We start from the raw sequence: 43,167 nt of genomic DNA on the forward strand, positions 1-43,167 counted from the left end.
CTCGTTCGGGTTGCCGCAATCGAAACGCCGCGACCTGCGCCGAGACAGGTTTCGTCAATTCCCAGTGGCCAGCCGTTTTGACACACTCTGGGCCATCAAGAGACGTTCGTCGAAACCCTCTTTCGGACATTCAAACGTCAGCTTCGTAGCAGGTAGCGGCCGTTCGAGCATAGGTTGAAGTGGATACGTCTTGGGTCCGAGCGGACTCTTGCCGGGGATAGTCAGTGACGCCGCGTGATTCAAAGCGGTCGATTAACGCTCACCATGGCTCAAAGACCCTCGAATTAGATCGGGAAATTCGGGGCATTTCTGACCTGCTGTCGACCTCGACGGCGGCATTGATCAACCTCTGAAAGCCAGCTCGATACCTCTTGCGAACGATCGGCGCATTAACGCCACGTTGTCTGCGGAGCCGGACTTCACTGTACGCTGCTACTGCTTGCTGCTTGCTGCTTGCTGCTTGCCGCTTGCCGCTTGCCGCTTGCCGCTTGCCGCTTGCCGCTTGCCGCTTGCCGCTTGCCGCTTGCCGCTTGCCGCTTGCCGCCGCCCTGAGCAAAGTGATTGCCGAGGGCGGCACTGCCAATCTCAAATCGCGCTCATGCCGCCATCGACCGGGAGGTCTACGCCTGCGATGAAACTTGCTTCGTCAGACGCAAGGAACAAGGCGGCGGATGCGATCTCCTCAGGGCGGCCGAGTCGCCCGAACGGGACCGCCGCGGCGAACTGGGCGCGGGCCTGATCAGCCCCCTCCTTGGTCGGCGCCTGCTGGTCGAAGATCGGCGTGTCGATCGGGCCCGGGCAGATCGCATTGACCCGAATGCGGCGGTCCTTCAGCTCGGCGGTCCACGTGCGGACGAAGGAGCGTACTGCCGCCTTGGTAGCGCTGTAGGCCGTGAAGCCGGGGATGCCCTTGTTCTCCGCGATCGACGTAATCACGATGATCGCCCCGCCGTCATTCAGAAGCGGCAGTGCCTTCTTGACAGTGAAGACCAGACCCCGCGTGTTGATCGCAAAGGCTTTGTCGAAACTTTCCTCCGTCGTTTCGGCGAGCGGCTGGGGATCGACGATGCCTGCCCCGGCGAAGAGGACATCGATCGTGCCCTTCTCGCTGGCGACCTTGGCGTAGAGCCGGTCGAGATCGGCGAGGTTGGACACGTCACCCTGGACTGCGGCGACGCTGCGTCCGATCAGGGATACCGCCTTGTCGAGTTCAGTCTGGCGGCGGCCGGTGATGTAGACGAACGCACCTTCATCGACGAAGCGCTTGGCGGTGGCGAGACCTATACCGCTGCTACCGCCCGTGATGACAGCGACTTTTCCTTGGAGCTTGTGCATAGGAATCCTCATTCAAAATAGACCATGATGCGCGCGGGCCCTCGATTGGACGGCGCGTCAGACGATTGCTGCGGAACTGGAGGTGATCGCCTGGACGGGCTCAGACGGAGCACATTCCGCCATCGATCAGCAGCTCGCTGCCGGCGACGAAGCTGCTGTCGTCGGACGCCAGGAACAGCATCGCGGCCGCGATCTCTTCCGGCCGCGCCATCCGGCCGAGCGGGATATTGGCAGCGTGCTTTGCGCGCACTGCCGCAGCCTCTTCCGGCGATTTCGTCTCAGCGTCGATCAGCGGCGTGTCGCACGGACCCGGCGTGATGGTGTTGACCCGGAGCCCCCGGTCCTTCAACTCCATCGTCCACGTACGCGCGTACGACCGCAACGCCGTCTTGGACGCTGCATAGGCGCTTCGGCCCGGGAAACCGCGCAGCGAGGCGATCGTGCTCGTCAGGATGATCGAGGCACCGTTATTCAGCAGCGGGAGCGCCTTTTGCACGGTGAACAGCACGCCCCGCGCATTGACCTCAAAGTTGTGGTTGAAGCTGTCGACCGTGACGTCGCCGAGCTTCACGCTGTTGACAGCCCCAACGTTTGCTACAACGATATCCAGCCTCCTGCCGTCCGCCGCGATCTTTCCATATAGTTTGTCCAGATCGCCGAGGTTGCGCACGTCTCCGCTCACCGTCGCTGCGTTCGCACCGAGCATGGCTGCGGTCTTTTCAAGTTCTTCCTTGCGGCGCGCAAAAATATAGACAAAGGCACCTTCGGCAACAAACCGTTGCGCAGTCGCGAGGCCAATGCCGCTGGTACCGCCGGTCACAACCGCCACCTTGTTTTTCAATCTCGACACTTTGTGCTCCTCAAGTTGAAATACATGCCGGAGCTGATTGCTCCGTCGGCCAAATTAAACAACCGGCGGATGCGCAGGGGTAGAGGTAAGGGGAGAATAGCCGTTATTCCGGAATGGAATCGCGGTTTTTCGGTTACGAGCACCGGTTCGAGGCCGGTTTACGTACCTGCGGAAAAAGCGCCTGCCCGGTTACTTCGCGCTGTGGGTGGCTTACAGGCGACGAGATTTGGCCGCGATCGACTTGAAGGCGAAGGCGGAGCGTCGGCAACACAGGCTCGCGGTACAGAACTGGACGTGGATGACACAGCGGCGGGCAGGCACAAGACCCGGATTGAGGAAGTGCTCGCACGCTTCGAACGGTTTCCGATGCCCTTAGAGCTTATGTCATTAAGCGGCTGCATCGGCCGCGCTGGTGGCCGCCTCTTCGTTACCGAAAAAACGGGGCTCCATGAACGAAATAAACGCTCTTGCTTTTGCGCTCGCCCGCCGCCCCGTTGGGGACACTGCCCACAGATCAATGGGCGGCAACGTCCAGTCCTCAAGCACCGCACGCACTTGGCCCGATTTCAGTTCCGGCGTGAACATCCATTCAGAGGAAATGGTCAGTCCGAGGCCGGACAGTACCGCTTCACGAACGCCTTCTGCGGCGGTCGCCCTGACCCTGCCGCCAACGATTACCGAGGTCTCAGCCGAGCCCTGGCGGAAGACCCAGGTGTCGCCACCCCCGCGCTGGTCGTAGATGACGGCCTGATGCCCGACCAGATCCGTCGGCGTAGCCGGCACGCCGGCCCTGCCGAAATACTCAGGAGTTCCAATAACGAGGCGGCGACCCTGCGCGATACGCCTCGCGGTGAGGGAGGAGTCTGCCAGTGCGCCCATACGCAGCGCCACGTCAATGCCTGCCTCGATGAGGTCTATGTTGCGGTCGTCGAGAAAAAGGTCGATATCGAGGGACGGATGTGCCTCGAGAAACGCAGGCAACAGCGGCATGACGTGCAGTCGGGCAAACGTCACGGCCGCACTCACGCGCAGGTGCCCTGAAAGCGCCGCGCCGGCGCCTCTCGCCGCGAGCACGGCCTCCTCGGCCGACTCGATGGCGCGCTTCGCGTGTTCGTAAAAGTTCTGGCCCGATTCCGTCGGCGCCAGACCGTGCGTCGTACGCAGCAGTAGGTGCACGCCGAGAAACTCCTCGAGCTGGGCGATAGCCTTTGAGACAGCCGGCTGGCCGACCCGTAGCTGACGTGCGGCTCCCGAGAACGATCCCGAGTCGACGACAAGAACGAAGGCCTCCATGGCCGACAGGCGGTTCATCGTTATTCTCTCCTGGAATGACCGTTATCACCGCGCCATATCTACCACATCCCGTGGGGAAGGGACAAAGTATCGTCCGGACCCGTCAACAGAATTAACATGACCCTGAACGCTCAATTGAAGGCATTCCAACGGGCATTCGCAGAAAACGCAGACTCCAGCGTCCTACGCGCAATCAGCCGGGCGGACAAGGCCTTGCGCTCGTCCGGCATCCTGGACCGCTGCAAGAAGGCTGGCGATCGCATGCCCGATTTCACGCTGCCGGACGCAAATGGACGCCCCGTTACGCTTTCTCGTCTGCTCTTGCGCGGACCGGTCGTGGTCAGTTTTTACCGCGGCGACTGGTGTGACTACTGCGCGCTGGAGCTATCGGCGCTTGCAGGGATTCACCAGGATATCTGCGAGTTGGGCGCTTCGCTTGTCGCGATTTCATCTCAATCCCCTGACACCCGGATGCGGACCGACCTGCTGGATCTGCCTTTTTCTATGCTTTGGGACGCCAAGGCGAAGGTGGCCCGTCGCTGTGGCATCACTTATACGGTACCTGCCGCGTTGCGTCCGATCTACAGCGGCGCCGGCCTTCGGCCTCACGGACGCGGAGAAGAAGGATGGCGTTTGCCACTCCCCGCGACCTATATCGCAGACTGGACGGGCAGGATTGTCCTGTCCTGGCTGAACACCGATTACACCAGCCGCCTCGAGCCTGGCGACATCGTCACAACGCTGTCGCACCTGCGGCGACAGGCGGCACGTTTTCACCAGCAAGCGGCCGGTCAGGAATGCCGATTTGAATGACGGTCGAAAGTACGCATACGCAGGCAGCAAGATTTCACCAGTCCGTTGCATCGACCGGTTGAATCCGCAAACCTTAGCCGCCCCTGAAACGCCAGTGCCCGAATGTCGGCAACATGGCCGAACACCCGCCGTCCTATGCGAATCGGCGAACGGCCGTTGTACGTTTGGGAGCCGCCGTTGAGGTCGCGCTGCGTCGACGGGCCGAAGTGGGTCGACCTGCGCCTTTTGCATGCCGCATTTGCGTTCGATCTTTTCTGCGCAGTCGACTTTGAACGCCGCCCCGCAGTAAGCTGATCGAACCGACGTGCAGGGAGGCGATCATGGCACTGTTCGTTGTGCGGCATCAGCACGCTGCCGAGCGTTGCCCCGCTCAGGACCCCTATATGGGGGCCATGCTATTGAATCACTTGAGCCGCCCAAACGTCAGGCGGCACGGGGTGGAGATCCGGGGCGAGGCCGTCGTGCAGGGTGAGCACACCTTGTACCTCATCGCGGAAGCTGATGACGAGGTCCGCCTGCGCGAGTTCATGAAGCCGTTCCAGATGGTCGGCAGCCTCGACATCTACCCTGCCTCGACATGCGCCCGCGTGGTCGCCAGCGGCGGCTGCGGCGCAGCGATGCCTGTCAGCGAACTCGTGCCGGCGCTGGATCCCGAAGAGGCCTGCCAGACGGCTATTGAAGCCGGCCTGGTGGTCCATCGAGCGCATCCGCTCAACTGTGAGACCTCGATTCCGGCGCTGATCGGCGGCGTGGTCATGCCGAATGCGCACTTCTACGTCCGCAATCATTTCCAGATCCCCGACCTCGATCCGACCGCCTTCCGGCTTACGGTTGGCGGCCTCGTAGAACGACCGCTGAGCCTCAGCTTGCGAGACCTTCACAACATGCCGTCGCAGACGCGGATCGTCACCCTCGAGTGCGCCGGAAACGGCCGCACGAAGTTCGACCCGCCGATCGAGGGCGAGAAATGGGATCTGGGTGCCGTCAGCACGGCAGAGTGGACCGGCGTGACACTGACGGAAGTCCTTGACCGAGCTGGCGTTCGCACGGGCGCGAAGGAGGTGTTGTTCAGGGGGGCGGACGGCGGAACCGTGGAGGGCCACGCAGGACCGGTGCGCTTCGAGCGCAGCCTCCAGATTGGTCATGCTCGCGATCCCGACGTGCTACTGGCCTATGCGATGAACGGCGAGCCGCTGCCCATTCAGCACGGCTTCCCCGTGCGCCTCGTCGTTCCAGGCTGGTATGCCGTGGCGTCGGTCAAATGGCTGACCGAAATTGAGCTCATCGACCGGCCGTTCGCCGGCCATTATCAGGCTGCCAAGTATTGGTATGAATGGGAACGCGATGGCCAGGCCATTCGCGAGCCGGTCACGCTGCAGTGTGTGCGGGCTTTGATCACCGAGCCGGCGCCTGAGCAGGAGGTCCGGTGCGGTGAGCTGGCCATTCGCGGCGTGGCCTGGTCCGGCGCCGCTCAGATCGCGCGCGTGGAAATAAGCGTGGGCGCCGGAGACTGGCAGGAGGCGCATCTCGTCAGCGAGCGCAAGCGTCACAGCTGGCAATGGTGGGAGCTGATCACTCGGGCCCATGTGCCGGGCGTCCTCACCCTGCGTGCCCGGGCCACCGATCTTGCCGGCCGCACTCAACCAGAGCGTGCCGAATGGAACCGGCTAGGCTACGGCAACAACGCTATCCACGAAGTGCCGGTTCGGATAGTGTGAACGTCGACCCGATTTTCCGTGCCGAACGCCCCTCTTCGATATTTTTCTCGTTGACCAAAGTTAACCGACGTCCACGGATGGCTGATTTCGTCCAGTCGTGACGTCGGCAAAGACAGGTGAGCGGTAAATGGGAGGTCTGCAATCGTCTCAAGTTGCAGCAGATCAACGACCCGTCGCCCAGGGAGACACCCATGATCACCGCCATCGTCCTCTATGACCTGCCCCCGGAAATCGGCCGCGAGGAATGCCGCGCCCACTTCACGAATATCGCCCCGGATTTCCTCAAAATTCCGGGCTTCCTGCGCAAGCAGTTCATCTGTTCCCGCGACGGTAAGGTCGCGGGTGGCGTCTATATGTGGGAAAGCCAGGAGGCGGCAGAACGCTTCTATTCTGGCGAATGGCTCGCCGGAATCCGCGCCCGCTATGGCACGGAGCCGACAATCAGCTATTACGAGACCGTTGCGCTGGCCGACAAGGCGAGCGGCCAGGCGGGCGGGCTTGACTGATCGGCGGCGGGAACCTGCCATGCGGAGCGCAATCGGATACTCGATTGCATTCAGGCGATGCAAACAGGCACGCCCCCCATCTTGCGACGTGGTTGGGACAACGCAGGCGATCGGCTGGACGAAGCTCATGACCGGACGTTCGCGCCGCTACTGCGAGTGGCCTTAACGGGTCGTCTGCGGAAGTTCGCCAGTCGAGTCGAGCGCGCTGCACATGGGCTTCCGATGGACTTCCGGGTTCGCCGGTTTCAGTCAATCAGCTGCTGGCGCGTAGGGATGTTCCAACGTCGGCTGCCCACCGCTTAGACGACATACGTTAGTGATTTGAGCTCTGTCACCCGACAGACTGCGAGGATTTCGGGTGAGGGGACGTCCCAATATAAGTATTCAATTACGCGAACGTCGGGTTTCGACCGTCCTCGAATTTTCAACGTCAAGGTACCCTGACGTCACCGCATACGTTCGTGCCGGTCATCATTCGCTGCACCGTAGTGCCGATTCGCCTTGACCGCTGAAGTGACCGGAGCCGCAACCCGCCGCGGATTGGAGGGGGTTTGAGATGAGAGGCGCGTTAAACGTCAGTCAGAGAATTTCGAGGTAGCGATACGGAGGCAGATGTTCACTTCCTTCCTCCAGACGCGCTCGAGACTACTGGCAGAATTTGCTCGTTCCGCCCGAGCCACCTGGCCCTGCGTAAGCGGGGCCGCCTGGGCCGGCATACGCGCCACCGCCAGGGCCTGCATACATCGGGCCGCCGGGGCCGGCATATGCGCCACCGCCAGGTCCAGCGTAAGCGGGGCCGCCGGGGCCGGCGTATGCGCCGCCTCCAGGACCGGTATAGCACGGACCGCCCGGACCGTCATAGCCATGACAAACAGCTAATGCGTTCGCAGTAAGAAGGACCAAACAAATGCCGGCGAGTAGTCTTTTGGAGCGAGTCACGATCTTCACTTTGTTAAATGACATGGGGGCGTTAAATTTGCGGAAAGTCTGAAGTTTAGGGAGCGTCGTTCTTTGCCGCCCCCCTCCTCTCGGGAGGGCTGCGAGGGAAACCACCGATGCCATCCGTCAAGCTCTACAGTTGGCCGCCCCGTCGCCGCCCGCAGCGTCGGACGTAAATTCACTTGAGATTCTTTCCGACTAAACAGAATTCGCTTCCATAAACGCACTTCTGCGAACAACGGCAGCGGCATGGATCATAAGTCAGGTGTGATGTTCGCGACTGATCCTGCTGCTCGACGATGGCGCCTCGCGAGAGACGATCATGAATGAGCTACGGGTGTGACTCACGCTTGATCACAACCTGGACGCTGCGTTTCGCGAGCGATCGGCTTCCAGGGGTGTACAGACTGTAGTGGCCAGGTTACGCGCACACTGGGATGGGCCGGCCTCCCCTCATAGGCAGCAGGCGACAGATGGCGCAAAGTCGAGCGCATGCGCGTCGGATTGAAAAAGCCGCCGGAGGCGGTCGCTCGTTTCCGATAACTGAGATCTGGTCGCAAATGACCGCAGTGGCCGACGGCGCGACGGGCAACACGCGCGCATGAGTGACTGCTGCCCCGCCGGAAGCCGCCGTTGACGTCGCGATTGATCCAACGGCCGGAGAGGGTCGATAGCTGCCCGATGCGGGCCGATCAACGGCGGCCCACACCGCCCGATCGATGTCGGACCGGAGTCGGCCATCTGCAGTCGTTCGTTCGCGCTACCACGCGGACATTCAAATGTCGGCTTCGGCCAGATATCGGCCCTCCGCGTCGATGAAGTCGGTTGGGTCTCTGGCCAAACCGGACGCACATCTCTCAGTGCGATCAGGCGTTCGGGAACGTCCGGTTGCTGCTGGGGTTCGCTTACTCACAACCGGCGGAGCTGGCTAATTGCGCCTATGTGGTGATCGTCGTTGAATCGTCGAAGCTCCTCAGCATCAATTCGCGTTGCGCAGACCTTCCTTAAGGGCCCATGTTTGCGGCGGCCTGCGTGCCACTCAGGGATATGTCGAACACCTCCGAACTGGCAAGGTAACTGGCGCCCTTGCCACCAACGACGAGCAGGCGGCCGTCCGGCAGGAGCGTCGCCGTGTGAGCGGTGCGGCTGTTTGCCATGGAGGCGGCAGCCAGCCATTGCCCGCTGGCGGGGTCGAAGATCTCCACTGATGACAGAGCATTGGTGTTGGCGCCTGTACCACCTGCTACGACCACCTGGCCATTCGGCATGACGGTAGCGGTATGTGACTCACGACGGGTGTTCATGGGCGGCATTGGTTGCCAGCTCATGGTCTGCGGATTGAACAACTCAACCTGATCGGTTGGGACTCCGGACAGGTCGGTGCTGCCACCCGCAACCAGGACGGAGCCATCGGGGAGCAATGACGCCGTGTGGCCTTTACGAGGTTGGCTCATGTCGGGTAGTGCCGTCCAGGTATTGGCGAACGGGTCATACACTTCCGCAGAGGCCAACAGCCGACCGCTACTCCCCTCCCCACCGACGACGAGAACACGGCCGTCCGCAAGAAGGGTGGCAGTGTGGTTGGCCCTGGGCGGGTTCAAGGAAGCAACCTGTGTCCAGGTGCCTGTGGTGGGGTCGTAGACCTCGGCTACGGCACGAGGGAGGTGGTCCGCATCGTTGCCCCCCACAACCAGGACCCGACCATTGTTGAGCAGGGTTGCTGTGTGACTCTCATGGGCGATTGTAGTGGGGGCCGCTGCGCTCCATCGCGTGTCATAGATTTCGACCGAGTCCTGCGTGCTGCCGTTGCCTCCTACGCCACCCACGACAAGCGCACGGCCATCCTGAAGCGTAGTAGACGTGTGCAAGAAGCGCTGTGCCGCCATAGCCAGGGCCCTGGACCAGGTTCCTGCCTGGGTGCTGATTTCCACAGAGTTGAGTACGCCTGACGCACTGAAGCCGCCTGCCACAAGCACTGTGCCGTCAGGGCGCAGCGACGCTGTATGTGACACACGGGAAGTATTCAGACTATCGAAAGGTGTCCACGTACCCACATTCGTCACAGTCAGCGTCAGGGTGGTCTGGGTCTGACCTGCTGAGTTGGACGCCGTCACCGTGTACAGGGTTGCGGCTTGCGGGGTAGTCGGCGCACCACTGATAGCACCGGTCACGGGATCAAGGTCGAGACCAGCAGGAAGAGTCGGGCTGACCGCGAACTGTGTGGGCACCCCGCCAGTCAGCGTCGGCACGTTAGGCACAATGGGCTGACCCACTACGTACACAGCATCGGTATAGGAAACCGTCGAGGGAGGCACCACCTGTATGGGAGGCTCTGTGGGAGGCCCCACGGGTGAGGGAGGCTCTGTGGGAGGCACCACCAGTTGCTGAACCGCAATGGAGATATTCGTTTGAACATTTCCAGCAGAATTGGCACCTGTTACGGTGTACTGCGTAGCCGGCTGGGTGAACACAGGGGCGCCGCTGATGATGCCAGTCTGAGGGTCCAGCGAGAGGCCCAGTGGGAGGCCCGGGTTAATGGTGTACTGAGTGATCTCACCTCCAGTAGTAACAGGCACGTTCGGGGGGATCGCTTGATGTGCAACGTAGATTGCAGACACGAAAGGATAGCTCAGGCTATCCGGGGCGAGTACGTGGTCGGTTACCTCAATCTGGATACGCCCAGTAGCCGACCCTTGGGAATTCGTGGCCTTCACGACGTAAATAGTCGCCACAGAAGGGGAGGTGGGCGTCCCGCTAATGACACCCGTGCGGGGGGCGAGAGTGAGACCGGGTGGGAGTGCGGGCTCAACCGAGTATGAAACCACCTGTCCGCGGACACTGGGCTCGTTTGGAATGATGGGCTGGCCTACCGCATACACCACGGAGCCATCGGCATACCGGAGTGCAACAGGACGAACGCGCTGGACTGGAGGGGGTGAAGACGATTCCTCGCCCCCGCTGCAGGCGGTGAACTGGGTGATGAACATGGCCACAATGAGAAGGAAGAGGCTGCCGACCAGTGCCCGGATGCGTGAGGTGTTCATTACTGGTGACCTCCAATCCGCTCCATCCTTACCAAGGATAGTCAGTCGATTCACCTCTCAGGGGTTTTTTCATACTATTAGCAGAATTCGGTCATAGGGTCCGTCCGTGAACCATACAGTCAGCCTGCGCGACTGAAACGGTTGAAAGCGCCTATCCGCGCCGCACGAAACCGGACCTTGCGTGAACGGTGAGCTGGGAAGGGATGAATGACTGCTGCCCCCTAAAAGCTGCCGTCGAGGTGGCGCCTGGTCCACCGTCCGGTGAGGGTCGCGTGCAGCCGATCGCCTGCTCACGAGTTTCGAGCTACGTATGCACACCGCATGAGACAGCACCCGGCCATGAGGCGACATTCGCTTGTACCGTCGGCCGGACATTCAGACGTCGCTTCCGCCCAGGAAGCGGTCATCCACTTCGCGAGCGTAAGGGTCGCTTCATCGGCGACACGAGCCTATCGCGTCAGGCTATAGCCGGCCGTGCAGCGCCGGCGCGACCGGAAACGCGATGCGATGACCATCCGCCGAAGTACTGTCGAGCGTGTCTTCGGCACGCTCAAGCACTGGATGGGCCCCTCAACACTTCCTGACCAGGACGCCTGGCCGCGAGAGCACGGAGGTGAGCCTTCAGGTATTGGCCTGTAATCTCCAGCGCGTCGTGAACATACTTGATTGAACGTCCGCAGCGTGCCATCGCCCGGATGACTGTCGCCGGACGCCGCGTCGACCGGCAGCCCGATGTGTGGCGCCCACGGCGCGTCGAACGTATAGCCGCCCAGCGAACCGATCGCCCACGCGCGGATTGCGTCCGTGCCGACGTGGCCGGTCTGGAGCATCGACTCGACGTCCCAGTCCGCGCGACCGGTCTTGCCGCTGTAGTGCAGATCGAATACGTTGCGGCGCTCGTTGCCGGTCTCATCGAGAAAGACGGCGTCGCTGCGAACACCAGAATACGCAGCGAGAGACACGGGGCCTGATTCACTGGAGGTCCCGTTTTTACAGCCCCGCGGCCGCTGCTACGCGCGACCGTACCATGCACGCAAGCCATGCAAGCGCGGCGCCCGGCAGCAGCATCGCCCAGAATCCGGCGTGCCGGTACCCGAGCGCACCACCGATCGCGCCCGCAGCAAACGCGACGACAGCTGGCAGCATTTTCGCGAAACGCGTTCGCGCCACCTCACGAAGTTCGTCGGACACACGCGGCGACAGCATGTCGAAGACGTCGAGAATCACCTGAGTCACGTTGCCGGTCATCACGGTGTTCGGCACACCAGGCCGCAGGATCAGACGGCTGTGCGCGTTCTGCACGCCCATTGCAGCCGCGCCGATCATCCCGCTGACAACGGTACTCACATCGTCGGGCGTCACAGGACTCGCGTGCACACCAGCCGCACAGAATCCGAACAGCAGCACCGCCTGCACTGCATACAGGGTGCGTGCACTACGCAACGGTTGCTCCGGTCCCGACTGTGCGCGCACGAGGGCGCTGCTCAGCACAACCCCGGCGACGAATGCGGGAAACGCAAACAGCTTCAGGACCAGACCCTGTCCGTAACCCGCAAAGCCTGCACCAATCAGCACGAAGTTGCCGGTCACGTGGGCAGTGAACAGCCCGAACAGCGCGACAAAGCTCAGGGTGTCAACATAACCGGCAATTGCAGCCAGAACAGTATCTTCGGATTTCATCGGGCCCTCGGCAGAAACCCCTAACATGGTCGCCTCGGTATCGTGCCCGTCGCCTGCAATCGGTCTCCGGCGCCTCAGACGCCGGAGTCATCGGGCCCGGAGGCTTCCCGGCTGCGACGTGACGGGCAATCAAGGAAAACCCAACCGTCCCCGCCCTCTTCCCGGGCGGGAACGGCCGGCACATCCGGCCTGGCTCAGTGCGCGGCCGCGTGAATCTCGGCGATGTAACCGCCCGGGAACCGCACGAGCGCGGCGTCGCGGGCACCCGAGGTGAACGGCTGCACCAGTACGGTCGCGCCGGCCGCCTGCGCTTTCCTCAGCGTGTCGGCGAGATCCTTCACCTCGTAGCCGGTCAACTCGTGCCCGAACGGGTAAGGCAGATGGCCATCGGTCACGAGGACGGTGATCTTGCCGAAGCCTGATTCGATCCGGACGCGACGATACGTGTCGCCCGGCCGGCCAATCTCGATGCCCGGCGCGTTGCGATCATCGGACACGACCTTGCCGTGCGAGAACACGACGAAATCGTGGATGAGCGCTTTCGCGCGCTCCGGCGACACATACACGCGATTTTCCGGCACCGTCTCCAGCGGATCGTAGTGCGGCGCCTGCTTGTGCCAGTACAGCTGCATGTGCACACCACCCGGCCACGAGATCAGCGCATCACGCCCGATCGGATCCGGGAACGTGTCTACGTATACATCCGCGCCATGCGCCTTCGCCGACTTCACCGCCGCATCCATGTCGGTCACGAGATAGCCGGTGCGCTCACTACCGAATGGGTACGGAACCGGCGTCTTGAAGCCAAATACTGACAAGGTGCCGGCCGGCGTGAACACGAGCTGCGACATCGTCTGGCTCGGCGTCGGCGTCACCTGGAAGACGCCCCGCTGCGACTTGTGCCCGCCAAACGTCGCGACGAAGCTGTCGGTGAACCTGTCGAAGTCCTCGGGCGCGACGTAGACGTGTGTCGTGTCGTACTGCGGCCCTACGGCCAACGACAGCGCCGCCGCGGGCCTGGCCAGCACCGGGGGGGTGGCTAGCGCCAGCGACGAGGCCACGGCGAGCGTGCCCGCGACCAGCGCGCTTACAGCGAGGGAACGGAATTTACGCATGATCTTGAAAGTTCCTCTGTTAAGCATGATGGTGAAAGTTCCTGGTTCAGCTATGCCTTGCCACGGGACCGGTGTGCGCCGCTGGCCAGATACATCACGGCAATAAAGGCGGCAATCAGCCCGAGGTGCTCAAAAAAACCGTTCAATGCGATGAAACGTGCATTGCCAGTCAGACTCCAGAAATTGTTGGCGACCAGCATGGCAACGGCGGTCAGTGCGGACAGCCCGCCTGCGCCCAGCCAGACAAGCCGGTTGAAAACCACGCAGAAGGAGCCGCCCAGTTCGACGACAATCGCCAGCGTCGCCCACAGCGCCCCTGGATGCAGACCGAAATGCTCCTGCTCCAGAATGGCGTCATGGAAATGCGCGAGCTTGTCGATGCCCCCGATCAGATACGCAGACACGAGGGCGAGCCGCGCCAGCGGCAGCACCCACGACCGAGCCAGCAACGCGGCCACCCACGACGGATTTCCCTGTAGCGCGCCTGTCCTCACGTCAGACCGCCCAGCAGGAGCAGCCGAGCGCGCCCCAGAAGCCATGCAGGTCCGAGGTCGGCGCATTGGTCGTCCACGCGCGGGCATGCGCGTGACCGTGCACACCGCATGCCGTCGCACAACCACACGACGCCGCTGCGACCTGCTGCAGCGCCGCTTCGCCGTTGCCGCTCGCGTTCTTCCACGCGGCGAAACCACCAAAGCGACGCACCGGCGACCAGTCCGGCATCGCGGGCGGCGGCGCGCTGTCGTCGAACGACGCGAATTCACCCGTGCCGTACACCACCTTGCCACCCACCATGGTCAGCAGCGACGTGGTATCGGCAATCTCGTCCTCAGCGCACGCAAAGAAGTCGCGGTCCGGGACGATCAGGTCGGCAAACTGACCTGCCTCGATCCGGCCTTTCTTGCCCTCCTCGTTCGAGAACCAGGTCACATTTTCGGTCCACATGCGCAGGGCTGTTTCGCGATCAAGGCAGTTCCGCTGCGGATAGATCCGTAGACCACCCACCGTCTTGCCCGTCACCAGCCACGACAGCGATACCCAGGGGTTGTACGACGCGACCCGTGTTGCGTCCGTACCGGCCGAAGTCCGGATCCCCTTCTCCAGCATCTTCGCAACCGGCGGCGTGGCCTCGGCTGCCTTCGCTCCGTAACGCTCGACAAAGTACTCTCCCTGGTATGCCATCCGGTGCTGCACCGCGACGCCACCACCCAGCTCAGCGATTCGGTCCATCGACTTCCCGGAAATCGTCTCGGCGTGATCGAAGAACCAGTTGATGCCGGCAAGCGGCACATCCCTGTTGACCTTCTCGAACACGTCGAGCGCGCGGCTTATCGTTTCGTCATAGGTCGCATGCATACGCCACGGCCAACGGTTCTCCGCCAGTACGCGCACGACTTCTTCGAGCTCTCCCTCCATCTGCGGGGGCATATCCGGACGCGCGACACGGAAGTCCTCGAAGTCCGCCGCCGAGAACACCAGATTCTCGCCTGCGCCGTTGTGGCGGAAGTAATCGTTACCCTGCTTGTACTTCGACGTCTTCGTCCAGTTCAGGAAGTCTTCCTTCTCCGCCTTCGGCTTCTGCGTGAACAGGTTGTATGCGAGACGGATTGTCAGCTGGCCCTCGTCGGACAGTTTCTGGATAACCTCGTAATCGTCCGGATAGTTCTGGGAGCCGCCGCCCGCGTCGATCGCACCGGTCACGCCCAACCTGTTAAGTTCGCGCATGAAGTGGCGTGTCGAATTCACCTGATAGTCGAACGGCAGCTTCGGACCCTTTGCCAGCGTCGCGTACAGGATCGATGCATTCGGCTGCGCGAGCAGCAGGCCGGTCGGATTTCCGGCGCTGTCTCGCACAATCTGTCCTCCCGGGGGCTCCGGCGTGTCCTTCGTGTAGCCGACCACGCGCAGAGCCGCCGCATTCAGTAGCGCGCGATCGTACAAATGCAGAATGAACACGGGTGTATCGGGCGCAACCGCATTCAGCTCTTCGATCGTGGGTAAGCGTTTCTCGTCGAATTGATGCTCGGTGAATCCACCCACCACGCGCACCCATTGCGGCGCCGGAGTGACGGCAACCTGCTCGCGCAGCATGTCCATCGCGGTGGCAAGGGAGCGCACGCCGTCCCAACGCAGCTCCATGTTGAAGTTCAGTCCGCCGCGAATGATGTGAATGTGGTTGTCAATCAGTCCGGGCAGTACTCTGCGCCCCTTCAGGTCGATCACCCGGGTTGATGACCCTTCGAGCAGCAGGACCTCGACGTCAGTGCCCACCGCAGCAAACTTGCCATCCTTGATCGCAACAGCCGTTGCCGTGGGGTTCGAACGATCCAGGGTCGTAACCCGACCGTTGTAGAGGATCAGGTCCGGTTGAGTAATGGTAATGCTCATGAGTGTTCCTTCTCGTTGCCAACAAGCCCCCGGTCTGCCTGCAACACGGCATGATCCGACCGGGTGCTGGAAAGACGACCGGTTCCGCTCGCCTGATCCGATAGGGCCGGTGGCGTCGAATAACCCAACAACTGCCTCGCGGAAGGAATCGCCTGCTCGCCGATCAGCATGCCCAGCAGACCCAGTAGTGCGATAAGCGGAGGTGCTGGCGAACGTACATTGATCAGGCTATAGATAATGCCGACCAGGATGCCGGCGCTTAGCGATAACAGATAGAGTTTCATTGGTCCTGCCCTGACGTCGAAGTATCGGAAGCGCGCCAGTCGCTCGAGTTAATTACGCAAAGCGGCGAGATCGACTGGCTGCATCGCCAATCAAAGACCCTGGCAACCTACGACTATTCACAGACAAAAAATCGGACGACTGATTTAGTCATGCGGCGCGGATAATATGACAACTCTATCGTTATCCTGAATATATAATAATCGCCGTGTTGCCGATCGCTGTCACCGGTCAACCTGCACTTCGATTATCGCCGCTGGCTCGACCGGCGGCGATAATCGACCAAGGCCGAGCGGGTATGACAAATCTTGTTCAGTGTCCCTCGGAACCGCCGAACATCGTCTTCGCATAGATCAGACCTAGTCCGTAACCGCCGCCATGCGCTACCGAGGTTTTAACTGTTTCATTGTAGGTTTCGGTCCGAGCCCAATCGCGTTGCAGCTCGAGCAGATACTGCAGCGACGTCATCGGGCGTGCGCCCTGTTGGACGAGGCGATCTAGCGCGCGTTGATGCGCTTCGTCCGAAACATCGCCGCACGCATCAGCGATCACATACACCTCAAAGCCCTGATCAAGCGCCGAAAGCGCCGGCCCGACGATACAGACGCTGGTCCACAGACCCGCCATCACGATCCGTGGTTTTCCGATTTCGTTTACGCGAGCGGTGATACGAGAGTCCTCCCACATGTTCATAGAAGTCCGATCGATCGTCTCCTGGCCAGGAAATGTCGAGCTGATTTCTTCGAAAATCGGACCGGAGAAGGTCTTTTCTGCGACGGTAGTCAGAATCGTCGACACGCCAAACTCGCGGGCCGCCTTCGCGACCAATGCGACATTGTTGCGCAGAAGAACCGCATCGATCGACTTCGTCGCGAATGCCATCTGCGACTGATGGTCGATCATGATCAGCGTGTGATCGTTAGGGGACAAGAGGGTCTTTCCGGGTTTCGCTTGTGCTTGGGTCATCTTTAATACTCCAGTGGATCGGGAATGCGCGAAATACATCGGTTGCGCGGTTCTTTGCAATCTTTAGCATGCGTTCTCGTGATGTCACATCCACTTCCGAATTCTCACGATACGCATGAAACAGACGGTGCATGAACGCATGCCGGCGGATGAACTCGACGGTGGTCCACCTATTCATCAAGCCGCTCGTGCGTTGAGGAGAAGTTTGGATGACATCATCGGTATTAGCCAATTCGAAATACTTGCAAGGCCGATTACTAGCGCTAATCGATCCGACACGTGAAGCGACCCGCGTACTTACAGCGAGATTCGCCCGGCTGGAGGCTCAGAGCCCGCCAGCGACACGCTCCTTCGGTAACCATTTCAACGAAATCGAAAATCAGCGAATCGCGCTCTTTCAAGCGCGAGAACATTTGAACCGACATCGGCTCCACGTCATTGATGAACCGATATTTGATTGTCTGCGGCGATGATGTGAACAGGTTGATCGCACCGGTCACTACTCCTGGTCCCTGTTCGATCAGCGTAGTTCCGGCCTGCGCCTGCAAGGTTTCGCAGACGAAATTTGGCCAGAGGCCGGCGCTTTGGAAACGCGCTACGATCGAGTCGTAGAGCGGAGCATTTCCCGCGCGCGCCGAGGTGATCAGACGCTCATGCACAAGGTCGACAAGGTTGAGGCAGTCGACATTCGCGAGTCGGTGGTCGCTGCGCACCAGCAGCGCACAGCTCGATTCGAGCAGTGGCTCCGTTCGAAGCTCCGCATTGTTGAGCAAGCTGCCTGCTGGCAAACCAAAGCCCAGATCGATGTTGTTTCCTTTTAGCGCGACGATTTGCCGCGCCGTGTTCATCTCGTGGCGCTCAACCGTGATGTCCGGATATAGCGCCTGAAACCGAATCAAGGCGAGCGGGATGAACGGCAGATTGGCAACTTCAATGCGGCCAACCGAGATCTTGAAACTCTGATACCCCGCCGCGTCCCGAGTAATCCGTAGCGCCTGCTCTACTTGCTGGAAGATGGCATCGATGCTGTCGCGTAGTGTCTCGCCCGGCAGAGTCAACGTTACTCCACGCCGATCACGGTTGAGCAGGCGCAGCTAAGCGCTGCCTATCGACCGGAGGTGCGAGGCGTCGTAGCGCGGGTTTGCGCGCAACGCGATTCTTCAGCCGCCAGATCGAGAAAGTCAAGTATCAGCGAATTGCGTTCATTTGTGCGCGACAGCATCTGGACCGTCACGGGCTCGAGGCCGTTGATCTGCCGGTAGTGCAAAGTTTCTGGAAGCGACGAGAATAGGTATGTGGTACCGATCATTGCGCCGAGCCCTTGTTCGATGAGTCTAACGCCAACTTGTACCTGCGTCGTTTCATAGATGAAGTTTGGCATGAAACCAGCTTGCTGGAACCGAGCAACCATCGAGTCATAAAGCGGCGCATTGACCGCACGTGCCGAGCCGATCAGTCGCTCCTGCGCAAGATCGCAAAGGTTCAGAAAGTCGACGTTTGCCAGCCGGTGATCGCTGCGCATCAACAAGACCCAGTGTGCTTCGAACAGCGGCTGAACCAGTACGTCGTCGTTGTCTGGTGCAGCGTCGAGCAATGCGCCGAAGCCAATATCGATATGTTTCTTGGTCAGCGCGGTGATCTGCTGCGCCGTGTTCATCTCGTGGCGCTCTATCGTGATGTCCGGATATAGTGCCTGCAGCCGAATGAGCGCAGGCGGAATAAATGACAGATTCGCGTACTCGACCAGACCGATCGAGATTCTGGACTCTCTACGGCCCGCGGCATCCTGCGCCTCACGCAACGCGCGCTCAACCTGAGCGAAGATGGCGTCGGCGCTGTTCCGCAGAGCCTCGCCCGAAGCGGTCAGCGTCACGCCGCGCCGGTCGCGGTTCAGTAATTGCGCGCCCACCAGTTCTTCCAGTTTCGCAATCTGCTGGCTAAGCGCAGATTGCGTTATCGACGCAAGGTCGGCCGCCCGGCCGAAATGGAGTTCCCGCGCAAGAATCGAGAAGTAGCGCAGTTGACGCAATTCAATCGCTTTCATGTGGCTCTCGAGTCGAAGGTCCGTTGTCAGTCCGGCAGATCGCTGCCGTCCACTGCTTGCGCAGTATTGGCCAGGTGCGCCACGCCGACCCCGGCTACCGAACGTAGAAAACGAACGAGGCGCGCCTCTCGCACTGTCGGCCTCGGCGACACCGATTCAGTCGGACCGAACTCTTGCAAGAAGCACAACCAGAAACCCTCCACATGCTTCTTCGCAAAACGGCCATGTCGAGGCGCTCGCCTGGACGGATTTTGTGCCGCCCGCCTGACCGCTCGCGATCGGTTCGGCAGTCGCGCGCACCATGACAGAATGGATTACACGCTGCGTTGTAGGGGGATGCTTGCCCGCCTTGAAGTCGGCCCTCAAGGCGTTGAGTGTCTCCCGCATCGACATGACACTTCTCCATCGATTCCTGAAGGCTGGACGAATCACGCGGCAGAGGGCGTACCAGGCACGTGCTCGGGCTTCGTCCACTCATTGCCCTTCATGAAAGCGTCGTACGGCGTATGGACGATGTGATTCGTGTAGTTGCTCATGACCTTGGTTGCGACACCGAGAATCACTTCGAGCACGTTGCGGCGTGTATAGCCGGCCGCGAGGAAGGCTTCCACTTCCGCGTCCGGAACGAATCCGCGTTCGCGCACGACGATCGTCGTGAAGCGATGCAGCGCCTCCAGCTTCGTATCCGGCAACGCCGTGCCGGCGCGAAGCGCGGCGATCACCGCCGGGTCCATCTTGATCATTTTCGCGAGCGTGCTGTGGCCCGCCATGCAGTAGTGGCAGTCGTTCTCAAAGTTCGACGTCAGATAGACAACCTGCTGCTCGTGAGGCGTGAGTGTGCTTTTCGCAAAGAGATCCCACAGCGCCGTATAGCCGGCGAGCAGTTCCGGTGATTCAGCCATGTGCGCCTGGAGGTTCGGTACAAAACCGAAAGTACGCTTCGCTTCTTCAAGGGTGGGCTTTGACGCTGCGGGTGCGGTGTCGATCGTGTAGGACTGGAAGGAATTCATCATTTGCTCATCGTTGGTTGACGGTGAGCAGATGATGAGGCGCAAGGCGCTCGAGAAGAAGACGGGCGTTATCGATAACAGTCATTCCTCGCGGGAATGGACCGCGCCCTCAGCGCCGCAGAAGATCACCGTTTCCACGATGCGACCGTTGTAGCAGCGCTGGGTTGATGGTCTCGTACCTGCGTTGCCAGAAGAGATAACGCAGAATACCCTGTCTCTCGCCAGTGAAAAGGGGCGCAATCTCACAAGTCGGACTGTCGCGGTTGACGGCTACCGAGGAGAGGTGAGCCGCTTTCTCCGACGATTCAGGACTTTCGAACCGAGCCGAGCACTGACACGCTATGCAAGTCAGGAATAGCTCTTATGTTCCGGCGCCGCCTACTGCGAAGGTGCCGCATCAGCGATACTCGTGTGACTATTGTTTTTGATTCGAGGCAGTCGATGGCCAAGTTTCTCGCATATACAGCAGCATCCGCCCCTGCTGCGTCTCAACCGGGCCTCCAACAGGCAGAACGTATTTTTGGCGTCGTGCCGAATCTCCAGGCGCATTTGGCAGAGTCGCCGGAAACACTGTCCGGCTATTTCACACTCCTCGAACTTTTCTCTAAGAGCACGTTGAGCTCAGTGGAACAGCAAGTTGTATCGATGACTGCAAACTTCGAGAACAGCTGCCACTATTCGATGGCTGGACACAGCGCTCGCGCGTTGCAGGTTGGCATGGATCAGACGCTCGTCGCTGCCCTACGTGAAGGCAAGCCACTCGCGGATCCGAAGCTTGAAGCGTTGCGTCGCTTCACGACTCACGTAGTACGGGAACGTGGTTTCGTTGCTGAAGCGGACATTAACGCCTTTCTGGCGGCGGGTTACTTTCGCCGAAACGTGCTGGAGGTGTTGCTCGGTGTCGCGGCGAAGATCTTGGGCAATTACACAAACCATATTGTCCGTACGGAATACGATGATTTCATGCGGGGGCACGAATGGAGCAAGCCGTCTGCCTTTGACGCGAACGCCATTCCTGCGAGGGATGACTGATAGTGACGGGTCCCGTCTTCCGGGATCTCTGGCTTGGCCGCAGCATCCGATCACCACCCAACCAACAAAGAGCAGACAAAACCTTCCCCGTCAAAACAAAGGGATGTTCCGCAATCCGGGGATGCGGTTGTGGTGCAAATTCGACAGCCGGGCAAGAAGCCGCCCGTTTCTCGGAGACCTCAACGAGCTGATAGAACCGCCATCCAGATCGAGGGCGCAGTAGTATCTTTGAGATGCACGCAGGCGAGATCGAACTGGCCTTTGCGAATGCGATGCATCAGCTCGATGCGGGGGATCGTCACGGCCGCGTTGCGGAAGCGTTTGAACCCGAGCATGACGTTCACCCGCGATTTGACGAGCCGATGATCCTGCTCGATCAGATTGTTCAGGTACTTCGAGGATCGCAATTTCGTTCGCTGAGGCAGCAACCCGTCGGTCTTCATCTCGCGCACCGCCCGATGCGATGCCGCGTACCCGTCCAGCGTGATCGTTGCGGGAGCGCGCCCCTGAGTTCTGATCGCCCGGACGAAGAATGCCTATGCTGCCGCCACATCGCGCCTGGCACTGAGGCGGAAATCGATCGTTTTTCCCGTTCGGTCAACGGCGCGGTAAAGATAGGCCCATCTGCCCCAGATCCTCACATAGGTCTCGTCGACATGCCACGACTGACCGGCCGCCATGGCGAACCGATTCCAGCGTTTGACGAACTCCGGCGTGTAGCGCTTCACCCAGCGCATGATCGTCGTGTGCACCAGCAACAGGCCACGCTCCGCCAACATTTCAGCGAGGTCTCGAAAGCTGAGCTTGTAGCGCAGGTACCAGCGCACGCAAAGGATGATGACTTCGCGGTCGAAATGACGCCCATTGAACAACCCGTCGATGTCTTCCAGCTTGCTCATTGGCTCGTGCTCGTTAAAAGCTCAAGCGCAACAGACGGACGCATCGGAATTGCACCACAACCCGGAAAACCACGCAGCGTGTTTCGGCACGATGGCAGAGCGCGGCGGCGCCTCTGGCGTCTTTAAACGAGATGTGTTGATTTGTCAGCCAATCAACACTCAATGGTTTATGCACTCTCTGCCTGCGAACTCCGGAGCTTACGTGTCGGGACATTTGCTTGTGGCGAACACCGCAATAGAACGCGAACGACGTTTTGCGCATTCAGCAGGATCGTCTCCTCCGTGCCTGGATCGGGGGCGAGTCCGGACAGCGTCACCGCACCCACCAACGTTGAAACAATCGCATTGGCGACGTCTGCATGCCCCGCAATACCTAGCTGCTGCGTTTGCTGGTCGACCAATCGGACCAGACGTTCGTAGCCCTCTACGGTCGTCGCCTTGACCTGTTCGTCGGCGTGCCGAAGTTCACTGCCCAGATTAGCCAAAGGACACAAATACACCGGCTCCTTGCCCCGAAGCTGGTGAAGATAGAGAGAAACGATGGTATCGAGCGCTTCCCCTGGTGGCTTGCCGACGATGGCACGCTCGAACATGTCCATCAGTTGCCCGAACGCTGCGACGTTGGCTTCGGCGACCAGTTGCCCCTTCGACCGGAAATGCCGAAAGAAGCCGCCTTGTGTCAGTCCAGCGGCAACCATGATGTCGGCGATGCCTGTTGCAGCTAAACCCCTGGTTAGAAATACCCTGGAAGCCGTTGCGACGATGCGCTTCCTCGTCTCGGCCGTTTCGATTCTCGACTTTCTCATCTTGCTGCCCCTGGTTCCAGAAAAACGCCTTGCGGTTTTTAGAGTTCTAGTCTACTCTAAATTTAGAGTTCGAAGATGCTCTAAATACCGGCCAATCTGATGTCTCGCCCTTGGAGTCCGAAATGACACAGTCAGCCATCCAGGCATTGCCCACAGTACCGACCACCAGAATCCCGGCGATCGGCCAGTTCACGTCGTCGTCGGGAGCACATCATGCGTGAAATCAGATACTTAGAAAGCGAATATGCGGAGGCGTCGACGCGGCTCGTCGCCGTTCGTCCATTAACGATCACCCCTCATGCGGGCCTGCTGTGGGTGACGATCGACGAGCGTGCGGGCGACCACTGGTTGAAGCCTGGCGAGGCGATCGCTCTCGCGGCCGGTGACAGCGCGTGGGTTAGCGCTGGGTCGGATCGTGCCACCTGGATGCTCACGACGGAGGCGGCGAAGTCGCACGCGAGTCTCGCGTTGTGGACCGCTCACGTATTGCGCGCTGTGTGGCGCATGCTGTCGGCGGACAGCGGGCGGCGCGATGAACGAGCGTCGGCGCGCCTGCAGTGGTGAGAATGTCAGTGCCTGGACTGAGTCGCATCAACAGATCAGTGGTGCATCCACGATGTGTCGCGGCAATGGAGGCTTGCGATGGATCCACGCATGGCAGTCGAACGGTTATGGGCGCAAGAACAGCTCAACGCCCACCTGCCGTTGGAAGTCCCCCAAACGGTACGCCTGTATCTCGACGGCAAGATCGCTCAGTGGTACGCCCGGCAGGATCGCCCCGGGGTTGTCTTCCTGCTCGACGTTACGAGTCTCAAGGAGGCGCATGCACTTATCGAGGAGTTGCCCCTTGACCAGGCTGGTCTCATGACGTTTGAATTCATTCCCCTCGGACCTCTCAAGCAGTTGCAGGTCTTGCTTCCGAATGCTTCGTTCACAAGCGGCAGTTGAGCACATGCCCCGCTAACGGTATCGCCGAACTTCATTGGACACCTATTCACGCAGTACACTCAGGATAACGAAATGAGCAACGATCTGTATTTGATCACCGGCGCGACCGGCAAAACCGGCAGCAATGCCATTCAGGAACTGCTGTCGCAAGGCGCCAGGGTCAGGGCCTTTGTTCACCGCGACGACGAGCGGGCTGCGGCATTGCGTGCCAAGGGCGTTCAGGTTGTCTTCGGCGAGTTGCTTGACAGCCATGCAGTACGCCATGCATTGCAGGGAGTGACCGGCGCCTACTTCGTCTATCCGGTCATGCAGCCGCAACTCGTTGATGCGACCGCGTATTTCGCGGATGGCGCCAGGGACGCAGGGCTTCGCTCGATCGTCAATATGTCGCAGATTTCAGCGCGTCCGCAGGCCAAGAGTCGCGCAGCGCTGTCTCACTGGTACGGCGAACGGGTGCTTGACTGGGCGGGAACGCCGGTGACGCATCTGCGCCCTACCTTTTTCATGGAATGGCTGACGTATAGATTTCAACTTCCGCAGATCGCCAATCATGACCTTCTTAAAGTGCCGGCAGGAAACGGCCGCCACGCCCCCATTGCGGCGTCGGATCAGGGACGCATCATTGCCAACCTCCTGTTGAATCCGACACCGCATGCAGGGAAGAGTTATCCGCTGTACGGCGCTGTCGAGATGAACCACGCCGAACTTGCCAGGACGTTGAGTGAGGTGCTGGGCAGGGAGATCCGCTACGAGGATGAGAGCTTCTCTGCATGCGAGCAGCGCCTGTCGCAGATGGGTCTTTCTGAGCATTTCATCCAGCATGTCGTTTCTGTGTATCGCGACTATCAGGACGGCGTCTTTGCCGGCGCCAACGACCTGGTTGAAACCATTACGGGTCGAAAGCCAATCACGGTTAGCGAATACGTCAAGGCCAATATCGAGCTCTTTCAGCCGAACACGAAGTAGATGCGGCGTCGCTCCGCCATCGGCCACATATTCCATTTTCCTTTCACTTCTGCACTGGTTCGAACATGTCCTTTATCAATTACGAAAAGGACGGCGCCGTCGGCGTCGTCACCATGGCTAAGCCCCCGCACAACCTGATCGACAAAGTGCTGCTCGCAGGGTTAGCCGCCGCGTACGCAGAGGCGGTTGAAGACGGCTGTCGCTCCATCCTGCTTCGCAGTTCGATGCGTCACTTCTGCGCAGGGGCAGACCTGGAAGTCATCGCTGCCGAGCGGTACGACCAGGCAGGTCTTGAACGCCTCTGGCGCGCCCTCGAAGACGTTCCGGTTCCGACAGTCGCCGCCGTACACGGCGCGGCCCTGGGGGGCGGCTTCGAGTTCGCCCTGATGTGCGACATGGTCATTGCGGCCGACACAGCCTCGATCGGTATGGCCGAAGCATCCCTTGGGCTGCTTCCGCTTTTGGGCGGCGTGCAACGCGTGGTCCAACGCGCCGGCGTTGCCCGTGCGAAGGAAATGGCAATGATCGGCCGACGTAATGATCCGCGCGCCCTCGAGCGCTGGAACATCGTCAATCTGGTCACACCGGAAAGCGAGCTGAACCCGGTGTCGCTGTCCTGGGCGAAACAACTTGCCAGCGGACCGACGGTTGCGTTGCGCGGGATCAAGACATTGGCGAATCTCGCTGCTCGCGAAGGCATCAGTGGTGCGGACGCGGTGCAGGCAGATGTGAATGAGTCGATGTGGGCGAGCGCAGACCAGAAGCGTGGTCTGGCCGCGTTTGGGGCAACCGGCCCGGGCTCTGCGGTGTTTCAGGGAGACTAACCATGAACGCCCCCCTTAAAGGAATTCGCGTCGTCGACTTTACGCGCGTGCTGTCCGGGCCCCATTGCACGAAGACGCTCCGGGATCTCGGCGCCGATGTCACCAAGATTGAACCGCCCGCGGGCGACATCGGACGGGCAGGCGTTCCGTATATTGGCCCCATGTCGCTCTACTACGCGCAGCAAAACGCGGGGAAGCGCAACGTCAGCATCGATCTGAACTATCCGGAAGCCCGCGAAATCGTCGCCGAACTCTGCAAAGGCGCCGACGTGATCGTTGAGAACTTCCGACCCGGCACACTGGCGCGCTTCGGGCTTGGCTACGACGACGTGGTGAAGTTCAATCCGAACGTCGTGTACGTCTCCATTAGCGGTTACGGACAGACCGGGCCGTGGAAAAACCGCCCCGCGTTCGCCCCAACCGTCCATGCAGAAACCGGCCATACGGACATTGTCCTCAATCACTTTGGCCCGGCTCTGACCGAACTCCAGAACGACTCCTGCAGTCACGCCGACGTCTACACTGGCCTCCAGGGCGCGATCGCTGTACTGGCCGCCTTGCAGCATCGCGAGCGCACTGGCCAGGGGCAGTATGTCGACGTCTCCATGGCGGCGACCATGCTGTCGGTCAATGAACGCGCCGGTGCGCTGATGTCTGGTCGGGACGTCGAAGACGAGCCTTACGCGCTCGGTGCCAGCGAGTCACCGATTTTCAGGCTCCCGGACGGCACCCTGCTGACTATCGCCGCGAGCCCAATTTTCAGCCCTATTTTCGTTCGCTACTGCGCAATGATGCGGCGCACTGACCTGCTGGTTGATCCGCGCTTTGCGACGGCCAAGCTACGAAAAGCGAATCACGAAAGTCTGATGGCCGAAGTCCGTGCCTGGATTCTCACGTTCCCTGATCTGGACCAGTTGCAGGCGCAGGTTAGCGAAGCCGGGCTGGCAATCGGTCAGGTTCGGACGCTGCAGGAACTGTCCGAATCGGAGTGGGCGGAGGACTGGAACGCGATCGCCCAGATTGACGACCGCGATGGCGGAACTGCGCGCATGCCTGGCTCGCCGTGGCGCTTTAGCCTATCCAGGCTCCCTGAGCCCGGAATTCCCTATTTCCAGGGCGAAAGCAACGCGGAAGTGCTGACCGAACGCGGGATCACGACTGAAGCGATTCAAAGTCTCCGGGATCGCGGCATTCTGCGCAGCCGCCGCAATCCGGTTGGCCAGTTTGACTGAGGCGAAATCATGGCAGAGACAGACCATACTCACGATGCATCGGCGACTAGCTGGATTGCTTCGGCCAACAAGCCTGACTGCGACTTTCCGATCCAGAACCTGCCCTTTGCGGTGTTCCGTCGCCGCGGCAGCCCGGAACCGTTCAGGGGAGGTGTCGCCATCGGAGATCAAATCGTCGATCTCGCGGCACTAAGCCGCCTGCAGCGACTTGCAGGCCTGGCTCAGTCAGCGGTCGAAAGCTGCGCAAAACCGGCACTGAACGACTTTTTCACGCTCGGCAGCGCAGCGTGGAAGGCGCTGCGATTTGGCCTCTTCGGCCTCCTCGCGCAAAGCCTGGCCGAGTCCGAGCCAGAGACGGTAGCGGCGCTACGCAAATGCCTCGTACCTCAGTCAGCTGCCGAATATGACCTGCCCGTCCGCATTGGTGACTACACCGATTTCTACACGTCCATCTACCACGCACGGACAATCAGCAAGCTGTTCAATCCAGATGCAGACGTTTCGCAGAACTTCCACTGGATCCCGACCTGCTATCACGGCCGCGTGTCCACGATTGGCGTTTCCGGTCAGGAGTTCCACCGCCCTTGCGGTCAGACGCTCCAGTTCGGAGACCAGACACCAGCACTTCGGCCTTGCGCACGCCTGGACTACGAACTGGAGTTGGGCATCTTCGTGGGAAAAGGCAACCGCCTCGGCGAGCCGATCGCAATCACAGACGCCGAAAGCCACGTCTTTGGAATCTGCCTGCTCAACGATTGGTCCGCCCGCGATATTCAGGCATGGGAGTCAGTGCCCCTCGGCCCCTTCCACGCAAAAAACTTTGCGACCACCGTGTCGCCCTGGATCGTGACCATGGACGCGCTCGCTCCGTATCGCAAACCGTGGACACGGCAGCAGGACGAGCCCCAACCGTTACCTTACCTCGACTCCGAACGGGTGCGAAGTCAGGGTGCCCTTGACATACAGCTCGAGGCAGCGCTCGAATCCGATGCGATGAGGCGGGCGGGTCAAGGTCCGGTCCGACTGTCGCGAACAAGCTTCGCTCACCAGTACTGGACTGTTGCACAGATGGTTACCCATCACGCGGTCGGTGGTTGTTCTTTTCAACCCGGGGACCTGCTGGGTAGCGGAACCATCTCCGGACCCGGCGTCGACGAAGCGGGAGCGATGATGGAGCTCGCCCTCGCCGGGAAAAAACCGGTCAAGCTTCCCAATGGGGAGACAAGAAGCTTTATCGAAGACGGGGACGCCATCTTCTTTCGGGGATGGTGCGAGCGTTCCGGCTACAACCGCATCGGATTTGGAACCAGCTACGGGCGTGTTCTGCCAGCGCGAGAAATCACGTAGCGACCATGTGAGCGCAACCAGAATGCTGCCGGGTCACGACACTGCGGCAGTCGGTCCTCCGCAAATTTACGAGGTAACAACGATGCACCTCTTAGACAATCCAGTATGGCATGCACTCACGGGCCCTCAACGGCATTTCGGCATCGGCGAGGGTCGAGCGAGGCGCTATCAACCGGACATTTCGCCGATAGCAGCACTCGAAAATCCTCTGGCCACCGAGTCGTGGGCAGCACTTGCCGATATCGTGAAGGTTGGCGAAACGATCGGTCTGTTCGGCACCAGGAGCGAGTCGGTACCGGACGGCTGGGAAACCGGGTGGCGCTATCCGTTTCTGCAGATGATCTGCACGCAGGGGAGTTTCCGCGCACCGATCAGCGGAACGACGGCGCCTGCGATGAGGGAGCTCGATCTGTCCGATGGCGCTGCGATGGTGGCCCTGGCAGGCTTGACGCAGCCCGGACCGATGGAGGCGCGCACGGTAACAATCGGGCGCTATCTCGGCATCTTCGACGGGCACGCCTCCCTCATTGCGATGGCCGGCGAACGCATTCGCCTTGACGGGTTCACGGAAATCAGCGGCGTCTGCACGCACCCGGAACATCGGGGTAAAGGTTATGCCAATGTCCTTGTCGCCTTGCTCACGAAGCAGATCGTCGAACGCGGCGATACGGCTTTTCTTCACGTCAAGGACGGGAACAGCGACGCCGCAAGGGTGTACGAAAAACTTGGATTCTCTGTGCGTGCCGTGCGCGACATCGCTGCATTGAAAAAAGTGGAAGAGATACAGGCCTGAACCCGTCGAATGGAGTACCGCATGACCCAACACGATACGTTTATCGGCGGCATCTGGCGACGCGCTTCGGGCAGCGCTGAACTCGATGTTATCGATAGCTTCACAGAGCAGCCGTTTGCGCGCTATCGCTTGAGCTCGACGGACGACGTCAGCGCCGCTGTCAAAAGTGCAAAGGAGGCGCTCGCAGGCTGGTCGGCGAGGACCCCGGCGGAGCGCGCTGCGTTCATTCGCAAGATTGCCGTCAACCTGCGAACCCACGCTGACGAACTGACCGAGGCGATCTCGCGCGAGGTCGGCATGCCCAGGAAACTGGCTGCCCGGATTCAGGTTGGCGCGCCAATATCGGCATGGCACATGTATGCCGATCTGGTAGCCGAATTCGAGTGGGAGAGCCGCGTCGGTCATTCGCTCGTCGTCGAGGCGCCCGTGGGAATCGTGGCTTGCATCACGCCATGGAATTACCCGCTCCACCAGATCACGGGGAAGGTGGCGCCGGCACTTCTCGCAGGCTGCACCGTCGTTCTGAAACCGTCGGAGATTGCCCCTACCAGCGCGTTCCTGCTCGCTAAAGCGATTGAAGAAAGTGATTTGCCGGCTGGTGTCTTCAATCTGCTGCACGGCTCCGGAATCGAAATCGGCGAAGCGCTGGTGACCCATCCGGACATCGACATGGTGTCGTTCACGGGTTCCACGCGTGCGGGTCGCCACGTGGCGGCGCTCGCGAGCGGTGACATCAAACGGGTTGCTCTGGAGCTTGGCGGCAAGTCGGCCGCGCTTGTCCTGCCCGGTGCGGATCTGCATGCTGCAGTCAAAGCGACGCTCGGGGGCTGCTTCCTCAACTCTGGGCAAACCTGTTCCGCGCCGACCCGGTTGCTGGTTCCGCGTGGGCTTGTGGTCGACGCCGGGCACCTGATCGCCGCGTCGATCGAGGGCTACAAAATGGGAGACCCGGCCGAGCCGACGACACGGCTGGGTCCGCTAGTCTCGAGCGCCCAGCGCCAGCGCGTCAGGGGTTTGATCGACGCAGCGTTGGCCGAAGGCGCCCAGCTATTGACCAATCCGGCGGCCAGGGTACCCGAAACGGGATTCTTTGTGCCACCCACCGTGCTAACCGGCGTGACGCCAGGGATGGCGATCGCGCAGGAAGAGGTGTTTGGGCCCGTTCTCGTCCTTATGGCCTATGACACCCTCGACGAGGCGATCGACATCGCCAACGGCACCGATTACGGCCTCGCAGGCGCGGTCTGGGCAGGCACGGCGCAGGAGGCGCTGGCCGTTGCCCGTCGGCTGCGCACCGGCCAAATCGACATCAACGGCGCAGCGTTCAATCCCGCCGCCCCATTTGGCGGATTCAAAAAATCCGGCGTGGGCCGGGAAAACGGACGTCACGGAATCGAGGAGTTCCTCGAACCGATCTCAATCCAACTGCCAGGCACCTACTTCGAAAGCGCTGAGGCGGAGACTGTCACACTATGAACTATCAACAAATTCTCTATGAGGTCGACGGACTGGTGGCGACGGTCACGCTGAACCGTCCGACCCGCATGAATGCCCTCACCAAGGTCATGGAAGTAGAACTGCGCTCAGCGATCGAAGCGGCCGGGCGGGACAGCAGCGTCAGGGTGATCGTCCTGGTGGGTGCCGGCAAGGCGTTCTGCGCCGGCATGGATATGGATGAGCTCGAAGTCTTGCCGCCCGAAGACATCCGGGCGGAAGAATGGATGCGGCCCTACGACATGAACAGACGGGCCGACTACCAGACGCGGTACTCCTATTTTCCAGCTACACCCAAGCCGATCATCAGTGCCGTCAATGGCGCCGCCGCGGGTCTTGGTCTGATCATGGCCCTCTACAGCGATTTCCGGATCGCGTCGGAGACAGCCGTCTTTTCCACTGCCTTTGCGAAGCGCGGGTTGATCGCCGAGCACGGCATTGCATGGATTTTGCCACGCATCGTCGGGCATGCGGCAGCGATGGACCTCCTCCTGACCTCGCGAAAGGTGACCGCCCAGGAAGCGCTCTCGATTGGCCTGGTCAGTCGCCTGGTGCCGCCCGACGAACTGATGCCTGCAGTTCGAACCCTCGCCAAAAGCCTCGCGTCCGAGGTATCACCTCGGTCGGTCAGAGTCATGAAGCGACAGTTCTGGGAAGCGCCCTATCAAACGCTGGGCGAGGCCATCGAACTTGCGAACGCGGAAATGGTGGTCAGTCTGCAAAGCGAGGACTTCAAGGAAGGGGTTCGCCATTTCATCGAAAAACGTCCCGCTCAATTCACCGGCAAATAGCAGGCAAAGGAAATGCCATGACCTACAAAACTCTCATTTTCAGCATCGAGGACGGTGTCGCGCGCATCACGATCAATCGACCGGCACAGATGAACGCGATCGATGTGCTGACTGCAAAGGAACTCCTCCTCGCCGCCAGGCAATGCAGCACCGATTCGACCGTGCGGTGTGTAGTGCTGACCGGCGCTGGCGACCGTGCATTCTGCGCGGGCGGCGACGTGGCGGGCTTCGCATCGGATCCGGAGCGGGTCGACAGCCTGATAGAAGAGATGGCCGTGCATCTCCACGAAGCGATCTCCGTGTTTGCGCGCATGCGAGCGCCGGTGGTCGCCAGAGTGAACGGCACGGTAGCCGGCGCCGGCCTCGGCCTGATGGCGGCCGCCGATCTCGCCGTTGCCTCCCAGACGGCGAAGTTCACCAGCGCCTACACGAAGATCGGGCTCACCCCTGATGGAAGCACGAGCTGGTTCATGCCCCGCCTGATTGGTCTCCGTCGGACGAAGGAGTTGTTTCTTTTGAACCGCGTGCTGTCCGCCACCGAGGCTCTCGACTGGGGATTAGTCAATCGGGTGGTCGCGCCCGAGGAACTGGACGCGACGGTCGATGAAATCGCAAAACAGCTCGCCCACGGCCCGACGCTCGCCTTCGGGTCCGTCAAACGTCTTTTACTTTCGAGCGATGACACGGACCTCGAGCAGCAGATGAAGCATGAATCAGTATCGATCGTCCAAATGTCCCGTTTGCGTGACGGACTCGCGGGCGTGAAGGCGTTCGTGAACAAGATAGAGCCTGGCTTTCTCGGGAGCTAGGCTCGCGATAGCGACTTGGAAATGGTTTCACAAACTCGACCACGGGAAATGGATGACCACGGGAAATGGATGATATGAGCGTCATGAACAGCAATGAGACAAATTCCGAAGTCAGTTGCGGAAAGAACACGCCTGCCATCGCAGCTGCCAATCAGGAGTATGTGAGCTCTATGCCGGCTTTCTCTCGCCGCACTTTCCTCGCAAGTGGAGCTGCTGTTGCTGCTAGCCTGATGCTGAGCCAAAGGGCTGGAGCGGAAAGTTCTGGAGGCGACGAGGGACTCAAGGAGTACGACATCGCTACTAATGGCATCTCCTTGCACGTAACTGAGCAAGGGGATGGACCAGCCGTCCTTTTCTGCCACGGTTTTCCGGATACGTCCTATACGTGGCGCCGACAAATGAAAGCCGTGGCGTCAGCCGGATATAGGGCAATTGCTCCGGACATGCGCGGCTACGGCCGCAGCTCGGCTCCAGTAGAGGCCACCTTATACACGCCGCTGCACACAACGGGTGACCTGATTGGACTGCTCGATGCGCTGAAGATCTCCAGCGCTGTCCTGGTGGGCCATGACTGGGGTGCGAGTCATGTGTGGCAAGCGGCGCTGATACGTTCTGATCGATTTAAAGCGGTGTTTTGCCTGAGCGTACCTTACGTTCCGCGCGGGGATGTGAGCGTCTTTGAGCGCATGCGGAAGTCCGGCCATCAAAACGACTTCTACATGTTCGAACAGATCCGGCCGGAGGCCGATCAAATTTGGGCTGACGCCGCGGTGACCATTCCAGGGATTCTGTATTGGGCATCGGGTTCTGCTCCGGCCGACAAGCGGTGGAGCCCCATGAATCCCACACGAAGCCTTCATCGTGCGGCCCCCGGACCGTTGCCGTCATGGGCGAAACCAGATTACGTTGCTCATAACGTCGCCGAATTCCAGCGCACCGGCTTTCACGGCGGCCTGAATTACTATCGCGCCGCCGACCCGTATTTCTACTTGTCCGCTCCGTGGAAGGGCGCGAAGATCACCCAACCTTCCTATTTCATTTGGGGAAAGGCAGAGGGCTTGAAAGAGCTCTATCCTTTTACAGTGGACCAAATGCGCGCCGGCCTTCCCGGTCTCGTTGGGGGGCTCGAACTCGACAATGTGGGCCACTGGGTACAACACGAAGCCTCTGCCGAGGTCAGTGACCAACTCGTGAAGTTTCTGCGCACAGTAAATCCCGCCTAACCTGGTACTCGAACAGGAAAACTATCGGCGTGTGTAGCACCATCGTTTTCAGCATGGCAATCATAAGTCATCCTATATATTACGCAATGTGACGTGCCTTCTCACCGGCCAAATTGAGGAATATTGATGAGTAAAGTTTATCCGACGGCCGCCGCTGCGCTCGACGGCCTTTTGAAAGACGGTCAGGTAATGATGTCCGGCGGGTTTGGCATCTGCGGCATTCCGACCGAGCTGATCGCCGCCGTGCGCGATTCCGGCGTCAAGGACCTCATCACGGTCTCCAACAACGCGGCGATCGACGGCGTCGGGCTCAGCATTTTGCTGGAAACCCGTCAGATCAAGAAAATGATCAGCACCTATGTCGGCGAGAGCAAGGTGTTCGCCGACCAGTATATGAAAGGCGAGCTCGAGATCGAGTTTACCCCGCAGGGCACGTTGGCTGAGCGCATCCGCGCCGGTGGCGCCGGCATTCCAGCCTTCTTCACCAGGACCGGCGTGGGCACCGTGGTCGCCGAAGGTAAGGAGGAGCGCGTCTTCAATGGCGAAACCTATCTCATGGAGACCGGCCTGGTTGCCGATATCTCCCTGGTCCATGCATGGAAGGGTGATACCGAGGGTAACCTCGTCTTTCGCAAGACCGCGCGCAACTTCAATCCCGTGATGGCGACCGCCGGCAAGATTACGATCGCCGAGGTCGAGCATCTGGTGCAGCCGGGCGAGATCGATCCCGACCACATCCATACCCCGGGCATCTTCGTGCAGCGCATCGTCCACGTGCCCAACTACGTCAAACTGATCGAGAAACGGACCACACGGCCGCGCGCGGTCAACTAGGAGGAGATTTCTCATGGCCTGGACACGCGAAGACATGGCCCAGCGGGCGGCGAAAGAGCTCCGCGACGGGTATTACGTCAATCTCGGAATCGGTATTCCGACCCTGGTATCGAATTTCATCCCACCCGGCATGACCGTACAGTTGCAGAGCGAGAATGGCATGCTCGGCATGGGCCCCTTCCCCTATGAGGGCGAAGAGGACGCGGATCTGATCAACGCCAGCAAGCAGACAGTGTCGGAATTGCCGACGACGAGCTATTTCTCCAGCGCCGATTGCTTCGCCATGATCCGAGGTGGCCATATCAACCTCACCATCCTCGGCGGCATGGAGGTATCCGAGAGCGGCGACCTCGCCAACTGGACTGTGCCGGGCAAGATGGTAAAAGGTATGGGCGGCGCCATGGACCTGGTCGCCGGCGTCGAGAGGGTAATCGTGGTGATGGACCATAACTCCAGGGACGCGAAGAAGGTGGTGCGCCAATGCACCCTGCCGCTCACGGGCCAAGGCGTGGTCGACATGCTGATCACCGATCTCGCTGTGTTCGAGATCGACGAGACCGGCATGACCCTGACCGAGCTCGCGCCCGATGTGACGCTTGCCGAAATCACCGAAAAGACGGACGCCCGATACGGGATCGCTCCGGCGCTGCAGGCGCCTTGACGCGGACCTCAAGCAGCACATGAAACATGAATCAGCCTGGATCGTCCAGATGCCCGGTCGCGTGACGGCCTCGCGGGTGTGAAGGCGTTCAGGCACAAGATCAAGCCTGGCTTCCTCGGGAGCCAGGTGACACCACCATGACTCAGTAGGTGAAGAAGATCCTCGAAGGAGATAGAAATGTCCATATCGGTTGAGAAATTCGGGAAACAGAAGTTCGCGGAAGTGAACGGCAAACAGATGGCCTATATTGACGAGGGTACGGGCAGCGCCATCGTGTTCCAGCACGGGAACCCGACGTCGTCCTATCTGTGGCGCAATGTCATGCCGCACTGCGCAGGCCTGGGGCGTTTGATTGCCTGCGACCTGATCGGCATGGGCTCGTCCGACAAGCTGCCCGGTTCCGGTCCCGACCGCTACGGGTACCAGGAGCAGCGGGAGTATCTGTTCGGGCTCTGGGACAAGCTGGATCTCGGAGACGACGTGATCCTTGTCATACACGACTGGGGTTCCGCCCTGGGCTTCGATTGGGCTCGGCAGAATCCCAAACGGGTCAAAGGAATCGTCTATATGGAGGCCGTCGTCAAGCCGGTGACCTGGCAAGACTGGCCCGAGAATGCACGCAAGGTTTTCCAGGGCTTCCGCAGCGAGCGCGGCGAGGAAATGGTTCTTGAAAAGAACATTTTCGTCGAGCGGGTGCTGCCGAGCTCAGTATTGCGTGGCCTGACTGAGGACGAGATGGCGGTGTACCGCGCCCCTTTCGCGACACCGGGTGAAGACCGGCGCCCCACGCTGAGCTGGCCGCGCCAGTTGCCGATCGAAGGCGAGCCGGCAAGCGTCGTCGCCATTGTCGACGACTATGGTCAATGGCTGGCCGAAAGTCCGATCCCCAAGCTGTTCATTAACGCTGACCCGGGCTCGATCCTGACCGGGGCGGCCCGCGATTTCTGCCGGACCTGGCCGAATCAAAAGGAGATCACGGTCAAGGGAAGTCACTTCATCCAGGAGGACAGCCCGCACGAAATCGGTCATGCAGTTGCCGATTTCGCGCGATCGGTGCGGGACGGAACATTCGCGAGCGACTGACCCCTTCCTGGCTGATTCCTGGGTGCTTCTCACTGCGACAAAAACCTGCCGCGTGTCGACAAGAGCAGGTTGAACGCAGATTTGATAGAGTCTGTTCTCATTTTCGTGTCGGATCCGGACGAGCCGATCGACCCGACGATGCACAACGGCGCCGTGTTCGTGAAGGGCGAAGGGTGCATCAACACGTTCGGTTTTTCGGTAGCGGCCAGCGCAACGCCGCGTACTTCCAGCCTCGATGCGGCAGGAACCGCGCGCAGCGGCCGCAGTGCGGTGCCGGGATGTGAAAAGCAAAGCTCCGTCATCAAGCAAAGCGCCGTTCGCCTGTCGTGCCGACGGCAAAGAACGCGTCAGGACAACGGGAAAACATCATGGACCGCTTGGTTGCGATGAAAGTCTTTGCGCGCGTGGTCGAGGCCGGCAGTTTCGTCAAGGCGGCCGAGTCGCTGCAACTGCCAGTGGCGAGCGTCTCCCGGATCATTCAGGCGCTCGAAGCGCATCTCGGCACCCGTCTCCTGAATCGAACGACGCGCAGTATCAGCGTTTCCGAAGACGGCGGCATGTACTACCACCGATGCCTGAGGGTGCTTGCCGAGGTCGACGACATGGAGAGCGAACTGTCGAATGCAAAGCTGAACCCGAAGGGCAAGCTCAAAGTGAACCTGCCAGCGGTGGTCGCGCGGACGACTGTCATTCCGGCGCTGCCGGAATTCTTCGCGATGTATCCGGACATCGGGATCGAGATGGGTTTGACCGACCGGCAGGTCGATATTATCGAGGAAGGCGTCGACTGCGTGATCCGCGTGGGCGATCTCGAGGACTCGGGGCTCGTCGCGAGGCGCATCGGCAATATGGCGCGTGTCACGTGTGCCGCGCCTGAATACCTCGCGAAGCACGGCGAGCCGGCGACGCCGTACGAGCTGCGTCATCACATCGGCGTCAATTACGTGTCGAGCAACACCGGGCGGTTGCGCGGCTGGGACTTCGTGATCGAAGGTAAGACCGAGCTGATCGAGATGAAAGGCATGATCGCCGTCAACGATGCGGATGCCTACGTGACATGCGGGCTGCACGGACTGGGCATCGTGAAGGGCCCGCGCTACATACTCGGGCCGTATCTGGCGACAGGCGCGCTGCGCGAAATCCTCGTCGACTATCCATCGATGCCGCGGCCGATATCGATTCTCTATTCGCCGAACCGGCACCTGCCGCGCCGGATCCGCGTGTTTGCGGACTGGATTGCCGAGGTGTTCGCACGCGAACCGTTGATGCAGTTCAAGAACTGACACTGCGCATCACCGTGATCGAAGCGCGCCGGACACGCGGGAGCATCCGGCGGACGTTCGCGGGACGAACGCATGCGAGACGCGCCACAAGCGGGTGACTGCGATCTAATAGTGTGGGTGTGCGGCCTGGCCACTTGACTCTTCTCGTCGGTCGTAGTCGTTACGCCCGCGAACATTCCGCAGTTTGCCGGGAGTCGTTTCGTCGCATCGGTTTCGGGGCGACCCCGCACAACGCCCAGTACAGACTGTGATTCTCGCATGCTGGTTCACCGACGTCAGCTTGCATCACGTCAACGCACAGCACGAGACTCTCCCCCGGTGATAGCAGCAGATCATGGGGCGCTGACATCCCAATGCGCATGCTGGTAGTGGGTCGCAACCGTTGCCCTCCCTGACTGGCCGGGTTTAGTCTGCGGATTCAACCGGTCGATGCAACCACGGGCGTAGTGCTGCGCGGAGTCTGTAGCGCTTTCGTAGGACTCACCGCCAAAAACGCCCCTCGTCTGTCATCGGCTACGGCCCGAAGTATACGTCGCAAACGCTGGGTGCCGAATTGCATCGCGGCGGCTGTCTCGCCTGGGTGGTGCTGGACGCGCAGCCGCCTGTCGCCACAGTCAGGACCACGACTATGACGGCGAAGGTGACGCTCGCTGTCAGGGATCGATGTTTCATACGACGTACGGGTATTGCCGTCGGGGTGACGTCGTACATGGTACTCCCGCCGTATTACGGCCGCGGAGGGCCATCGCCGGTTCGCAGTCCGTTGCGCATTGCGTACCGCCTTGCCACCCTGACGATTACGAACGGCTTGACGAACTCCGTGCCGGTCAAAAAGCCGCCGAGTGAACTGACCCCGCAAAGTTGGACAGTTTTCGGCCAGGGCCGAGGGGGCTGGGTTCTGTACATCACAGGACTCAGCCCGTTTAACTTCAGCTTGATGCGTTTGTGGTTGTAGTAGTGAATGTACTCTTTGATACCGGCCTGCAGCGCCTCAATACTCTACCAACTGTTGCTCGGCATCGACCGGAGTAGCAGGTAGGTCGAAACTCGCCAAAGAAACCGACATCTCGCGCCAGGGGCTATATAAAGCGATCGCCAACGGCGGCACTCCGAGCTTTGAAACGGTGATGAAAATTGTCGGAGCATTTGGCGTGCGACTTAGCGCACAAGCTGCCGCCGACTGAACTTTCGGAAGGGAACTTGACCTGCGTGGCGCAGAGGAAGCGTCCAATTCACCAAGCTTCTGCTATCGGCCAGAGGAGGCTCCGGACCTAAAACAGAATCCTCGCCTGGAAGGGGCCACCTACCCTCCCGCAAGTAATTGGTCCGGGATTTTCTCGTCGACGTATTTTGACAGAGGTCAGCTATGAGAAAGGCAACGATCCGAATCCGCCGAGATACACAAACGGCACTAAAAGAAATGGGTTAGCGATTCGTCAATGCATGGAAGACCGGCAAGTCAGATGGCGATTTGCTGCAATTCGAGTCTCCTGCCGCACTGTTTCGCGTTCTTACCGCGAACCGATGGGAACTGGTTGAGCGCTTGCAAACGACAGGTCCAACGACCCTACGCAGTCTGGCACGCAAGTTGGACCGCGATGTAAAGCGGGTGCACCAAGATGTAAGCATCCTGATCAAGCATGGGCTGGTAGTACGTACGTCGGACCGCAAGATTTGCGTCCCTTACGATGCTATTCACCCCGATTTCGACCTGCGGGCCGTGGCGTGAAAATTTATCGCAATGAGCATTAGGCGGCTCTATGTCCTAGCTCGCGACACATGCACGGTGCGTTCAACCTGACGACAGAAATCGACCGGTCACGTAATCTCCATAAGTCGAATAACACGACGTCCAAGTATCGTTTGGTTCGCCGGACCTCCTGTGCCGTCTGCGGTACGTGCGTGGCAACCGAGGCGCGATTCTGTACTGCTCGTGCTAGCGCGCCAACGTCAATCACGCGGTTCCCTGATCGCTTACGCATGTTCTTCCATTTGCTGCTCGCTGTATCCGCGCATCTCAACGCGGGCGATTACTGCTTTCCTCCGGCGCTGGTGGGACTGCTGGCACTGCTGGTGTCTTCTTCACGCAAAATGCCGCACGCTGGAAGCCGTCGCCCTACGGCCGCATCGGTGCCCTAAGCGGAACCGATGCAAGCTGAACGCCCCAGCCATCGTGTGAGCGGGTGACATCTACTGCGGCCTCCAGCCTGCTTCAGGTGGATTTACCGCCGCGCGATTTACGCCCGCGCATGTTGGGCTTTGCCGGCACGCTTTTCCCGTACTCGTTCCACCAGGCGGTCAGCGCCTCCATCGTGGGACCGAGCCCGCGGGCCTTCCGCGTCATCTCATATTCGACGCGAAGCGGCACTTCCGCAAACACCGTCCGCGAGATCAGTCCGTCCGCCTCAAGATCCCGCAGTTGTACGGTCAGCATGTGTTGGGTGATGCCGGGGATCGCCTTACGCAACTCCCCGAAGCGATAAACCCGGGAATTGAGCAGCCACAAGATTTCCAGCTTCCACTTGCCCGAGAGGAGCGAGAATGCGCGCCGCATCTCCTCGTGCATGTTGGGTTCTTCGTCGGCCATAGTCTGGTTTTCCATACTAACCACAATAAATTCATCCTACTTGAAGATATCAACATTGGGCGATATCTTCAACCTGCGCACCGAGTGAGCGGATAAAGGCGCGATACCGGCCGCGATTGTTCTCGCCCTTCTGGCTGCATCCTTCGCGACGCAGAACGTCGCCCGCGAAGTCGCGTCCCCCGACGTGCAGGCAGCGACGCTTTGACACGACACCGATCAAGCAACTCGAACCTCAAAGGAGATAAACATGGGTAGACTCACCGGCAAAATCGCCATCGTCACGGGCGCCGGTCGCGGCATCGGTCGCGCGACAGCGAAGCTGTTCGCAGCCGAAGGCGCCAAGGTTGCCGTCGTATCGCTGACTCCCGCAAACGTTGATGCGGTCGTCGCGGACATAAAGGCCGCTGGCGGCACCGCGATCGGCGTAGTCGCCGACATCAGCAAGGCGGATCAGATCAAGGCGGCGATCGACAAGACTGTGGAAGCTTTCGGCAACCTCGACATTCTTGTGAACAACGCCTACGATCCGATCGCGCCGTACTCTTCGATCCTCGACCTGTCGGCCGAGCAGCTACAGCGCAATTTCGATGTGGGCCCGATCGCCTATCTGCGCTTTATGCAGGCGGCCTATCGCTACCTCAAGGCCAGCGGAACGGGCCGCGTCATCAACTTCGGCTCGATGGCCGGCGTCATCGGGCTGTTGGGTTACGGCCCCTACAGCATGGCCAAGGAGGCTGTGCGTGCGCTGACTCGAACCGCCGCGCGCGAGTGGGCCGCCGACAACATCACCGTGAACAACGTCCTACCGATAGCCGAGACTTGGGGGCTGGACGCCAATGTGCCCCCGCCGGCTAACCCGCTCGGTCGCTACGGCTCGCCGGAAGAAGACATCGCGCCGGTCGTGCTGTTCCTCGCCAGCAAGGATTCGCAGTACATCACGGGGTCCAGCCTGACCCCAGACGGGGGCTGGATCATCGACAGCGCCCGCTGAGCCGCCACGAAAATCCCCCTAGATCTAAAGAGCCCTGATCGGGGCTCTCACAGTGAAACGAACAGAGGAAAGCCATGATTGACCATATTTACCTCCCCGTCTCGGATCTGAATCGCTCGAGCGAATTTTACAAGAAGGTGCTTGAGCCGCTGGGCATCGACATGCCTTACAAGTTCGGTCAACCTCCCATACTCGGTTTCGCCATCAATAGCGATCCGGGTTTCTGGCTGAAGAATGGCGAAGTCGCCAAAGACCTTTACGTCGCATTCACCGCCAGGAGCGCGGACGCTGTCAGGGCTAGCTACAAGGCGGCGATAGACGCGGAAGCTACTTCAATCAAGGAACCGAGCCTTCGGCCCGAATGGCGTGCCGACTACTTCGCGGCAAACATCGGCGACCCGGACGGATACAACATCGAGATCGCCTATAAGCCTTGGCTCTACAAATAAAAGGAAAGAGCCATCTACCCATCGGAACCCAGCAAAGTCGCCGTATTTAATGACTTTCTGGCCGAGCTGCTCGTCGACGAGGAAGACTGATCTATTCCCAATCGGGATCGATAGGATTCGAACTCAACGGCTAATGCCTCTTCGAAGGAATTGATACCTTCGCCTCACTGAAGTGTGGTCCCGAGGAGAGACCCTTCAGGTCGGGCTACCGGCCGGGGTGACCACGGAGCCGCCCCGTTTCTCCCCAAATTCGATGGAGCCAGCCATGCCCAGCGATATAACCAACGACCTGCCGCCAGCGGTCGCTCGGCACCTTGCCGCCTGCAACGACCACGATATCGATGCCTGGATGGCGACTTTCGACCCGGACGCTTTGGTCAATGATGTCCAGCGAGAATTCGCTGGAGCCGAGGCGATCCGCGCTTTCGCGGCGAAAGAGATCTTCGGCGACCGCGTCACCTTCACGCCCTTGCGGGCCGTGGATCGCCACGGAGACATCACCGTCCACGCACGCACCGACGGGACCTACGACAAAACCGGCCTACCTGACCCGCTGATTCTGAGCCTCTACTTCAGCCTCCGGGGCGAGCGGATTACCCACTTGATCATCATCCACAACAGAGCAATGACATGAGCATGTGCGCCAATCAAAACTCTTGGCACTCGCACCGATCATCAGGGTCGCCGCCTTGATCTTCGCCCAATCGAGAGACGGCATGGCAATGATCCGTTGCGCGTCGAACAGATCGCGTGCGGCGCGCCTCGTGACCAGCGCGACCATCTTGCCGGCGACGATCTCATGGATGTCGAGAACCGGCACGTTCGACAGCGCTCAGGCTGCCATCGATGCCATGGCCTCGCCGGAAGGCCAGGCGGGCGCTGCCGACGTGCCGAACAATTATCACGAAGATCCGCTCTTCATGTTCTTCGAAAAGTAAGCCTGCTTCGAAGCCATCACAATCATCACGCCAGTCCGCTTTGGAAAAGTGGACTGGCGTGGACGCCTTAGCCAACAGGAGATTTTTATGGCCGCTTATTTGATTGCATTTGCCAAGGTAAAGAATGCCAACCGCATTCCCGAGTATTCGTCCGCCGCTGCACCAACCTTAGGAGCGTCCGGGGGAAGCGTTGTCAGCCGCGGCGAGGTCCGATCGCTCGTTGGCGGGTTCAGCGCTGATTCCTGCTTGATTGTGAAATTCAAAGACGCTGCGGCGATTGAAGCCTGGCACGGTTCTCCCGAGTACCAGGCGCTGATTCCGCTGCGAGATGAGGTGATGGATTCGAATATTCTGGTACTGGAAGAGCCTACCTGAAGGGTACGAAACACCCTGCGGCCGCGTTTATCCCGCCCCGTCCTTCCGGAACACCAGACCAGCGGGCACTGTCAGGTTGCCGGCGATGCGGCGGCAGAATGAAGCAATGAAGAAGACCAAATCGCTTTATCGCGGCCACCGCTTCCCTTCGGTCGTAATCAGTTGCGCGGCTCGCTGGTACTTTCGGTTCAGCCTGAGCCTGCGCGACATCGAGGAAATGTTGCTCGAGCGTGGCGTCGTGGTCACGTACGAAACAATCCGCTGCTGGTGCGACAAGTTCGGCGCTGGATTCGCTCAGTGCGCCAAGGCGGTGCGGCGGAAGCCGGGCAGCAACTGGCATTTAGACGAGATGTTCGTGACGCCGCGCGGCGAGCCGTATCTGTTGTGGCGCGCGGTCGACGAGCATGGCGCGACGCGATTCGTTGCATGGTGCGAAATCATCGAAGTCATCCGAAATCCGTCCTACGTATTCTGAGCGATAGGCTTTCCTGCCGTCTCTCCGCCTCAGTCTCGACAAGTTGACAAAGCCCCGAAATTCCTGACTTGGCTCATCTTCATATATAGGTCCATAGACCTATCTTATTTTCCTTTTTTCATAACTTGCAATCGCGATTCGACGTTAAGCAGCGGCATATTGGGGATTTTACCTATGTAGACTCTACTTGCATATAGGTCCAACGACTCCTATTATAGGTCTATGGACCGATTTAGATGAGCACCGGCAGTGGAACACGAACCAGAAGGTGCGCCACCACCCGGGGCCGGATGCGGCGAACCCGGGAAGCGTTTGAGGAGCAGGAGATGGGTACGGAGGGGCAG

At 60.2% G+C, this 43,167-nt stretch carries 41 protein-coding genes and 6 pseudogenes; 28 read left to right on the forward strand and 19 right to left on the reverse strand.

What is annotated here, in order from left to right; all coding sequences use genetic code 11:
* Positions 1-585 precede the first annotated feature (585 nt).
* The 3 genes from P3T23_RS41670 to P3T23_RS41680 form a co-directional block, all read right to left on the reverse strand.
* Complete coding sequence (locus P3T23_RS41670) at positions 586-1,335, reverse strand: SDR family NAD(P)-dependent oxidoreductase (RefSeq protein ID WP_429321894.1); 750 nt, start codon at positions 1,333-1,335, stop codon at positions 586-588.
* 100 nt (positions 1,336-1,435) lie between these two features.
* On the reverse strand, positions 1,436-2,185 hold the full coding sequence (locus tag P3T23_RS41675) for an SDR family NAD(P)-dependent oxidoreductase (protein ID WP_429321895.1): 750 nt from the start codon (positions 2,183-2,185) through the stop codon (positions 1,436-1,438).
* A gap of 387 nt (positions 2,186-2,572) precedes the next feature.
* The gene (locus P3T23_RS41680; protein ID WP_429321896.1) at positions 2,573-3,496 is read right to left on the reverse strand and encodes a LysR family transcriptional regulator; all 924 of its coding nucleotides are present in this window, start codon (positions 3,494-3,496) and stop codon (positions 2,573-2,575) included.
* Between the two features lie 99 nt (positions 3,497-3,595).
* On the opposite strand from P3T23_RS41680, the gene P3T23_RS41685 reads away from it, so the two are divergent.
* The 3 genes from P3T23_RS41685 (at position 3,596) to P3T23_RS41695 (ending at position 6,515) form a co-directional block, all read left to right on the forward strand.
* The gene (locus P3T23_RS41685) at positions 3,596-4,291 is read left to right on the forward strand and encodes a peroxiredoxin-like family protein (protein ID WP_429321897.1); all 696 of its coding nucleotides are present in this window, start codon (positions 3,596-3,598) and stop codon (positions 4,289-4,291) included.
* A 320-nt stretch (positions 4,292-4,611) separates the two neighbouring features.
* Complete coding sequence (locus tag P3T23_RS41690; RefSeq protein ID WP_429321898.1) at positions 4,612-6,009, forward strand: sulfite oxidase; 1,398 nt, start codon at positions 4,612-4,614, stop codon at positions 6,007-6,009.
* A 191-nt stretch (positions 6,010-6,200) separates the two neighbouring features.
* Positions 6,201-6,515 (forward strand): YdhR family protein, encoded by a 315-nt coding sequence (locus P3T23_RS41695; protein WP_429321899.1) that lies wholly within the window; start codon positions 6,201-6,203, stop codon positions 6,513-6,515.
* A 1,943-nt stretch (positions 6,516-8,458) separates the two neighbouring features.
* Here P3T23_RS41695 and P3T23_RS41700 read toward each other — a convergent pair.
* On the reverse strand, positions 8,459-10,498 hold the full coding sequence (locus P3T23_RS41700; RefSeq protein ID WP_429321900.1) for a kelch repeat-containing protein: 2,040 nt from the start codon (positions 10,496-10,498) through the stop codon (positions 8,459-8,461).
* A gap of 471 nt (positions 10,499-10,969) precedes the next feature.
* Here P3T23_RS41700 and P3T23_RS41705 point away from each other — a divergent pair.
* A pseudogene (locus P3T23_RS41705) lies at positions 10,970-11,168 on the forward strand (transposase); the annotation flags it as partial.
* Here P3T23_RS41705 and P3T23_RS41710 read toward each other — a convergent pair.
* The 10 genes and pseudogenes from P3T23_RS41710 to P3T23_RS41755 form a co-directional block, all read right to left on the reverse strand.
* A pseudogene (locus P3T23_RS41710) lies at positions 11,164-11,466 on the reverse strand (alginate export family protein); the annotation flags it as partial. The pseudogenes P3T23_RS41705 and P3T23_RS41710 overlap by 5 nt on opposite strands.
* Positions 11,467-11,488: 22 nt before the next feature.
* Entirely contained in the window at positions 11,489-12,178 is a 690-nt protein-coding gene (locus tag P3T23_RS41715) for a YoaK family protein (protein ID WP_429321901.1), read from the reverse strand.
* A gap of 194 nt (positions 12,179-12,372) precedes the next feature.
* Positions 12,373-13,293 carry a glyoxalase gene (locus tag P3T23_RS41720; protein ID WP_429321902.1) on the reverse strand — a complete coding sequence of 307 codons (921 nt, stop codon included), beginning with the start codon at positions 13,291-13,293 and terminating at the stop codon, positions 12,373-12,375.
* Between the two features lie 50 nt (positions 13,294-13,343).
* Positions 13,344-13,724 carry a DoxX family protein gene (locus P3T23_RS41725; protein WP_429321903.1) on the reverse strand — a complete coding sequence of 127 codons (381 nt, stop codon included), beginning with the start codon at positions 13,722-13,724 and terminating at the stop codon, positions 13,344-13,346.
* Positions 13,725-13,788: 64 nt separating this feature from the next.
* A complete protein-coding gene (locus P3T23_RS41730) occupies positions 13,789-15,681 on the reverse strand; it encodes an amidohydrolase (RefSeq protein ID WP_429321904.1) in 1,893 nt (630 codons plus the stop codon).
* Positions 15,678-15,965: a DUF1427 family protein gene (locus P3T23_RS41735; protein ID WP_429321905.1), complete on the reverse strand. Its 288-nt coding sequence runs from the start codon at positions 15,963-15,965 to the stop codon at positions 15,678-15,680. The genes P3T23_RS41730 and P3T23_RS41735 overlap by 4 nt, the downstream gene beginning before the upstream one ends.
* A 310-nt stretch (positions 15,966-16,275) precedes the next feature.
* Positions 16,276-16,929: a hydrolase gene (locus P3T23_RS41740; RefSeq protein WP_429321931.1), complete on the reverse strand. Its 654-nt coding sequence runs from the start codon at positions 16,927-16,929 to the stop codon at positions 16,276-16,278.
* Between the two features lie 263 nt (positions 16,930-17,192).
* On the reverse strand, positions 17,193-17,987 hold the full coding sequence (locus P3T23_RS41745) for a LysR family substrate-binding domain-containing protein (RefSeq protein ID WP_429321906.1): 795 nt from the start codon (positions 17,985-17,987) through the stop codon (positions 17,193-17,195).
* Positions 17,988-18,034: 47 nt separating this feature from the next.
* Positions 18,035-18,973 (reverse strand): LysR substrate-binding domain-containing protein, encoded by a 939-nt coding sequence (locus tag P3T23_RS41750; protein ID WP_429321907.1) that lies wholly within the window; start codon positions 18,971-18,973, stop codon positions 18,035-18,037.
* A gap of 428 nt (positions 18,974-19,401) precedes the next feature.
* Positions 19,402-19,983, reverse strand: a complete 582-nt coding sequence (locus tag P3T23_RS41755) for a carboxymuconolactone decarboxylase family protein (protein ID WP_429321932.1) — start codon at positions 19,981-19,983, stop codon at positions 19,402-19,404.
* 441 nt (positions 19,984-20,424) lie between these two features.
* Between P3T23_RS41755 and P3T23_RS41760 the strand changes: the two genes are divergently transcribed.
* Positions 20,425-21,015, forward strand: a complete 591-nt coding sequence (locus P3T23_RS41760; protein WP_429321908.1) for a carboxymuconolactone decarboxylase family protein — start codon at positions 20,425-20,427, stop codon at positions 21,013-21,015.
* 179 nt (positions 21,016-21,194) lie between these two features.
* On the opposite strand, the pseudogene P3T23_RS41765 reads toward P3T23_RS41760, so the two are convergent.
* Together P3T23_RS41765 and P3T23_RS41770 are read right to left on the reverse strand one after the other, a co-directional pair.
* Positions 21,195-21,914 (reverse strand): annotated as a pseudogene (locus P3T23_RS41765) (IS6 family transposase).
* Between the two features lie 167 nt (positions 21,915-22,081).
* On the reverse strand, positions 22,082-22,720 hold the full coding sequence (locus P3T23_RS41770) for a TetR/AcrR family transcriptional regulator (RefSeq protein ID WP_429321909.1): 639 nt from the start codon (positions 22,718-22,720) through the stop codon (positions 22,082-22,084).
* A gap of 213 nt (positions 22,721-22,933) precedes the next feature.
* On the opposite strand from P3T23_RS41770, the gene P3T23_RS41775 reads away from it, so the two are divergent.
* From P3T23_RS41775 to P3T23_RS41850, 16 genes are all read left to right on the forward strand, one after another.
* On the forward strand, positions 22,934-23,284 hold the full coding sequence (locus P3T23_RS41775) for a DUF2917 domain-containing protein (protein WP_429321910.1): 351 nt from the start codon (positions 22,934-22,936) through the stop codon (positions 23,282-23,284).
* 78 nt (positions 23,285-23,362) lie between these two features.
* Positions 23,363-23,668: a hypothetical protein gene (locus P3T23_RS41780; protein WP_429321911.1), complete on the forward strand. Its 306-nt coding sequence runs from the start codon at positions 23,363-23,365 to the stop codon at positions 23,666-23,668.
* Between the two features lie 72 nt (positions 23,669-23,740).
* Positions 23,741-24,634 (forward strand): NmrA family NAD(P)-binding protein, encoded by an 894-nt coding sequence (locus P3T23_RS41785; RefSeq protein ID WP_429321912.1) that lies wholly within the window; start codon positions 23,741-23,743, stop codon positions 24,632-24,634.
* A gap of 65 nt (positions 24,635-24,699) precedes the next feature.
* Entirely contained in the window at positions 24,700-25,458 is a 759-nt protein-coding gene (locus tag P3T23_RS41790; protein ID WP_429321913.1) for an enoyl-CoA hydratase/isomerase family protein, read from the forward strand.
* A 2-nt stretch (positions 25,459-25,460) separates the two neighbouring features.
* On the forward strand, positions 25,461-26,690 hold the full coding sequence (locus P3T23_RS41795) for a CaiB/BaiF CoA transferase family protein (RefSeq protein ID WP_429321914.1): 1,230 nt from the start codon (positions 25,461-25,463) through the stop codon (positions 26,688-26,690).
* Between the two features lie 9 nt (positions 26,691-26,699).
* Entirely contained in the window at positions 26,700-28,037 is a 1,338-nt protein-coding gene (gene fahA / locus P3T23_RS41800; RefSeq protein ID WP_429321915.1) for a fumarylacetoacetase, read from the forward strand.
* An 82-nt stretch (positions 28,038-28,119) separates the two neighbouring features.
* Complete coding sequence (locus P3T23_RS41805; RefSeq protein ID WP_429321916.1) at positions 28,120-28,830, forward strand: GNAT family N-acetyltransferase; 711 nt, start codon at positions 28,120-28,122, stop codon at positions 28,828-28,830.
* Positions 28,831-28,851: 21 nt separating this feature from the next.
* A complete protein-coding gene (locus tag P3T23_RS41810; RefSeq protein ID WP_429321917.1) occupies positions 28,852-30,306 on the forward strand; it encodes an aldehyde dehydrogenase family protein in 1,455 nt (484 codons plus the stop codon).
* Positions 30,303-31,115, forward strand: a complete 813-nt coding sequence (locus P3T23_RS41815) for an enoyl-CoA hydratase (protein WP_429321918.1) — start codon at positions 30,303-30,305, stop codon at positions 31,113-31,115. Before P3T23_RS41810 ends, P3T23_RS41815 begins: the two co-directional genes overlap by 4 nt.
* Before the next feature lie 17 nt (positions 31,116-31,132).
* On the forward strand, positions 31,133-31,924 hold the full coding sequence (locus P3T23_RS41820; RefSeq protein WP_429321919.1) for an enoyl-CoA hydratase/isomerase family protein: 792 nt from the start codon (positions 31,133-31,135) through the stop codon (positions 31,922-31,924).
* Positions 31,925-31,998: 74 nt separating this feature from the next.
* Positions 31,999-33,147 (forward strand): alpha/beta fold hydrolase, encoded by a 1,149-nt coding sequence (locus P3T23_RS41825; protein WP_429321920.1) that lies wholly within the window; start codon positions 31,999-32,001, stop codon positions 33,145-33,147.
* 126 nt (positions 33,148-33,273) lie between these two features.
* Entirely contained in the window at positions 33,274-33,981 is a 708-nt protein-coding gene (locus P3T23_RS41830; protein WP_429321921.1) for a CoA transferase subunit A, read from the forward strand.
* Positions 33,982-33,994: 13 nt separating this feature from the next.
* Positions 33,995-34,642, forward strand: a complete 648-nt coding sequence (locus P3T23_RS41835; RefSeq protein ID WP_429321922.1) for a 3-oxoacid CoA-transferase subunit B — start codon at positions 33,995-33,997, stop codon at positions 34,640-34,642.
* A 177-nt stretch (positions 34,643-34,819) separates the two neighbouring features.
* A complete protein-coding gene (locus tag P3T23_RS41840; protein ID WP_429321923.1) occupies positions 34,820-35,725 on the forward strand; it encodes a haloalkane dehalogenase in 906 nt (301 codons plus the stop codon).
* A gap of 69 nt (positions 35,726-35,794) precedes the next feature.
* The gene (locus tag P3T23_RS41845; protein WP_429321924.1) at positions 35,795-36,115 is read left to right on the forward strand and encodes a hypothetical protein; all 321 of its coding nucleotides are present in this window, start codon (positions 35,795-35,797) and stop codon (positions 36,113-36,115) included.
* Positions 36,094-37,008: a LysR substrate-binding domain-containing protein gene (locus P3T23_RS41850; protein ID WP_429321925.1), complete on the forward strand. Its 915-nt coding sequence runs from the start codon at positions 36,094-36,096 to the stop codon at positions 37,006-37,008. The genes P3T23_RS41845 and P3T23_RS41850 overlap by 22 nt, the downstream gene beginning before the upstream one ends.
* 888 nt (positions 37,009-37,896) lie before the next feature.
* On the opposite strand, the pseudogene P3T23_RS41855 reads toward P3T23_RS41850, so the two are convergent.
* A pseudogene (locus P3T23_RS41855) lies at positions 37,897-38,004 on the reverse strand (IS3 family transposase); the annotation flags it as partial.
* A 47-nt stretch (positions 38,005-38,051) separates the two neighbouring features.
* On the opposite strand from P3T23_RS41855, the pseudogene P3T23_RS41860 reads away from it, so the two are divergent.
* A pseudogene (locus P3T23_RS41860) lies at positions 38,052-38,192 on the forward strand (DNA-binding protein); the annotation flags it as partial.
* A 1,028-nt stretch (positions 38,193-39,220) separates the two neighbouring features.
* Here the strand turns inward: P3T23_RS41860 and P3T23_RS41865 are convergent.
* Positions 39,221-39,595 carry a winged helix-turn-helix transcriptional regulator gene (locus P3T23_RS41865; RefSeq protein WP_429321926.1) on the reverse strand — a complete coding sequence of 125 codons (375 nt, stop codon included), beginning with the start codon at positions 39,593-39,595 and terminating at the stop codon, positions 39,221-39,223.
* A 247-nt stretch (positions 39,596-39,842) separates the two neighbouring features.
* On the opposite strand from P3T23_RS41865, the gene P3T23_RS41870 reads away from it, so the two are divergent.
* The 3 genes from P3T23_RS41870 (at position 39,843) to P3T23_RS41880 (ending at position 41,669) form a co-directional block, all read left to right on the forward strand.
* Entirely contained in the window at positions 39,843-40,586 is a 744-nt protein-coding gene (locus tag P3T23_RS41870) for an SDR family NAD(P)-dependent oxidoreductase (RefSeq protein WP_429321927.1), read from the forward strand.
* Between the two features lie 74 nt (positions 40,587-40,660).
* The gene (locus P3T23_RS41875) at positions 40,661-41,035 is read left to right on the forward strand and encodes a VOC family protein (RefSeq protein WP_429321928.1); all 375 of its coding nucleotides are present in this window, start codon (positions 40,661-40,663) and stop codon (positions 41,033-41,035) included.
* A gap of 265 nt (positions 41,036-41,300) precedes the next feature.
* Entirely contained in the window at positions 41,301-41,669 is a 369-nt protein-coding gene (locus P3T23_RS41880; RefSeq protein WP_429321929.1) for a nuclear transport factor 2 family protein, read from the forward strand.
* Here the strand turns inward: P3T23_RS41880 and P3T23_RS41885 are convergent.
* On the reverse strand, positions 41,577-41,816 hold the full coding sequence (locus P3T23_RS41885) for a hypothetical protein (RefSeq protein WP_429321933.1): 240 nt from the start codon (positions 41,814-41,816) through the stop codon (positions 41,577-41,579). The two genes, P3T23_RS41880 and P3T23_RS41885, sit on opposite strands and share 93 nt — an antisense overlap.
* Here P3T23_RS41885 and P3T23_RS41890 point away from each other — a divergent pair.
* From P3T23_RS41890 to P3T23_RS41900, 3 genes and pseudogenes are all read left to right on the forward strand, one after another.
* Positions 41,752-41,973 carry a hypothetical protein gene (locus tag P3T23_RS41890; RefSeq protein WP_429321934.1) on the forward strand — a complete coding sequence of 74 codons (222 nt, stop codon included), beginning with the start codon at positions 41,752-41,754 and terminating at the stop codon, positions 41,971-41,973. The two genes, P3T23_RS41885 and P3T23_RS41890, sit on opposite strands and share 65 nt — an antisense overlap.
* Before the next feature lie 87 nt (positions 41,974-42,060).
* Positions 42,061-42,348, forward strand: coding sequence for a DUF1330 domain-containing protein (locus tag P3T23_RS41895; protein ID WP_429321930.1), 288 nt, complete (start codon positions 42,061-42,063; stop codon positions 42,346-42,348).
* A gap of 106 nt (positions 42,349-42,454) precedes the next feature.
* A pseudogene (locus P3T23_RS41900) lies at positions 42,455-42,760 on the forward strand (IS6 family transposase); the annotation flags it as partial.
* Positions 42,761-43,167 lie beyond the last annotated feature (407 nt).

The sequence above is a fragment of the Paraburkholderia sp. GAS448 genome, assembly GCF_050435685.1.
Lineage (GTDB): Bacteria > Pseudomonadota > Gammaproteobacteria > Burkholderiales > Burkholderiaceae > Paraburkholderia.

What these genes read in the sequence shown, in the direction of transcription:
- P3T23_RS41670 (WP_429321894.1), bottom strand. Translation starts at nt 1,335, where the DNA reads ATGCACAAGCTCCAAGGAAAAGTCGCTGTCATCACGGGCGGTAGCAGC.
- P3T23_RS41680 (WP_429321896.1), bottom strand. Translation starts at nt 3,496, where the DNA reads ATGAACCGCCTGTCGGCCATGGAGGCCTTCGTTCTTGTCGTCGACTCG.
- P3T23_RS41685 (WP_429321897.1), top strand. Translation starts at nt 3,596, where the DNA reads ATGACCCTGAACGCTCAATTGAAGGCATTCCAACGGGCATTCGCAGAA.
- P3T23_RS41690 (WP_429321898.1), top strand. Translation starts at nt 4,612, where the DNA reads ATGGCACTGTTCGTTGTGCGGCATCAGCACGCTGCCGAGCGTTGCCCC.
- P3T23_RS41695 (WP_429321899.1), top strand. Translation starts at nt 6,201, where the DNA reads ATGATCACCGCCATCGTCCTCTATGACCTGCCCCCGGAAATCGGCCGC.
- P3T23_RS41700 (WP_429321900.1), bottom strand. Translation starts at nt 10,498, where the DNA reads ATGAACACCTCACGCATCCGGGCACTGGTCGGCAGCCTCTTCCTTCTC.
- P3T23_RS41715 (WP_429321901.1), bottom strand. Translation starts at nt 12,178, where the DNA reads ATGAAATCCGAAGATACTGTTCTGGCTGCAATTGCCGGTTATGTTGAC.
- P3T23_RS41720 (WP_429321902.1), bottom strand. Translation starts at nt 13,293, where the DNA reads ATGCGTAAATTCCGTTCCCTCGCTGTAAGCGCGCTGGTCGCGGGCACG.
- P3T23_RS41730 (WP_429321904.1), bottom strand. Translation starts at nt 15,681, where the DNA reads ATGAGCATTACCATTACTCAACCGGACCTGATCCTCTACAACGGTCGG.
- P3T23_RS41735 (WP_429321905.1), bottom strand. Translation starts at nt 15,965, where the DNA reads ATGAAACTCTATCTGTTATCGCTAAGCGCCGGCATCCTGGTCGGCATT.
- P3T23_RS41740 (WP_429321931.1), bottom strand. Translation starts at nt 16,929, where the DNA reads ATGACCCAAGCACAAGCGAAACCCGGAAAGACCCTCTTGTCCCCTAAC.
- P3T23_RS41750 (WP_429321907.1), bottom strand. Translation starts at nt 18,973, where the DNA reads ATGAAAGCGATTGAATTGCGTCAACTGCGCTACTTCTCGATTCTTGCG.
- P3T23_RS41755 (WP_429321932.1), bottom strand. Translation starts at nt 19,983, where the DNA reads ATGAATTCCTTCCAGTCCTACACGATCGACACCGCACCCGCAGCGTCA.
- P3T23_RS41760 (WP_429321908.1), top strand. Translation starts at nt 20,425, where the DNA reads ATGGCCAAGTTTCTCGCATATACAGCAGCATCCGCCCCTGCTGCGTCT.
- P3T23_RS41770 (WP_429321909.1), bottom strand. Translation starts at nt 22,720, where the DNA reads ATGAGAAAGTCGAGAATCGAAACGGCCGAGACGAGGAAGCGCATCGTC.
- P3T23_RS41775 (WP_429321910.1), top strand. Translation starts at nt 22,934, where the DNA reads ATGCGTGAAATCAGATACTTAGAAAGCGAATATGCGGAGGCGTCGACG.
- P3T23_RS41780 (WP_429321911.1), top strand. Translation starts at nt 23,363, where the DNA reads ATGGATCCACGCATGGCAGTCGAACGGTTATGGGCGCAAGAACAGCTC.
- P3T23_RS41785 (WP_429321912.1), top strand. Translation starts at nt 23,741, where the DNA reads ATGAGCAACGATCTGTATTTGATCACCGGCGCGACCGGCAAAACCGGC.
- P3T23_RS41790 (WP_429321913.1), top strand. Translation starts at nt 24,700, where the DNA reads ATGTCCTTTATCAATTACGAAAAGGACGGCGCCGTCGGCGTCGTCACC.
- P3T23_RS41795 (WP_429321914.1), top strand. Translation starts at nt 25,461, where the DNA reads ATGAACGCCCCCCTTAAAGGAATTCGCGTCGTCGACTTTACGCGCGTG.
- fahA (WP_429321915.1), top strand. Translation starts at nt 26,700, where the DNA reads ATGGCAGAGACAGACCATACTCACGATGCATCGGCGACTAGCTGGATT.
- P3T23_RS41805 (WP_429321916.1), top strand. Translation starts at nt 28,120, where the DNA reads ATGCACCTCTTAGACAATCCAGTATGGCATGCACTCACGGGCCCTCAA.
- P3T23_RS41810 (WP_429321917.1), top strand. Translation starts at nt 28,852, where the DNA reads ATGACCCAACACGATACGTTTATCGGCGGCATCTGGCGACGCGCTTCG.
- P3T23_RS41815 (WP_429321918.1), top strand. Translation starts at nt 30,303, where the DNA reads ATGAACTATCAACAAATTCTCTATGAGGTCGACGGACTGGTGGCGACG.
- P3T23_RS41820 (WP_429321919.1), top strand. Translation starts at nt 31,133, where the DNA reads ATGACCTACAAAACTCTCATTTTCAGCATCGAGGACGGTGTCGCGCGC.
- P3T23_RS41825 (WP_429321920.1), top strand. Translation starts at nt 31,999, where the DNA reads ATGAGCGTCATGAACAGCAATGAGACAAATTCCGAAGTCAGTTGCGGA.
- P3T23_RS41830 (WP_429321921.1), top strand. Translation starts at nt 33,274, where the DNA reads ATGAGTAAAGTTTATCCGACGGCCGCCGCTGCGCTCGACGGCCTTTTG.
- P3T23_RS41835 (WP_429321922.1), top strand. Translation starts at nt 33,995, where the DNA reads ATGGCCTGGACACGCGAAGACATGGCCCAGCGGGCGGCGAAAGAGCTC.
- P3T23_RS41840 (WP_429321923.1), top strand. Translation starts at nt 34,820, where the DNA reads ATGTCCATATCGGTTGAGAAATTCGGGAAACAGAAGTTCGCGGAAGTG.
- P3T23_RS41850 (WP_429321925.1), top strand. Translation starts at nt 36,094, where the DNA reads ATGGACCGCTTGGTTGCGATGAAAGTCTTTGCGCGCGTGGTCGAGGCC.
- P3T23_RS41865 (WP_429321926.1), bottom strand. Translation starts at nt 39,595, where the DNA reads ATGGCCGACGAAGAACCCAACATGCACGAGGAGATGCGGCGCGCATTC.
- P3T23_RS41870 (WP_429321927.1), top strand. Translation starts at nt 39,843, where the DNA reads ATGGGTAGACTCACCGGCAAAATCGCCATCGTCACGGGCGCCGGTCGC.
- P3T23_RS41875 (WP_429321928.1), top strand. Translation starts at nt 40,661, where the DNA reads ATGATTGACCATATTTACCTCCCCGTCTCGGATCTGAATCGCTCGAGC.
- P3T23_RS41880 (WP_429321929.1), top strand. Translation starts at nt 41,301, where the DNA reads ATGCCCAGCGATATAACCAACGACCTGCCGCCAGCGGTCGCTCGGCAC.
- P3T23_RS41890 (WP_429321934.1), top strand. Translation starts at nt 41,752, where the DNA reads ATGGCAATGATCCGTTGCGCGTCGAACAGATCGCGTGCGGCGCGCCTC.
- P3T23_RS41885 (WP_429321933.1), bottom strand. Translation starts at nt 41,816, where the DNA reads ATGGTCGCGCTGGTCACGAGGCGCGCCGCACGCGATCTGTTCGACGCG.
- P3T23_RS41895 (WP_429321930.1), top strand. Translation starts at nt 42,061, where the DNA reads ATGGCCGCTTATTTGATTGCATTTGCCAAGGTAAAGAATGCCAACCGC.